Here is a 57,671-nt window from a genome sequence, read left to right on the forward strand (position 1 = left end):
TGGGCTAAACGATCATTTTCTGCCCAATAGGCAACATACACATTTCGTGAAATAGCGCTGGCGCCACTAACGTGATGCAATTCGCCGCAGCGCAATGCATGCTGTACCAAATGCTCAGGTAAGAAAGCACAACCACCATTATTTAGGATGAAATCCAAGGCGATACGCGCAGAGCTCGTGTGCAGTGTCGGCACAGGCAGCGACGCATATTCCTGCGCATGCACAATATTAAACGCCGTCCCCCAATCTACTTTCACATATTGCCCCGGCACCACGGCATTCAGCGTTTGACCTTTTAGGCTCGAAACCAACAACAAATTAATTTGCCCCAGCTGCACTAATTCAAATTGATCAAGCTTTGGCGGATCGAATGAAATCGCGATATCTAGGGTGCGGTCCATTAATTGGCGCGTCATCGCATTGGCAGGCAGCACTTCGGTGCGCAGCGCCACGCCGGGCAAACCCACGTGCAATCCCTGTAAATAACCTTGCAAATAGGCATCCCAAATATTCGGCCCTGCACCAATAGCAAGCTGAGTCGACTGTAACTGACTCAGGGAAACATCTTGTTTAGCCCGCTCCCACGCCGTTAATACTGCTTCGGCATGGCCAAGCATGCGCTCGCCTGCAGGTGTGGGCTGAATGTTATTCCGCTGCCGCTCAAACAGCGCGACGCCTAAAATGCTCTCAAGCTGCTTGACTCGAAAACTAACAGCACTGCGCGTGAGATACAGATTCTCGGCCGCTTTACCGAAATGGCGAGTACGGGAGACTTCAAGAAAGGTTTTCAGTAAATCGGTATCCATAAAAATTCTTGACCAACATAGGCAAATTTTTTTGATTTATAAATCAATAATACTAGCCAATACTCCAGTTGCAAATCTTTGTATATCAAAAACTAGAGGGTATCTGCCATGTCTGAACAGTCTTTTTCAAACGCTAACAAGGGTTCTGAGACGTTTAACGGCTCAGCTGCTGCCAGTTTTGTCTCGCAAAAACGTTTCTACGACGACGCGAATTTCCCCAAAGGCTTCAAACGAAGCGGCGATTTTACTAATAAGGAAGCTGAACTGCTTGAATTGCATGGTCATGCAATGAAGAATTTAGCCGAAGGTAAAACCTTGCCCTGCACCTCCGATGAAGCCCAATTTGTGGAAGTCGCCAAAGGAAATATCGCGCCCAGTAGCTTGTTAGAGCAGATCTGGGTAAAGTATCGCAGGCTCGCCATGGGGAAACCCTTTTATGCCGTGGTTGGTACAGTGCATTTGCCTGCAACCAAGCCCGAGATAGAAGTTGAGGCCGAGGCTGTATTTGATATTGAAGATGATGTTCAGGATGAACCTGAACCCGAGGATAAAGAATGAAAATTAAGGTTTGCTACTAAATGCGTGGTTGGATTTTATATAAAGAAACCGCGACTCAGCTAAAACCTGAATGGTATGAAATTGAGCGTCTACTGGCGGCAGCAAAAGCCGACAACATACAGTTGCAAGTTTACGCACCTGATGAATTTGATCTGACTGTCACCAGAGAAGATAACAAGAGTATTTTATTGAATGGGCAAGCCGTCGAGCTGCCCGATTTTATTATTCCGCGAATGGGATCAGGCACAACTTACTTTGCCTTAGCCATTATTCGCCACTTAGAAAGATTAGGGGTGTATTGCCTCAATCCTTCTAAAGCCATTGAAATCGTTAAAGACAAATTATTCTCCCAGCAATTGTTGGCAGAGAAAAATTTGCCTACGCCTAAAACCATGTTGGTTAAGTTCCCCGTCGATATAGCCCTCGTAGAGCGCCATCTCGGCTTTCCTGTGGTGATTAAAACGCTTTCTGGCTCACAGGGCAGCGGTGTGTTTTTATCCCACAAGGCACGTGAATTTGACGATCTAATGCAGTTGATTGAAGCGACCAACAAAAACGCTAACATCATTCTGCAAGAGTTTATCGCTAACAGCCATGGGCGCGATCTTCGGGTATTTACCATCGGTGGTCGTGTTGCAGGTTGCTACGAAAGGCGTGGTCAAGAAGACAGCTTTAAAGCCAATGTCAGTGCCGGCGGCTCAGCGCGTCCATTTCAAATCACTCCTGAAATTGAATGGCTTGCCACGCAAACAGCCAATATTCTCGATCTCGATGTTGCGGGTATCGATTTATTGTTTGATAACGGCCATTACAAAATTTGCGAAGCAAACTCATCCCCGGGATTTGAAGGCTTAGAATCCTGTTTGAATGTGGATATTGCCGCGCAAATTTTACACTTTATTCGCATCCGTTTAGGCATGTTTAATAAAGATGAGCCTAGTAGCCCCAAAATGGTTATTACTGACAATGTAGAAACGTCTGTAGCGCCCGTCATCGAGCCTAAATAGCGGACGAGGGACAACTTAATATCTAGCGGTATCACGCCGCTAGATATTCTTAAATTGATTACTATCCCCCATTTATCATGTTTCACATCCATTGGCATCTCGCGCCACAAGCAAAGCTGCAATACTGAAGCCATTTCTAGGTAGCACTAGCCCCTCCCTTACCGTTTGCGTTAGCCTTCAATCCACAATTGATGTGATGTTTCGCTCAAATTTCATTCAATGCCGCTAAAATAAGTCCTACTTTTGTTTTAAATCACAAATTTTCGCATTTTTTAAAACATTTTATTCACATCGCGAAATTTGCTGTTAAACTCCAAATGTTGATTTTTTATGGCACTAAAGTCTGACCTTATCGCTAAACATAATAAGAATAATGCTGGAGTTACTCCTTAACATGTCGATTCGCCTGTTACCCCTCATCATAGCGTCACTCGTCAGCACTCAAGTGCAAGCCGATGACTTTACTATTCAATTAGGCGGCTTCTACTCGCAATCAGACACCAATATGGAAGTCACTAACCCAGTTTCGGGTAATAACTTCACCTTAGATTATGAATCTGATCTCAAACTCGCTGAAAACGAATTCCTGCCTTTTATCGAGTTAAATTATCACTTCAACGAGCGGCACAATATCTACCTCGACTGGAAACAACTCCACCGCAGCGCCGATACCCAAGCCCTAGCCAAACCCTTCCAGCTCGAAATCAACGACACCATTTACGATATCAAAGCGGGCGGTAAGCTCAGTTCAACCTTAAACATCGATGTGCTGCGCTTAGGCTATGGTTATGATGTCTTTCAAGGCAGTAACTATGATGTGGGTCTGTCATTTGGTTTACACACTATGTTTATCAAGACAGGTTTTGAAGGTATGATTGGGGTTTGCGCTTCGTCAGAATTACTCAATAACGTCTGTGGTAGCCAAGCGATCCCGCGCATTGTTGATGAAAATGTCACTGCACCACTGCCGGACTTTGGCATTTATGGTCAGTATGAATTTGTTCCAGGTTGGCAAGTCACCAGCCATGCACAGTATTTCTACATCACACTCAATGATGTAAAAGGCGAGCTTGTTGATATTAAAGTCGGTGTTGATGCACAAATCACTCAAAACTGGCGTATGAGCGTGGCCTATAACTACTACAAAGTTGATGTGGATATCGCCCAAAACTCGCCGAATAAAGACACTCAAATCGCCGATTACAATATCTATTACAGCTTTATCGGCCCTATGCTTTCCATCAGTTATTCTTTTTAATTCAAACACATTCTATTAAGACTTTATTGTATTAAATCGCTGCGCCTCGCTAAAACTATCGCTCAATCCCCAGCTAAAATCAGTGTCCAAAAATAAGGGCACCTACTGGCGCCCTCATAATTCAACTGATTAACACTATTTACGCCCATCTTGCTCGCGCTTGGCTTTAAAGTCAGATGACTCAAGCCAATGGGGCCAATCGGTACTATTGGCTAAGGTGGTAATCATACTGGCGATGAGATCTAGATCTTGGCTTACACCACCTAAATTCCAGCTTGGATCATAATCATCGGCAGGCTTGTGATATTTATGGGCGATATAATCAGGATCGGTATCCCCAAGGCTCATAAATAGCAATCCAGGTACACCTTGTTGTGCCAGCGCAAAGTGGTCCGATCTAAACATCAACCCATTCTGCGGTCTTGGATCGGCTTTAACTGAACGCTCTTGGGCCTTCGCGGCGTTATCTAAGTATTGCTCCAACTCAGATACGCCTTCACCATAACGCAAAATGTAATCCACGCCCTTATTCACATTCATGCCATCGATATTTAAAAAGGCGACGATGTTTTTCGTTGGCACACTCGGATGCTGAGCAAAATGCTGTGCACCGATCAGACCGGTTTCTTCCGCCGTAAAGGCACTGAAGAGCACCGAGCGATCCAGTGGCGCCGTCTTGGCTTGCTGTTTGAAGTAACGCGCCAAGGCTAAAACCCCCGCCACACCGCTGGCATTATCGACCGCTCCGTTCAAAATCTCTGACTTACCGTCTTCAATCACAGTGCCAAGATGATCCCAATGGGCATGCATCATTACTACTTCGTCGGGGCGCATTTTGCCGGGCAGTAAAGCCGCGACGTTATGGGACTCGGCGCGTTCAATTTTATTGTGTAACGTGAGCTGGGCGCTCAACTTAAGTGGGATAGCCTTAAAGTTTGGCTTGGCTGCTTGCTGCTTTAAGGTATCAAAATCCAATCCTGCTTTAGTAAAGATTTTTTGCGCGGTTTCGTGCTGTACCCAACCCATGATGCCAACTTGGCCTTGGTTATTATTGGCATCGACCAGAGTAAACTTAGTGCCCGTGTTGGAGTTTTGCACCACACCCCAGCCATAGGCGGCAGGCGCGGTTTCATGGACAATAAACACAGCCTCAGCGCCTTGACGCGCGGCTTCCTCATACTTATAAGTCCAGCGACCGTAATAGGTCATGGCATTGCCTTTAAATACCGCAGGGTCTTGAGTCGCAAAGCCGGGATCATTCACAAGCACGATAACGGTTTTGCCTTTTACATCTAACCCTTGGTAATCATTCCAGCCATATTCGGGCGCGTTGATCCCGTAGCCGACAAACACCACATCGCTTTTATTCAGGCTCACGGTTTCGGCGATTCTTTGGGTTCTCGCGGTAAATTCACTGCCATTGGCAAATTTAAGTCCGCCGATATCAAGCTGCATATTTTGATCTGCGCTAATTTGCGCCAAAGGCACGGCCTGCAGATAACTGTCGCCAAATCCGGGTTTGAGACCCATATCTTTAAATGCTTTCACTAAATAGTCTAAAGTTAAGGTCTCACCTTCAGACAAAGGCGCACGTCCACCGAAGGCATCACTGGCTAAGGTTTTAACATCGGTTCGGTATTGCGCGAGATCGAGGCTTTGCACAAATGTGGTTTCAGCTAAGACGGGTAATGAGATAGTGGCCATCAGACTTGTGGCTAAGATGATATTTTTCACAACTTTCTCCCAAGTTATTATCATTATTTGATTTTAAGGATAGACTTTACCATATCATCTTTAGTTTATGATGGAAGTCTTAGCGCAAACGGAGTCGCTGCTGCCCAAGCACAAACGGTGTTCATGCCTTCATCGAGCCGAGGTACTTGTGGTTAGCCTTGAACAGATAACAACAGAATAAAATAGCGAAAATCTTAAAATATCCGTGCATTTTCATTAAGTAAGGTAACAATATGTCGCTAGAGTTATTACAAGCCGCTGCACTGAATCTCAAAAAAGCAGTGCCTCTGATGCTCAAACATAAAATTCCGACCACCCCGGTTAACTATGCGCTTTGGTACACTTATGTTGGTGAACAGAATCCCGAATTAAATCAACGACTCGATACCGTTATCGCCCAGTACAATACCTGTCCTCCTGTGAGTAGCGAACTCTTATATCGCCAGTATGTTGCCGATCCCGTTGAACTCGATGTCCGCGAAATGCGCCAGAATCTGGATGCTATGGTGACTGAGCTGTCCCAATCGCTCAAAGATACCAATCTGGATGCCAATGAATTCCAGTCGCGCATCGAGAGTAATTTTGAAAAGCTCAACCGCATCGAATACGAGGGTTTTAGTGTTGAGCAAGTGCTCGATCTGGTGCGCAGTTTAGTGAAAGAGTCAGACAATATTCGCTCGAGCACTGAGTTCTTTACCGGACAATTGCAGAAAGCGCAAACCGAAATCGATGCGCTAAAGAAAAAGCTAGAACAGACAGAAAAAGATGTGCTCTACGATGCGCTGACTGGCTGCTTTAATCGCCGCGCCTTCGACAGCGATTTTGCCGGTATGTTGGCCCAAGCGCCCTTAGGCACCTGCTTGATCTTGGCCGATATCGACCATTTTAAAGTGTTTAACGACACCTACGGCCACCAGCTTGGCGACCAAGTGTTACGCGCCGTGGCGAAACGGCTACAGGAGTCCTGCCGCGATGGCGCGAAACTGTATCGTTTTGGCGGTGAAGAATTTGTGATTATTGTGCCTAAAAGTCAGTTACGCATCGCAAGGCAACTGGCAGAAGCCATGCGCCGTGGGCTCGAAAAGCTCAGTTTGAAAGACAGACGTAAAGACGAGCGCATCAATAATATCAGTGCCTCATTTGGGGTTGCCCAATGGCAAGAAAAACAAACGGGCATGCAGTTGATTGAAGCGGCAGATAAATTACTCTATGACGCGAAACGTTTAGGTCGAAATCGCGTGTTGCCGATCAGCAACTGATTGTGATGGCTTGATTATGCTAACTGGAACGTAATGAATTAGCCTGAAGCCGATGATTCGGCTTCAGGCTAGGATGATTAAAAGACAGTCATTTGGCGGTTACTGATAAGCACTATTTGGTCAGCATGATTTAATCAACATTATTAATGTTGACATTGTTAGCTCAAAGCAGCCTTAACGCTTTGGTTGAAGATTGCGCTAAGGCTTAAATTAACGTGCGACCTAATGAGTAAAGCTGCGCGTTCCAGAAGCAACCTTCCCTTGTATCCCATTCCCTATTGAAGCTGAAACATCGGCACTAGCCGTATCCATTGACTCATCCTCAACCGGTATCGCCTGCACCACAAAGCGCAGTTCGGCGCCACCTTGAAGCGCATCAAACGGATAACAAGTGATTAAGGTTAAGCGATTATCAGCGGATGGCGCCATAAACTGCGTTTCAGTTTCATGCACCACCTGAGTCGCAACTACTTCATAAATAATGTTATTTCCCTTAAGCGTCTGCAGCGATAATCGGCGCCCCACCGCCATGCCATTGAGGATCGCAAAATGTGTGTCCCTGTGTCCGGCAATCACAGTATTGCCCTTTTGCCCCGCTGGCGCACTGGACAATACCAGACTCGGACCAAAGGCCAAATTTCGCCCTGAAGCCCCCGCCAACACATATAAACTGTCATTAAGCTCGGCTTCAATATCGCTATTAGCCGCCGCTTGTTCACGATAAATGGACAGCTTTGCCACGGGGTAAGTATCCGCCCATGACCAAGGCTTATGAGATTGTCCATCGGCTAAGGTTTTAGTCCACGCCTGTTCAATCAAATACTGGGCAAAGTGTGCTTTAGCTTGCATATAGAGTCCCTTTCCTAACAATGTTGCGCCAATTAAAAATAATCCCACCACTAAAAATCGCTGTGTTCTGCCTTTGCTCATCGGGCTTTACTCGTCGTTCATGATTCATGGTTCATCGATGACAGGCAAGCGCGATCATGGCCGCCTTCTCTTCACGTTTTTGTCGCAGAATCGATCCCATAAGTACCAAGGCCAGCAGCAAGGTCAGCGCACCCAATAACATATCCAAACGGTTCGAGGTCGCAGTTTGTGGCAAGGCACCAAAAGGCTGCCAACCTAAGGGCAAGTGCTGACGCACCACAGCATCGCGGCTCATTGCGGTTGAATCTATGGGGGTTAAGTCCACCGCCACTAAACTGGTATAAGCGCTGACTAAGTGATAATTCATCGACAAGGCCGTGACTTGCTGCCTAACCTTGTCATCATTCGCACCATTTTTACTCAGCTCCAATGCACCAATCTGTTTACGCGCCCACAGCAAATCTAAACCCGCACCTTGATTAGTGATAAGTCCCGCTGAGTTGTCCTGAAGCGATAACGACTGTTGCCAGTTTTTATGCCCTTGGCGACCTGAGATCACTAATTCCTGAGGCTCACGGGCGCTGCGTTTTAGACTCACAAGCACAGGCTCGCCGCGATACAGATCGGCAATCGGTGATGGCCAGTAATCGGGCACACTGCCATCATCAAAACGCACTTGAATATCGGTTAATACGGGATATTGAATTTTGCTCAGCAAGGCACTGATCTTCTCGTCGACTTCATCCACTTTGCCAATATAAGTAAAAGTGCCACGACCCAGTTCTGCCGCCCTTTGCATAAAGTGAGAATTAGGCGCCGAGCCTATGCCAACAGTAAACAAGCGGCTCTCACCGATTTGGTAGCGGATCAAATCGAACAAAGCTTGCTCATTGCCCACAGAGCCGTCGGTCATAAAGATCACTTGGCGCAAAGGCTGCACGGCATCGGGCGAGACACTGCCCAAGGATTTGGGCAAGGCAGCGTCCAGTGCCAGTGCCATTTCAGTGCCACCATCGGCTTGTAAACGGCTCACAAATTGACGGGCGCGGGACAAATTAGACGAAGTCGCCGGTAATGATGTCGCTGAAAACAGAGACAGACTGGAATTAAATTCTATAATGTTAAAACTGTCCTCGGGCTTGAGTCCTTTTAATGCATAAAGCAGTGCATTTTTGGCTTGAACGATAGAATCCCCCGCCATAGAGCCCGAAGTATCAATCACCAGAATTAATTCACGGGGTAAACTCGGCTGGGTGCTCTTTTCGACCTTAGGAGGCAACACCATGACGAGACTGTAATTATCTTCATTCATGCCGTTAGCTTTGCTGGTTTCAAGCGTGTCCTGAGACAAATTATCGCCATCGGGTTTATGGGTCTTATCCTGTTGATTAAACACCCAAGCCATTGGACTCGTACCCTGCTGTACGCGCCATTGCAATACGAAGTCGCGATTGGCAGGCACACGTTGCGCCAACAACACATCAACAGCGCCGCTATTGGTTTGCTTGAGTTTGATGTCATGGTAAGGGCTCTCAATTGACGCCTTATCAACCCCCTTTGCCAGCAAGACTTGAATGTCAGCCTTGAGCACAGGATCGCGTCCACTGGCGCCGTCCCGCACAGGCGCCACAATCCGGTCAGCATCAAACACCTGCGAGCTGGTCACTCGGCTCGATTGGCGTGCCATAGGCTCATTTGAATCGCTAGCACTTACGTCAGAGGTTAGGCCTGGGATATACCGAGGCGCGACCACCAGCGGAAAACGTAGGCTAAATAAGCCATCTTCATATTTTATACTCTCCTGATAGCTGATTTCGACAATCAACTCTTCCTGCGGTGCTAGGTTGGCCACTTCGGTCGTGAACATATTTGGCCGCTCTTGGCTCACTAAGCTGGCGCGTTTGCCTTCCGCTTTGGCTTGCTCAAAAATCTGCTTAGCCTCGGCCTTAGGATGAATTTGCCCTTCGATGACCCTTTGGCCGATATGTAATCGCAGCGAATCCACCGCGGCCTCATTGGGCAGCGGGAACAGATATTGCCCATTCAACACAAACTCAGTGTTATTGCGAAAAACCTGCTTCACGCTAACGCGATTACTTAAGCCAGAGACTTGCATCGACACTTGTGTATCGAGTGGCAAAGATGGCACCCAAGCGCCGCTCGGCTGACGATAAAGCAACAACCCCTGAGTAATGTCATCGTAATTAATGACCTGTGATTCTGCCGTACTTTGAGCAGTATTTTCGTCGACCAGCGCCGAAGCAATATTCTGCGGTTCAGACAATGTGCCCGTGCTATTGGGTGAGGCTAATGCCACAAAGGGCAAGCCCCAACATACGGCGGCACTGATCATTAATATCGCTAAGCTTTCGCTGATTTCTTTTACCCTTTTCCCTGTGATCATCACAAAGGCTTCCTTCTTTCTATTAACCAATATGGACTGACGTTCGCAGCCGTTAAAATAAATGTTCTAAATTGACGGCTTAGAATGGACGACTAACATCGACCGCTATTGCGTCGTGCGCGTTGCCGTCAAGGTTGAATGAGGCTGTAAGGTCAAGGTCACACGGCGATCGAACACATCAGATTCCCTGTCCTGCTCCGCTTGCAGTGGCGATAAAGCGCCAAAGGCTTGTGTTGTCATGCGTTCAGCTGCGACGCCCTGCTTAATCAGGTAGCCACGGACTTCCAGTAAACGTTGCTCAGAAAGGGCTTGGTTGTAGCTCACATCACCCCGGCGATCGGCATAGCCTTTCAATTCCAAATTAAGCTCAGGCGACAGATTCATCACCTCGGCCACATCATCTAATTGGGGCAAAAAATGCGATTCGACCTCAGAGGAACCGGTGCGAAACTGCACGTTTAGCCCTAGGGCGAGTTCACTGAGCAATTGACGTTGCGCAGATAGCAATTCATCAAGCTCTTGCTGCGCCTTGGCATACTCGCTAGCGCGTTTTTCGGCAGTTTGTTGCTTGACACTCAACTCGGATAATTGCGACTCTTGCAGGTTGATCTGTCTTTGCTGAACGTGCAGCGTGTCTGTGTCGCTAACCGACTTACCAATCAAGGTGCCAGTGAATGCACCAATAATGGCCCCCACTGGGCCACCGACTAACGCGCCCACTAATGCACCACCATCGAGGCCAATTAAGGCTTCTGGCTGTTCGTCCTCATTGGCGTATTCGCCATCCATCGCCATACCGCTGGCATCGACATCATTATCTAAGCTGCGCTCCTGTCCTTGAGCTTGGTTTTGCAGTGAAACCCGCGCCGACACACTGGCGACTGGCGCGCTTAATAAACTCAAAACCAACAGATTAATTAGTGTCTTTTTCATCATCTCATTCCTTTTTGATTATTAGCTGAGCTTGCACTCGAACCTGAACAACAAGTTCAAAACCCCATGAGGTCAAAACGGGTGCAAAACTGAATGCGGCTATTAAACACAAGTGGAATGGCATGAGCAGGGATGGAAAATGGCAATGCAACTATCAATTGTGGCAACAAAATGGCAATTGCATTTGTGGCCTTTTATCTCGAGTAAAATCCTGTATAGTCACGAAAACTTACTCCCCCAAGTCAATAGGAATATGGCTCTATGAAGCGTATCGCCATAGTGGAAGATGAAGCGGCCATTCGCGAGAATTACAAGGACGTGCTGCAACAACACGGTTACAGCGTGCAAACCTATGCCGACAGACCATCGGCCATGTTAGCCTTCAATACTCGTTTACCGGATTTAGCCATTATCGACATCGGCTTAGGCAATGAAATCGACGGCGGCTTTATGCTGTGTCAGTCTTTACGCGCTATGTCGAGCACGCTGCCGATCATCTTTTTGACCGCCCGTGACAGTGACTTTGATACTGTTTGTGGCCTGCGTTTAGGCGCCGATGATTACTTGAGTAAAGAAGTGAGTTTCCCCCATTTAACTGCGCGCTTAGCGGCCTTGTTTCGCCGCTCCGAGCTTGCGGCCAGCCAAACGGCGCAGGAAAACCTGCTCGAACGTGGCCCACTGACGATTGATGCCAATCGCATGCAAGTCTATTGGAACCAGTTGCCGATTGAGCTTACCGTCACCGAATTTTGGATGGTGCACGCGTTAGCCAAACACCCGGGCCATGTGCGCAGTCGCCATGAATTAATGCAAGAGGCGAAGATTTTTGTCGATGACAGCACAATCACTTCCCATGTGAAACGCATTCGCAAGAAATTCATCGCCACCGCGCCTGAGTTTGATTGTATCGATACGGTTTATGGCATGGGTTATCGCTGGGACAGCTTAGCCTGAACTCTCGCGATACCTTGATGCACGTAACCTTGAGCCAATACACTTTTGATCCCATTGAGGCTGATCCCTAACTTATGACACGTTTCCCCTTTGGTCTACGCACTAAAGTCATCGGCCTTAGCCTGTTTTTGCTCTGCCTACCTTGGCTGGGGTATCAATATGTGTGGGAGATGGAAAAGTATCTTCGCCACGGTCAAGAACGCACCTTAGAAGGCACGACTCAGGCACTGGCCACCGCGCTGCACGAACGGCCGAAATTGTTCGATGGACAAGCGAGCTTTTTAAAGCAAGTGGAAAAGAGTCGCGATCTGTACGCCTATCAACTCAATGGGGCGATTCTGCTCGACGGTAAACTCAACGAATGGGAAGAATATCAGCACAGATTTATCCAGTACGGTGAGGCGCATCAACTCATGCGCGCAGATCCCAACGCGCCGCTGACCTTAAGCTTTACCCACATGGTCGGCCAGTACGATGGTTATCTGTATGCCTTCTTTCAAGTGACCGACCCAACTGTGGTGCTGCGTGGCAAAAATGCGTTAAGTGTCGATAGAAACGATCATCTCTCGATTGCGACACTCGCGCCCGACAATAAATTTAAACGCTATATCGTTGCCACCACGCAACCCGGTTGGATCAGCGCCTTCGAGTTACCTGCCAATCCTAAGCAAACTGTGCCCGTCAAACCTGAAGTGCGCATCCAAGGACAATGGGCGACCACAGATGTGGGCTACAATGTCGAGCTGCGTATTCCCTTAGACATGGTCGGCAGCAAACTCGGTTTTGCCATCTCCGATGTTAACGACAGCAAAAACCGCGATGTGGCAGCCGTTGTCGGCACCTCGGCCTTAGATACGGTCGATAATCTCGGCACTGTGTTGGTGCCATCGCCAGAAATTGAAAACATTATCAAAGGTATGAGCCACTATAGCTCACGCATTTGGGTGGTCGATAAGCACGGCCGCGTACTGGCAAAATCGGGCGATATTCGTGCCAATGACAGTGTATGGACCCGCACCTTAGAAGATGAAAAGAGCACCACGCTGTGGGAAACCTTCAAGCGCGATTACTTGCATCCGCTGTACTATAAAATTCTCACTAAGCCGCCCAAAGACTTTATAGACTCCTTACAAGACTCCACCGAGCTTGATGGCAGTCATATCCAAAAAGCCCTTGCGGGTCAGCAAAGCTCAACTTGGCGCTTAACCCCAGACAACAAAGCTGTGGTGCTCGCTGCCGCCAGCCCTATTTGGATTGATAACAATGTCATGGGCGCCGTTGTCGCCGAAGAAACCACCCACGGAATTCGTACCCTGCGTAACCGCGCGCTGGAAAAACTCTTTAACGTGATTTTGACCATTATGAGCATGGGCACCTTGGCGCTGTTCTTTTTCGCCTCGAGTATTTCTAACCGTATCCGTAAACTGCGCGATGAGGCCGAAAATGCCATTGATAGCCAAGGCCGCGTACGTAATCACCTCAAACCGTCTAAAGCACGGGATGAAATTGGCGATCTGTCCCGCAGTTTTTCCAGCATTGTCGGACGGCTTGGTCAGTACACCCATTATCTGGAAAACATGTCGTCGCGCCTGTCCCATGAGCTACGCACGCCCGTGGCGGTTGTGCGTTCATCACTTGAGCATTTAAACCTGCAAACCTTAGATAAAGACACGCAAAAATATGTCGACCGCGCCCAAGAAGGCGTCAGCCGCTTAAGTATGATTTTAAATAACATGAGCGAGGCAACGCGCTTAGAGCAGAGTTTAACCCAGGCCGACATCACTAAGTTCCCACTCTCCCAAGTGGTCAGTGGCTGTATGCAAGGTTACCAAATTACCTATCCAGAACAAGGCTTTAGCGTAAAAGTGCCCGAGCAGCCACTGATGATGCAAGGTGTACCGGAATATATCGCCCAGTTGATGGACAAGCTTATCGCCAACGCCATTGAGTTTTGTGATAAAGACAGCGCTATCGAAGTCACGCTCACCCAAGTGGGTAAGCAAGCGACATTACTTATCAGTAACTTAGGACCAGAATTACCTGTTGATATGTCGGAGCAGATTTTCGATTCCATGGTGTCGGTACGGATAAATCAAGTCCAAGACAAACCCCATCTTGGATTGGGTTTGTATATCGCACGATTGGTCGCCGAGTTTCACCAAGGACAAATCCTCGCCCGCAATCGCAGCGAGCATAATGGCGTCGATATCCTAGTAACCTTGCCATTAAGCTAAGAATCACGCAGCCTTTGAGCTAAAGTCACACAGCCTTTAAATTATGAGTCACGTTGCCTTTGAGGCTCGGCATCATAATCTAACGACCGAACAGACAGGCGCCAATAACATGACTCAAACTCATCATAGCGCCGTCTGTTATTTCGGCGCGCAGATGCTAAGATGACCGCCATAACAATAGATTAGATATCTCCAATGGTTCTTCTCCAACATTGTTCAACCTATTCGTTCAACCTAAATGCCAAGGTAATGCTCCAATGACAGATAAACATCATCAAGCCACCCAAATCGTCAGCTTAGGTCGAGACAAAAAATGGACCAAAGGCGTGATCAATCCGCCCGTCTTTCGCGCTTCGACTATCGTCTTCGAAACCATGGATGAAATGCGCCACGCCGCGAAAAATAAAACCAACGGCGAGATGTTTTATGGCCGCCGCGGCACCCCGACTCATTTTTCGTTTCAAGCGGCAATTGCCGAATTAGAAGGCGGCGTAGGTACGGCGCTGTACCCTTCTGGCGCGGCGGCGATCAGTGCGGCGTTATTGTCATTTTTAAAAGCGGGCGATCACCTATTGATGGTCGATAGCGTGTATGAGCCAACGCGGGATCTGTGCACCCATATTCTCGGCGGTTTTGGTATCGAAACCACTTATTACAATCCGCTGATTGGCGCGGGTATTCGCGACCTTATTCGCCCCAATACTAAAGTGTTGTTTTTAGAGTCACCAGGCTCCATCACCATGGAAGTGCAAGATGTGCCGACCTTGTGCCGCATCGCCCACGAACATGGGCTGATTACTATGCTGGACAACACTTGGGCTTCACCCATCAATAGCAAACCCTTTGAAATGGGTGTGGATATTTCGATTCAAGCGGCGACCAAATACATCGTCGGTCACTCGGATGTGATGATAGGGACGGCTACGGCCAACGAAAAATACTGGCCACAATTACGTGAACACAGTTACTTGATGGGACAAACCACCTCCCCTGATGATGTGTACCTTGCCGCCCGTGGCCTGCGCACCTTAGGCGTGCGTATGGCACAGCATGAAAAAAATGCCCTGCAAGTTGCCAACTGGTTGAAAACCCGACCAGAAGTCGATCATCTGCGTCACCCGGCATTTGATACCTGCCCCGGCCACGAGTTCTTTAAACGCGACTTTAGCGCCTCCAACGGCTTGTTCTCCTTTGTATTGAAACAAGGCGATGCCGATGCGGTCACCGCACTGGTTGAGAATATGAGTCACTTTAAGATGGGCTTTTCTTGGGGCGGCTACGAGAGTTTAATCCTCGGTATTTTCGGCATTGAAAAAATCCGCTCCGCGACTAAGTGGGATGCGAGCAAACCGTTAATTCGTTTGCATATTGGTTTAGAAGATCCCGCGGATTTAATTGCCGATCTCAGTGCAGGGTTTGAACGCTTTAACGCAGTACTAGCGGCCAAAGCTAAGTAGCGATAATGATCGTGATAGGATTTAAGCGAGGTCGTTAGAGGGCAATATTTATTGCGTTATGTCATTAGCGGCTAAATGCTAGCAGCCTATAAAAACAAAAAGGGGCAGAATAAACATTCCGCCCCTTTTTGTTATCAACACTGACTGCAAATTCAACTTATTTCAAATATTCATGCTTACAGCAAAGCACTGCAAAGCTATAAACTGTTCGGCGATTAATTCGCTTTCGCTACAGCACTCAACGCAGGGTCAACCCAAGCGGCTGAGCCATAAAGCGGCACTGTCGACAAGGCATGTTTATGGCTGCCGTTGGTCTCTTTCGTCGAATAGGACAAATACAGCAGAGTCTGGTTCTGTGCATCATAAATTCGGCGCACTTTTAATGACTTGAACAAAATACTCAGGGATTCGGTGAAAATCACTTCGCCGTGTTTACCCATGTCGATATTAGCCAAATCGGCCGCGTTAATTGGCCCAGTTTGACGGCAACTTATGCCCATATCCGATGGATCGGCAAAATCTAAATTGGCTTCGATACGACTAATATGGCAAGTCACCCCAGGAATTTTAGGATCGTGCTTAGCATCGATAATCACATCTTTAGTGGTAAAAAGCCCTAAGCTCACCTTACCTACATCGTCACCACAACCCGCGAGCAAAAAGCCCACAGTGGCGGCAAACGCACACTTCAACAGAGTTTTCATTCCTACATCCTTTTACATTAGTGCTTATATAAGTGCTTATATGTTAGTGATTTTATGTTAATGCTTATATGTTAGTGCTTAGCAAATAGCTTTTGTGCCCAGCGAGTTAGCCCTGCAGTCACAGAGCCAAAGTGATCGCCGACCACGACCGGAATATCGGGATAAATACCGGCGATTTTCGCGTAGATAGCAGGGCTTCGCGCCGTACCACCTGTGACGTAAATCACATCGGGTTTGCATTCTGCAGCATTGTCGGTAGATACATTCTCGTTATTCACAGAGTCTTGAGCTAAACCATCAGCCGCTAAGGTTTTTGCCGCTTGCGCAAGCGCTTGGTGCATCAGGGCTTCTACTTTTGTCAGTGAAGGCTCGATAGCATTCTCAAACACATTACGACTCACACCCGCGTGCAGCGCCGCTTCGATAAAATCCAGATTAACATCAGTATTATCGGTATCTGACAGGGCAATTTTGGCGCGTTCGGCTTGACGGACCAACTGATAGCTTAGCTGCTGTTGTTGCACTTTTAACAGTCGGTTGAGTAACTGTGGCTGCTCGGCTTCTTTCACCAATTCATCAATCAGTTTACGGCTGCTTAAGGTACTGAATTCACGCTGGGCGCTAATATCATTTACCGCCACCGCATTCCAAAAGGCTTTACTGGGCATAGGTTTGCCATTGGTCATTAAAGAGCCTAAACCAAAGTGCGGCATAAAGGCATTCATTGCAAGGGCGATATCAAGATCGTTACCGCCGATACGCTGACCACTATGGCCGAGGAAATCTTCACTGCGATCCGCTTTTTGTTGATGGGCGGGTCCCATTTTTACCACAGAGCAGTCCGTTGTACCGCCGCCCACGTCGACAACCAGCACGGTTTTGTTGTCGGTCAAGCTCGCTTCATAATCCATCCCAGCCGCTAACGGCTCAAACAGAAAATCAACGTCGACGAAACCCGCACGTTTTGCCGCTAAGGTCAAAATGGATTCGGCCTGACGGTTACTCTCTTCACCGCCTATGCCTTGAAAGTTCACCGGGCGACCAATAATCGCATGGGTAATCGTTGCCGCAGCGCCTTGTTTGGCAAGCTGCTTTTCCACTAATACAGATTCGGCGCGTACTTTAATGTGCTGCATCATCAGGGTAACTATGTCTTCAAACAGGGCCACTTGCTCGGGTCTAAGTCCCGTCGCGCCTAAAAAGGATTTTGGCGAACGGACATAGAATCCCTCCTCCGGCATCTCTAAATACGCGCTTACCGCTTGCTCACCGACAAACACGGCCTGAACGTCAGCATCGAGATCTAACTCATGGCGCACCATACGGGCACGGCTCAATTGTGCGGCGCGCTTTTTGGCGTAATCGGCTTTTAATTCAATAGGGAGACCACGATAAACCGCCTCGGCGATCAGTTCCCTGTCCATCGCATATAAGGTCGAAGGTAAATAAGCTGATTGCTCTGATAACGCCAATAACTGCACATCATCACCCTGCATGATCCCTACGGCGCAGTTAGCACTACCATAATCAAATCCAACAAACATACCTTTTACTCCCGCGATAAAAAAGCCGAGCAAGATAACATAGTTTGCGATAATGCCCAAGGAGTTAACACTGCAGGCTTTGCCCGCAAACTGGCGGCGCGTGTAGCGGGCTCAATGGGTAAAGCGCAGTTGCACGGGCAGCATTTCAGTCCAATCCAAGATGATCATCTTAAGGTCATATTTCTGTCACACTCGTCATCAAGCTGACATATTTCCCTCGTATCTTTATCCCAGATAAATCCCAGACTGATTTTGGCGTGTACGCAGTATTTATCATTGAAATTCCTTCACTTGTCGGCAGTAAATCTGATTGCACAAAGGCGGATGAATGCTATTGTATATTGCGCCATGACGCTTGCTTAAAGGAGCTGTGCAGTGTCCCCGAATACCGATAAACTTTCGATTGATAAAGAACTCTCTTGGTTGTCTTTTAATGAGCGGGTATTGCAAGAAGCCTGCGATCCCAATGTTCCCTTAGTGGAGCGAGTGCGCTTTTTAGGGATATTTTCCAATAACATGGATGAGTTTTTTAGAGTGCGTGTGGCTGCGGTCAGGCGCTCGATTCTACTGTCATCCCTGCAGGAAGGTCGCAGCAACAGTCGCCATTTAATGGCCAAGATCCAATCGAAAGTGATGGCATTGCAAGAAAGGTTCGACGGCATATACACGGATTTAATGCGCGAGCTAGTACGTCGTAATATTTTGTTAATCAATGAGAAACAATTAAGCGAGTTCCACAGCGACTGGCTGAAAAAGCATTTTCGTGATCAATTTAAACGCCATATCGCCCCGCTTATCGTCAATAACAATCGCGATTTGATCAAACAAATCAACGACGACGCCACCTATTTATGTGTGTGTTTGTTCACTAAGGCTCGCCGCCAATACGCCTTAGTCGAAGTGCCAACCAAAAACGTACCGCGGTTTATCGAACTCCCCGCTGAAAAGAGTAAAGCGAAAAAATATCTGATTTTATTAGATAACATTATTCGCCACTGCGTAGATGAACTCTTTGGCCCCTTCTTCGAGTACGATGCTATCGAAGTGTATTCGATGAAGTTAACCCGCGATGCCGATTTTGATATCACCGACGAGCTAGAGCAAACTCAGCTCGAAAAAATGACTAAGGGCCTCAAAAAACGTCTGACCGCAGAGCCAGTTCGCTTAGTGTATGACAAAGAAATGCCCGAACACATGTTGGTGATGCTTAAAGAAAATCTGAACATCAGCTCGACAGAATGTTTGATCCCAGGCGGGCGCTACCACAGCTTTAAAGACTTTATCGCCTTCCCCAACCCGAGCCGCGACTACCTCGAAAACGAAAAACTACCGGCGCTCAATAGCGCAGGTTTTGGCCGCAGCGCCAACAGTTTCGATGCGATTCGGATGGGCGATATCATGCTCAACTATCCGTACCATAAGTTTTCCCATTTTACCGAAATGGTGCGTCAAGCGGCCTACGATCCGGCGGTGCGCTTTATTCGAATTAATTTATATCGAGTGGCAAAAAAATCCCATGTGATGCAATCGCTTATCGATGCAGTGAAAAACGGCAAACAAGTCACCGCTGTAATTGAACTGCGGGCCAGATTCGATGAGCAATCCAATATCGAATGGACCCGCATCTTGGCCGAAGCGGGCGTCAAAGTTCACCACGGTATCACCAGTTTAAAAGTGCATTCCAAGTTGTGCTTGATTGGCCGCGAAGAACAAGGGGAAATCAAACTCTATTGTCACGTCGGCTCGGGCAACTTTAACGAAGGCACGGCGCGGGTTTACACCGACTTGTCACTGTTCACCGCCAATCAAGAGATTGCCCGTGAAGTGGAGCAAGTGTTTGACTTGATTGAGCATCCGTATCGCCGCGATAACTTCCAGCATTTAATCGTGTCGCCCTACGATGCCAGACAAAAACTGAGTCACTTAATTGATAATGAAATCGTTAATGCCCAAAGCCATATGAAGGCGGCGATTACCTTAAAACTAAATAACTTACTCGATGAATCCTTGGTCCAAAAGCTCTATGAAGCCTCAGCGGCTGGGGTCAAAATTAAGTTACTCATTCGCGGTATGTGCTCGCTTATCCCGCAAATACCCGGGATCAGCGATAACATTGAAGTCTACAGTATCGTTGATCGGTTCCTCGAACACTCACGGGTGATGCTGTTCCACGCTGGCGGCGAGAACAAACTCTTTATCTGCTCCGCCGATTGGATGAGCCGCAACATAGATAATCGCGTCGAAGTGAGTGTGCCGATTTATGATCTGCGCCTAAAACAAATGATAATGGATATTTTATCCTTACAATTCAATGACAATACTAAAGCGCGGGTCATCAACAAAGAACAAAGTAACCCCTATCGAAATCGGGGTAACAAACGAAAAGTGCGTTCTCAAATTGCCATTTATCAATATCTGATTAATTATGAGAAGCGCCAACTGCAAGAATTTAATGCCTTACGTATGTCCGCCCATGAGGGTGATGCTGAGCGAGAGAGTAACGTTGAGCCAGACATAACGCCCGAGTTACAGGCCAAAGCCAGCTAACGCTGGCTTTATATCGCTTTGATTGCCTAAGGATAATCCGATTGGTAGCCACACATTCGCACACACAGCAACACACATTACTAAAGTCGCAGGCACCACAAACCAATGCGCCCGCAAATGCTAAATCGCGCCACTTTGTTGCCATCGATATGGGATCGAACAGTTTTCATCTGGTCATCGCCCGTGAGCAAGATGGCAGCTTGCAGATTTTACACAAAGAAAAACAACAGGTTCAGCTCGCCACTGGGCTCAATGCGCAGAATATTCTCGACAATGACGCCATAGAACGTGGCCTCAATTGTCTGCGGGATTTTAACCAAAGATTTTCCAATCTCGACCAAGCGCAAGTGCGATTAGTGGCCACCCACACCCTCAGAATCGCCAAAAACCGCGATCAATTTATCGAGGCCGCGCTCGCCATCATGCCCTATCCGGTGGAAGTGATTTCAGGCCATGAAGAAGCGCGTTTGATTTATAACGGCATTGCCCAAAGCCAAGTGCTTGGAAAAAGTAATTTAGTCATCGACATTGGTGGTGGCTCGACCGAAGTCGTGATCGGTAAAAAGAATACCCCAACCCAGTTATCTAGCCTGCGCTGCGGTTGCGTGAGTTTTAACGAGCGTTTCTTTATCGATGGACTCATCACCCCTGCCTCATTTCGTGATGCTCAAAGCGCGGCCGACAAACAGTTCGCCTCGCTCTCCAAGGAATATTTCGCGGGCGGCTGGGAACTCACGTTAGGCAGCTCAGGCACAGTGAAAGCCATCTGCGAAGCGATTCAAGAAGAACACGGCGATGAAACTATCACGCTGCCACGACTAAAACAGCTCAAAATCAAGTTGATCAAATGTGGCCATATTAGCCAAATTCAATTTGCCAATGTCGATGATAAACGCATTCCTTTAGTGCCCGCCGGACTTGCCATTTTAATCAGCTTTTTTAGGCGCTTACCGATACAAAAGCTCGAGTTTAGCCCAGGAGCACTGCGTGAAGGCGTACTCTATGAACTGGCAAAGATTGGTCAGTATCAGGATATTCGCCACCGCACCGTCGACAGTATTGCCCAGCTTTATCATATCGATATGGCCCACGCCGCTAAGGTACGCGACACCGCCATGGCCTTGTTTGAACAGGTCGCCGATGAATGGCAATTAAGGCCCCATGCACGCTTGCTCGCCTATGGCGCAACCTTACATGAGATTGGGCTACACATTAATTCAAAGTCCCTGCACAAACACGGTGGTTATATCATCAGCAACAGTGACTTACCCGGGTTTAGTGAAGCCTTGCAGCAGGATTTAGCACGGCTTATCACCAACCACAGAAAAAAGCCCAACGAATTAATGCTGGCTGAACTTGAACCCAACCATAAGCTCACGCTGAATCGTCTGCTCTGCCTGCTGAGGCTCGCGGTCTTGCTCAACCTTGGCCGTATCGCTAAGACATTGACCTTAGATCATATTAAAGTGATCCCCGATGGGCTCATGCTAGTGCTACCGAGCCATAAGCGAAAAATCAGCCTGTTTATGAAGGATTTACAGCGGGAACAGAAACAAATGCTCACCCTTGGGATGAACCTGCGATTAGTGTCTAGTTTGACTTAGCTGTTACGGCGTTAACTCTGCCGAACTTGCCTGAGGCGAGTGTGAGTTAGCTCTGTGTGAATGATTTTAGCGAAGGATTCGGTGCTAAAATATTGCCCTTAATCGAGGGCAATTATCTCGCCTAAAAACAAGGTTAAGTTAGCTGTCAATCTGGCTTGATAACGGGATTTCAACAGCATAGCGGTTGACTTAATCCATGCGCCACAACAGATTAAAGTTTAAAGGATTTTTAACCCTTCACTAAAGCACAAATTCCTGCTCACGCGTTTGCCGCTGAGTGGGGATTTCTGCTATCATCCACGGCTGACTAATCATAATTCCACGAATTTAAAGATAATCAGAGTCAAACCCTTTTTATCTCGCGATATCAGCCCCATCGCCTGCAGGTACAAGTATGATTAACCACTTTAGTGTGCTCGGTATAAAACCCAGTGCCAAAGAAGACGACATTAAAAAAGCCTATCGACGGCTGTCAAACAAATATCATCCCGACAAGTTGTTAGGCGCCTCGGAAGAGGAAAAGCAGCAAGCCGCCGTACAACTTGAACGCGTTAAAAATGCTTATGATGTGTTGTCAGATCCTAAGCGACGAAATGCGTTTATCAAAGATTTCAATAACGTCATAGTGACCGATCCCGCTAGCGCCATGCGCGAGCTGTGGGATCAATTTTATCCTTGAGCGTTTTCTAGAGTAAGTGCCAAATGGTCAAAAAACTGAATATCTCACGCATTAATGAGCTAAAAAATAATGCCTACGACAATATCGAGTCCTACGACGATCCCGATACACCTAAAGCGCTAGAGCAATTTACTAGCCAAATCAAAAAGGTGTTAGAAGCCGATCCTAAGATGCTCGATACTGTGCCTGAGTACCTGCCTGTCGCGCTTTACGGTCGAATTAAGTTTCCCGCCGAAGCCAAACTCAAGTGGGCGCATTGGATAAACACGGCAACTCAACCCGAGTGGGATGAGTTTAAAGTCACGATTGGCTTTAACAATGCTGATTTACCTTTAGTGTTAGCCGTGCGTGGTTACTCGGAAACCTTACTGATTGAAAGCTGCGCCGTACTGTATTTACTTGAAACTCAAGGTAAAGCAACGCCTGTAGCGAAGCATCACGACGATGAAGATGATGACAACGATTATGTTGGCACCTCAGATAACGACGACGATGATGAAGGCGAAGAGGAAGATGGCTACTACGATCACTACGATGATGAGGACCGCTAATGAACACTAGTCTCATTGAGATTACCGTCGCCGAAATTAAAGAGTTGGCGGACGTAGAGCCAAAACAAGCGAGCAAACGCTTTGAAATCATTGCAAATACTATGAGCGACGAGCAATTAGTCGAAGTCATCGAACACATGGATATCGTCACGCTGACCCAAATCAACAGTCACCATGATATCTCTTGCCCTTCGATCATGTCTGAACTCATGACCCCGGAACAAATTCGCGACATCGTTTGTCAGCAACCTTTGTACTGGGAAGAAAAAATTAAAAATAATGCCGAAGAACTGATTCAGCATACCTTTGATTTTTTGACCTATTTAATTCGCATCCAAGATAGCGAAGAAAAACAAACTGCGATTTTAGAATGTATCGCCGAAGATCCTGCGGGCCTCTTCTACCTGTCGATCCCTTTCATCGAAATGATGTTAGGCGAAAAGCATGAAGATGAAGACGGCTACACAGATCTCTACGATGACGAAGAAGACACTGAAACCATAGGTTACGATAGCCGCGTCGCCAGTGAAGATGCACACAGCCTTAGCATAGACGACCCACGCAGCCTAATGGCCTTGATCCACGAGCTCGCGCCCGATGTTGAAAAAGCCATTAAGAGTCTGCTGCGTAACGAAAGCTCAGGTTGGGAAATGATCATCAGCAAGTTTGTCAACGAGCTGGTTATTCAAGCCAAAGAGAAAAACCAAGTGACGGATGAATACGCTGAAGTCGATGATATGTTTAGCTTTTTGGATTAAGGAATTATTTGATGCAACTGGTACTGCGTGATGTAGATCAAGGACCCTACCTGAGCAAGGTATTGATCCAAGGCCAAGCAGACGAAACGCTGAGCGGTGAACAGCTGTCACAAATCAAATCCAAAGCCATTTTGATGAGCCTCAAACTGGCCGATAAGTTTTACAACAAGTACAAAATGCACCTGCTCGAACAAGCGGCGCACGATGTCATTGGTGTGGTGAGCCTTGGTTTGATGGAGTTATCAAACCAAAATCCGCAGCAGGCGATACGCTTGTTGATCACCGCCGATGGCGTAGTCAAATGCTTCCAAAAAGGCTGGAGCATGCTCAGCACTGTCAGCAAGCATAAACTCGTCAACGGCAAGTCACTGTACGGCGATGTCGACAAGTTCTTGCTAGAACAAGTGTCTAGCCCACCCGATGCGGAAGAATGGTTAGGTTATGAAGCCTATCAAGATGCCCTGCTTGAGCATCAACGCCAACAGTCAATTGCGGCCCTATTGGCACAGTTTTACGCGCAATCGAGCTATGATCCGCTAGATTTTCTCAATCTAGAGAGTGTATTAGCCGAAGCGGTACTGTATCGATTGTTGTTTGATGGCGCCAAAGTCAGACAGGATTTGAAAAAGCGTATCGGCAAAATCACCTTAAAAGAGGAGTGGTTTACCCGTGAGCATATCGAATTGGAAACCCAGAAAGCGTTAGCAGAATTACCCGCAGAACTCGCTGAAACCATCAGTAAAGATCTCGGTAAAAACTTTGTCCCAGCCCTACTGCGTACCCTGCACTTTGCGAAAAGCTACCGCGAACTCTTACTCAGCGATGCTTCACCCGAACGTTTAGAAAGATTCGAACATAAAGAAGGTCTCGTCGGCCTTCTCGGCTGGCCACTCTACATAGTACTTTGATCGGTACTTTAATCAGTAGTCTGTTCAGTAGGTTAACGAGTGCTTGAGTCGCTTAAAATGAGTGCTTTATTGAAAAATAAAGCACTTTTTTATTGTCTGTTATCCCCATGCCCAATTCAACCTTCAGCATCTCATTCTCAGTTTTGAGTGGTTTTAGCGTAAAGCTTAATAACGCTTTGGGAACAGATAGGTGTTGGAAAGTAGTGTTTGGGGAGCAGTAATTTCAGTTGTTAGCAGTTTAACGTTTACGGATATCCACTCGCACAGGCTTGCCATGTCATTCACTCATCGACACTGTGAATAGAAACCTAGGGTTTCTGAGCTTATAAACGAGAGCCATGGACGGCGAACTGGCAGTTAAACAAGGATGTTGTTCAAGTCCGCCAATCATCATGGCTCACCTTTCGTGCATTCGCGTAATCTGTAGATTTAAAGACATACGCAACATACTTTGGGACAGAAATGTGTTGAAAAGTAGTGTTTTGGGATCAGTAATTTCAGTTGTTAGCAGTTTAGCGTTTACGGGTATCCACTCGCACAGGCTTGCCATGGCATTCGCTCGTCGACTCGCAGCAAGTCCGTCCTTGGATGCTCGACCGCCCCGTCTGATGTGAAAGGATTCACAAATGCCGCGATGGCATGGATGCCAAAAAGCGGCCATGGGACGGACGGTCGTCTCGAAAATCACCATGGCTCACCTTTCGTGCATTCGCCTAATCTGTAGATTTAAAGACATACGCAACATACTTTGGGACAGAAATGTGTTGAAAAGTAGTGTTTTGGGATCAGTAATTTTAGTGGTGAGGAGTTTAGCGTTTGCTGATATCCACTCACACAGGCTTGCCATAGCATTTGCTCGTCGACTCGCAGCCAGTCCATCCTTGGATGCTCGACCGCCCCGTCCATGGGGCGGACGGTCGTCTCGCTAATCACCATGGCTCACCTTTCGTACATTCGCGTAATCTGTAGATTTAAAAGCGTTACGGAGCACGCTTTTGGACAAAAGCGAGCTAGAATAATCACGTCAATACTTTCACTTTAGATTAGGTTCTGTAATGAGTTAGTACCCATTGAATAGTGTCATCAGCCTAACTTTGATTTTGAACTAACACCACCATAGACATCAATCGTCAACCCTCGCTCTTTCTCATAAGTTTTAGGTGTAAAGCCAAGCTGTTTTTTAAGGTGGCGGATCAAGTGAGGTTGATCACTAAAACCAAATTTGAAGACAACTTCAACCCAATCTAGTTCAGTCGATTCACGTTGAAAGAGATACTCTAGCATTGCTTCTAATCTATTCATCGACTGGCACTGTTTAAGGGTAAGCCCTGTGGTGCGTTGAAAGCTTCTTTCTAGGGTCCTTTGTGAACAATACAGTTTTTCACCCAGCTCAGATATCGTACTCTGGTCTAGATGTTTAAGTACATTGCGAGTGATTTTACTGTGCTGATCTTCGGTGCACTGTTCCAACCAAGGCGACAGCATCGTATCTAACTGCTCTACACACTGCTGTGGATTGGTTCGAGCCAGTTCAATCAGTCTGCTTTCATCCATACCTAATTGCTTGAACAATGTTGAGTCTTCCACTGACTCCACTTCATCTAGTGCCAAAGGATTGGCAGAAAAATCGGGTAAACAGTAAAGAGCGCCGACACGAAACTTGATACCAAGATGAACAAATGGCTTAGAGTGATCTAATTCAAAGGTCTGCCGATGTGGATAAAGCCAATGGCTGCCTTCTCCCTTCGCTATGCTCGGGTTCAGGTCATAAGAGTAGGCTTGATTGTTAGGTGAAAGAATCAAATGTGCCGATGGGTCAGGGTTGAGCTTTGGGAATTGATAAGTCTCTGAATCAGGGCGCTTATCAATCAACCAATAGCATTCTACATATTGGGAAACACATGGTGAGTTTGGCGACTTTAGCCAATGGATCATAACCAGTTCCGTTAGGTTTATTGATTAAGGGTACTATAAGTCAGATCGTCGTAAACCAAAATCCCCCTTACAACAGCAAGAGGGATAACAAGTTATTTGTTGTTAAATTCAACCTGAACAATGCGGTTTGAAGATGATAAACCCGCACGTTTAATGGCTTTTTGTGCACCTACATTACTGCTCTCAGTAGAACAGATAGGCGTTAAACCACGCTGATTAGCTGAGTTAACTAGCCAGTTAAGCATTTGAGTAGCAATGCCTTTTCCACGTTGTGATTGAGCGACAATCATGCCAAGGTCTGCATATCCCGTTTGGTACTCATCAAACAGACGGCACTCGCCCGTTGCAATAAGTTCATTCTCGCTCCAATAACCGAATAACTCTTTACGATTAATCAGGTTACCAAAGTAGCCTGTAAGCCACTGCTCTGGTGCACCGATAGTAGTGGCTGCAAACTCAACAAATTGCTCCAGTTGCTCTGACTCTGCTAGCTTTAGTTCAAACCCTGGAATAGTGCTTTGCTTACTCGCCTCTTTTTGCTTGTACATCAGAGAATTAACCTTCACTGCTGATGCGTTATCAAGGCTAAGTGATAGATACTGCGGCTCTGCTGTACTGACAAATGCGCCATTTACAGCCCCAATGACTGAGTTATTTTGTTCTGCGATAAGCGTGAACAGTTCTTTTGCATCCATTTTAGTATCATTACTCAGGTAGAACTGCAACATATAACCTTCGCCATTGATGCAGCAGTATCCAACTAGGGTTTCTTGTTCATAAAACCCAAAGTGTGTAGACATGGGTACAAATCCAAAGTGCCACATACCATCAAGAGGTGCTGTTGATTGTGCAAAATATGCTTGCTTTAGTGTGCTGATTTCTTCTAGATTTTCGATTGGTTTAATTTCTAACATCGCTTTTTTACCTAATTTTTTTGATTTACTGGAAAGCCTTCCATCTTTATCTAAGAAGTGCCTCGCTTTCGGATGTCACACATAATAAGCAATGTCCGCTCGCTAAGATTGAACAAAAACGACAATATTTAAATCGGTTTTTTAGATGTTGGACTAAGTTCGAACTAAGTGACTCTCATAAGCAATTAATACCTTATTGAAGGTGTTTTCAAATAAGGATTAGTAATCGATTACTGCTGCTAATGAAACACACTTTGGTGCAATATCTTTTTAGCTAAACGAACAGCAGAAGTGTTAGTTAAGATTGGCATTGTTGCAACTGTGACCGTTGGCGGCATGGATGCCGTCGTCGAGCCCTCAGGGACGAGTTTATGGCGAGTCACAGGGGAAACAATGACAATTCATGCTGCAAACTGACGATAAAATTATCTTGCTTTGGGCGTTAGCTTTTTAGCTAAACAAACAGCGAAAGGGTTAGTTAAAATTGGCATTGTTGCACCTGTAACCTTCTAAAATAGGGATATTTTAATAGAGCCCTCTGGGATGCTTCTTGTTAAATAAAGAGGCGGTGAGCCACTGGGGAAACAATGAGAATTGATGTGTAGCAACAACTGACGACAAAGTTATCTTGCTTTTGGGCAAAAAGAAAAGCCCGCGGCTGCGGGCTTGGCGTCACTTAAAATCAGCGGAATAAAAGGACTGACTTAACGATACGTCAGCGTCGTGGTATCCGTTAACTTGTCGTTATCTTTAACGGTCAGTTCAACTGTGTGTTGTCCACGGCGGGCAAGGCGTAATACCACTTGACCGTTAGCGCGGGTGCCATTGTCGAACGTCCATTTATGTTGCTTGATTACGCCATCGGTATCGTAGCTAGTCGAGATAAACATATCGACGAATAATAAATTGATACGTTGAATTTGCGCAACGGGTGGTTGTTTTACCTCTCCAACAACCACAGACACAGTTTGCGACGTGCTATGGGTTAGGCCGTCATTATCCGTCACTGTTAATGTGACCAGATACTCGCCGCTTTGGCTGTAACTGTGAGTCACTTCCTTACCCACTGCCACTGTGTTATCACCAAAGCTCCACTCGGCAGACACAATTTGTCCATCGCTGTCGGTTGAAGTGGATGTCAGTTGCACCGCAGCGCCATTCACCACTTGAGTGAAACTGGCAACTGGCGCGACTTTTTCCGCTTCAACTAAAAGTGAAATCACCACAGGATCGTGATCCGATGAGCGATACGCATCAGTTGCGAATAAGTCTTGGATTTGAGTAGGCGTCTTAAACTCTTCGTTGTAATCCAATACGCGCGGTTCGTCGGTATTGATATGCCACTCAGTCACATCCACCACTTTATCCAGTAGGGCAGCATTCGCTAAAGCATGATCCAACTGACCCGATTCTGCCGAGAACACATAGGAATAAGGGTTCGGCTTTTCAAGTTTGGCAAACAGCTCACTAAAGCCCGCGTTACCTAACGCCGTTAATGGATCTTCCTTCGCATAGGCGTTCAAATCACCAATCAACAATACGCCTTGATCTGGATATTGCTCGCTGATCCATTGACCTGCAGCAGTCGCCGCACGGGTACGAGTGATATTACAGTTGCCTTGACCATCATTGAGATCAGGATCGCCCGCACATTCACTGCCCTTAGATTTAAGGTGATTAACCGCAACAACCACACCTTCTTCAGTGCCGTTCACGCTAAAGGCTTGCGTCAGCATTGGACGGTTTTTGCTGTCGTCAAACAAGGGCTTTTGATCGCTATCTAATGGCGAATTGGCGCTGGATAGAATGCGTGCAGCGCCCTGCGGCGTGACTTTATCACTACGATAAATCAAGCCAACTGTGATGGCATCGGTGCCAATCGCATTCATGCCTGTTGGCGCGATATAAGCGTAACGCACTTCACCCACAGCGGCATTCAAACCTGCGACTAAATCAGCAATGGCTGAGTTAGCGCCAAAGCCATCGTTCTCGATTTCCATCAAACCAAATACGTCGGCACTAATGCCCACCATGGCGCTGACAATCTTCGCCTTTTGACGCTCAAATTCGCTCAACGTATTGGCACCACGGGCAGTTGGGAAACCTGCACCTTGACCATCACCATTGAAGTAGTTAAGTACGTTAAAGCTAGCGACTTTTAGATTACCGCCCTCAACCAATGTGGGTGCGATTGGACGTGGGTTTTCCGCCACAAAGTTCACCGTCTCGATTGGCATAATGCGATACAAATTAAAGCCATAGTGCATTACACCCGTAAGCGATGTGGCTTTATCGCCTACACGCACAGTGTTTGATGCGCTCAGACCTGGAGCGGGGAATTGCACAGGATCGGGATTCTGCGCCGTTAAACCGTCATCCAATAAAATACTGTCACGTTGGTTGGCTGCGCTCACTGCCAGCGCATCCGCGCCCGGTGCTGCCACCTGCGTACCAATAAAGTGACGCTGACTGCCTAATGAAATCTCGCCGTAACGACCGAGGTTGTAGACTTCGTTCACCACTAAATCTTGGCTGAAACGAACACGCATGCCCTCAAATGGCTCAAAATCATCACTGCTGTTAACCGGTAAGGTCACCACAGCCGCCGTTGGTAATACTTGTGCAGTGGCGCAAAGCGTGTGTTCTGACAGGGTAGTTAGTTCAGTTAAGCCTTGATATTCAGTGACTTTGGCTTTTAAACGAATACGATCGCCCGCCACATACGCAGTAGGCGCAGTGCCGGTATACACAAACACCCCTTCCGAGGTTTGTGGATCGCTATCGGCTTCGTTATCGGCCATTTGTACAAAAATGCCCTTAAGACCGGCTTCTTGATTACTGACGACAACCGCTTCAACCACTAAGGTTTGACCATTAAGAGGACTGGCAGCGCCCGCGCCTTGAAGCGCATGAATTGCTGTGGCTTCTTCGCCGCACACTAAAGAACTCGGTGGAGGGTCGACGGGATCGGTTGGTGTGCCGGTGCTGAATTTACCGAGATCAGAAATATCATCCTTCGCAAAACCTAACCAAGTGCTAAAGCTGACCGCATCGTCACTGATGGGATCGGCAATCAGCTGATCAGGATTACGGCGCAGGGTGTTGTCTTGAGTGGATAAATCACCATTGCCCCACTCGGCACCGGGATCGACACCAACTTGACCTAAACTATCAATCACTTGATTTTGATAAGTCAGTTCAATCGCATCGTCGCCGTTGAAGAAGCTGGCGCTACTTTGTTGATTGGTCAGTGCAAGAATATCAGCAGACGCATCGTTATCGGCAACTACATAAGTCGCCCCCGCCGCTAATGCGCCAGTGAGCGCAATAGTCGTACCGACGTTGGTGCTGCCATTGAAATAGAAACGCAATTGGTATTGGCTTAAATCAATAACGCCCGCAGTTGGGTTATACAGTTCGATAGCTTTATTGTTGCTGCTGCCTTCGACGTATTCTGAAATGATCACATTATCCGCGCCATGGGCAAGCCCACAAACGCTGCTGATGGCTAACGCCAGCACAGTTTTAGTGTTAAACATTGAGACCCCTAAATGTATTGTTTTAATATTTTGTATTGAATTGCGATTTAATTGATGTGCTTAGATGCTTCAAGATGATGTCACCTCGAACACTGACGATACTATAGAGGTTCAAGGTTACAAATTAGTTGCGCCAAGGTTGCAACTTAAGGTTGATATTATTGGTGAGATTTAGCGATCAGAGCTAGGAAGAAAGCAGTACGGGGAATGCTGGCCGCCCATTAACAATGCGGCCAGAAATAATCAATGTGATGGGGATAAATCGCTCTTAACAGAATAAGCAGAGCCAATGGATAAAAGCCCTGACGCAGGGCTATAAGGGCTCAAGTTTTTCATCGAGTAAACTGACCAGCAGTAACTCACCTTGGGCGTTCACCCTAAACTCGCCGTATTTAGCCGCACTGAAATGATCGGCTTGCCCTTCTTCAAAGAAAAAGCTGTTCGATGCGAGCTTGATTTGATTACCACGAACACGAAATTGCACCCGCAGCTGATCTTTACCGAGCGCTTGGTCGGTATAAAAATCCATAAAACGCGCCACTTTTTGCTCATCTAGTGCCAGCAACAACTGACCCTGCATTTGTTGCGGCGCTAAGGCGCTACGCACATCGCGGGCAATGGCATATTCCAGCGCCATGTAATCCCCCTGCATTAACGAGCGCGGATCGACTGGCGCTAATGCAAAGCGCACGACTTGGCCGTGATTAAGCAGTTGTTCGAATTTGAAAATCCGCCAATTCACGCCAGCGAGAATCGCAACAGTCGTGAACAGTACTATGCCCAGCGCCCATTTATGTGAAGCCGCCAGTTTTCCCATCATATTGCCCATCACACAGTCTCCTTGGCATTTTCATTGGCAGGAAATAACCGCCACACCAGCATCCTTGCCACCAGCAACAGCGCACCCAAACCCATCAAATAAGCAGATTTAAGCAGTAGTGTTGTTTCTAAGGAATAATAATATCCGCTGACAAACAACAGCGCCGACACAATTCCCATGCCTTTTAACCAAGGCTCATTGCAATAGTGGCCAAGCAGAATCAATAGGATAGCCGTCGATAATCCCTGCATGGGTAAAGATAAACCGCTAATAAGGATTAAACCGAGAAAACAGCCTATCGCCGCCATTGAGCTGAGTGATTGTTGGCGTTCGCGAAATACAGTGATCAACAATAATCCGCAAATGACAAAAATAATCGACAGATGGCTTAGCGTGAACCACAGACTTTGTTGCCAAGGACTGAATAAGGCTTCAAAAATACTGTCCATGCTAAAGGCATGCATCAGTTGCAATGTAACTAACGCCAGTACAAAGCCGTAGATAAGCATGCGCGCGCGGCGATAATGACGTCCGAACCGATTGATATTGAACAACACTAGGCTAATGATTAAGGCAAACAGACTTGGGCTGACATTGAGCCATTCGAATTTAGCCATGAGGCCAATCACGCACCAACTTAAGCCAAACGCGAACACAAACTGGGCTAATCCATGGGCAATTAACCCCCACAACAGCAAGAGAATACCCGCCATACACAGATACCAGTTGAGGCTAAAATCATTGTCGATTAAATCATAGAATCCCCAAGCCACACTGATTAAACCACTCAAACAGGCGGCAAAAGCAAATTGCTCAATGAAGATCTGTTGCCGCGGCAAAAAATACAACCCAATGCCCACGGCTAAATAAGTTAAGCCGATAAATAAAGCGACGCCCTCGCCTACCCGCTCAAAAATAGCGCCAAATGCCGCCATCATAAAACCCAATAAAAACAAAGCGGCTATCCAAGCGGCAAAGGCCTGCATAGCGGCAATATACCAAGGAATATCCTGGTTTTCTGGCATTTGGGGCGAATTGACTTTGCCCTCGGCATACAAGGATTGCCACAGTGTTATCAGACTGGATTCACCCGATGCATCAATTGAAGCGGCATTCTCTTTTGATGGAGACTTTAAAGCAGTCGCTACTGAACCCGTTAAAGCACTGGTCACCATGTCGCCATCCGGTAAGCCATTATTGTTGCTCATGAATGTCTCCCACTTTCCCTTGGGTCGCTCTCGCTGCGGGCTCAAGCTCTAATTCAGACATAGGTTCAGGTTCTAATTCTGACATAGATTCTGACAGTGGTTTAAGCTTGCGACTGAGTTCCTTTAACCAAATACTCAAACCTGTGCTCGCCAAAATGATGTAAAGCCCAATAAACAAAAAACCACCTATGGGATCATTGTCCTCAAACATCAGCCGAATCAGTAACGCAGCGCCCACGGCAATCAAGCTAAAACCGCCCAAGGCCAAGGGATAAATGCGCGGTAAGCGATAGCGAAAAATAACGAACCCCAACACTAGATGGGCAAGATAACCACAAACTATCCAAGTACTAAAGCCATCACCTTTAAAGAAATCATCGAAAATCAGCCAAGTGATTAACCAAGTAAAACAGCCCATCGCAAACAGTGAACACGCATATTCGAGAATTGGCGCATGCCAGCGCCCCACGACGTTGCGGTCTAGAAAAACAAAAGCGTAATAGATAGCTAAATTCAAACAGATAAAGATCAGCAGTTGGCCTTGTTCATCCAAGAAGGCTCCCCATAAATGGGAAAAGGAATCCAAAAATATCCCTATGCTTAGGTTGATAAGTCCCACCAGCAGCAGCCATAAACCATCGAATCCCGCCACCCAAGCGAAGGGCAAAATCACTAACGCCCACAGGGCAAATAACTGCCAAGGATCGGCGCCCGTTTGATAGGTTTGTCCAACCAGTGCTAATAAGCCGCCCACCAATACGCTCGCGGCCAATAACACACCATTGGCTGTCGTCCCACCAAATCTACTGTCGTTGCTTTGGTTACTATGACTATGGGAATGCGAAGCAGCAGAAAAAGAATTGGTACGATAATAGAGCCAAGCAAATGCGCCGATGGCGAGCACTATCGCCACTTCAATAAGGCCAAATTTGGCAAAACGCCCGAGGGATTGCCAATTGTAGGCAAAGAAAAAAATCACCCCAGAGGCAAAGCTCAAGGCGCCAAACCAGAGTAATAAGTTAGCGATTAAGCCACGCCAGCTCGACGCATCTGGCAACACTGTGACCTGCCGATAAAGCGTATTCGCTTGCTCTTGCGTGATATGTCCCTGTTCAACCCAGCCACACACTTGAGATTTGATCTGGCTCAATGTGAGTTCTCCCTCATCCTGTTTGCGCTAGCTTACTATGACCTATTCAAAATTCGCACAACATCGACAGCGTTGAGTAAATTAAATTGTGTATACTTGTAAAAAATCATTAACCTTTGGCATGATTAGGGGGGACCATGGTAATAAGACAGTTGTATCGTCTACTCTTTAGCTTCGTCTTAGGGATCAGCGTATTTTCGGCCGCAATCGCCCAAGATAATAATCAGTCGCCCACAGCACCTAATACAATAGTACCGAATACAATACCGACCATTCATGTCGGTGGTTATCAATTTTCTCCCTATGTGAATCTACAACAGGACGGCCGCTACACAGGCCTCACCCTTGATATCATTAATGCATTGAATCAAATACAACAAGAAGTGTTTTTTGAATTTACCGTCACCAGTGTTGAGCACAGATATAAAGCCTATGCCTTAGGTCGCTTCGACATGATGATATTTGAGAACCCCGCTTGGGGATGGCAGAAAATAGCGGATCAGTTTATTCCACTACACATGATAGATGGGGAAGTGTTTATTGCGCTTAAGGCCAAAGCCCATAATCAAAATTATTTCAAAAACTTAACTAATAAGTCAGTCGCATTCGTTAAGGGCTATCACTATCAGTTTGCCCACTTTGAAACCGATGCTGACAAGTTGGCAAAGCAATTTCGCCCCTTGTTCGTCAGTAATAACAGGGCCTCTATCGAAAGTATTCTGCGCGAACGGGCAGATATAGCGCCCGTTACTCATTCCTATTTGCAGTATTATTTAAAGGTGAATCCACAAGACAGGCATTTACTTTTAATCTCAGACAAATGGGACCAAGAGTACGATAACGGCATCTTACTTAGCCTCAGATCATCACTCGATGCTAAGAAGCTAACACACTGGGTTCAGCTGCTTATCGACAATGGTAAACTGGCCGAACTCGCCGCCCAATACGGGATTAAGTCGAGCCAATAATTCGCTTTTAGTTTCTTCAAGCCGTTAACGCTTTAAGCACGACGATTATCCAAAATCGATCAGCGATTTAGGCGACGGACAAGAGTGGTCCCAGCATAGCCAAAGTGCCAATCAGCAAGAAAATTAAGGCTTGCACTATGATCATCTGGCCACTATTTGGCGGGCTCAAAGTGGCAATGTAAAACTGCCAAATCGCGAAGATCCCGTAATTCATCCCAAGAAATAACAATAAGCTAAAGGCATACATGCCTGGGATCACCTTAAGTGCGCAGGCTAAAAGTACTGCAGTTGAGGCTACAAAAAACACTGACTGACAATGAAATAAACAGCGCAGCATTTGCTTGCTCTGCTGGGACACATTTGCCTTTAACAGCGGCGCCAATAGAACACGCTTACCATAGATCAAATGGTATCCACAGACTCCAGCACTCAAGACAGTCGCTGCCATTAATGTTAAAACCATACTGCTCCTAGTTAGTGCTTATATTTGATGGTGTTTGAAAATCAATGCGTAAACAAAACGAGAATAGCAACCCTCGGCAATAAGACCCTGAAAACCCCGGTTGAGTTTCAGCTTAACAAAAATAACCTAGCAGGCTAAGAATCATTGAGTCAACCGGACCGCAACCAATTCACATTGGCCTGATAAAAATTAACTCCCGCAGCCCAGTGCTAAGTTCTTAGCGCAAAAAGGAGCCCTTAGGCTCCCTTACATCACATATTTCAATTCACAATGCTCAAAATCACATGTTTAAAAACCTGTGCTGACTCAACCCTGCCGACTACATAGTCGCCATAGTCCAATAATCTAAACGCTTTTGTGGATCGGCTAATAGGTTTTTACATTCTTCTTTATATTTGCCCATTAACGCACCTAAGTTACTTGAGCCCCCTAAGCTTTCGATTTGACGCGCTTTCGCGTCGGCAACTGCTTGAGTCACTTCAGCTTCAGAGCTGTATTTCTTGGCTAAATTCTCAGATTCAATTTTAGAGCTTTTTAAACGCTCACCCACAGCCTGCATTTGCGGTGCATTCATCGCCCCAATAGCTTCTGAGCTAATTTGGTAATAAGCGGCACACTCAATGGCTTCTTTACTAAACGCTTTTTCTGCTTCATCAGCCCAAACTGCGGTACTGGCACTCAATACTAAACCACCTAATACCAATGTTTTTACCTGAGTTAACATGTTACTTTCCTTTTAATCGTCATAAATAAACCTACTCAAGCCCTGGTTGGATCTCAAGCTCGTAGATATAAAAATCTTGGTTTCGCACAAAGCCTAAGCCTTCATATAAGCCCTGCGCACGCTGGTTTTTTTGCTGAGTTTCTAACATCAAATAACTCATATTATGCGCTTTGGCATAACTGGCGGCCTGCTGCACTAGCGCTCGCCCAATTCCGACACATCGAGCATGTTGAGTCACAAACACATCATTGAGGATCAACATTGGAGCCAGACGTAACGATGAAAAACTGGGATACATTTGCACAAAGCCTAATCCAAGCCCTTGATTATCTTTGGCAATAAATATCACCGATGACTCATCTAACAATCTTGAATGAATAAACTGCTCAGCCGCCGCGACATCATCCCTGCGCCCATAAAACTGTCGGTACTCATTGAATAACAATGCAATCTCATGGGCTTGAGTCACATCTGCTCGAGTTATAATGCTTGCCATGGGCCTTTCCTTGGTATCGTTAGAGTGTTGGCGGGTGTTGTCGCAATCGAAATTGCAGACTGTTTTTCACCGTAGGCCACTCAGCATCAATAATGGAATACACCACAGTATCGCGAATTGTGCCGTCTTTAAGAATTTTGTGATTACGCAACACACCATCTTGCTTAGCACCTAGTCTCGCAATCGCTTGTCTGGAGGCTTGGTTATGCCAGTGAGTCCGAAACTCAACGGCAATGGCATCTAAGGTTTCAAAGGCAAAGGTCAATAGTAATAACTTAGCTTCGGTATTAATCCCTGAGCGCTGGGCACGTTTTGCATACCAAGTGTAGCCAATTTCAAGGCGACGATTTTCAGGCTCCCAGTTGCAAATTCGCGTGCAGCCGACAATTTCACCGCTCACTCTATCCCGCACTGCAAAGGGAAAACTCTGACCCCGCGCTTTCTCTTCGAGGGCTTTAGTCACATAGGACTTCACCTCGGCGGGTTCTGGCACACTAGTAAACCACAAACGCCAAAGTTGACCATCTGTCACAGCTAAACTCAATGCCGCCACATGGGACAGAGATAAGGGCTCAAGCACAATATACTCACCCGTTAAACAACCTAAGTTATCTTCACAGCCCACAGTCTCGCCTCCGTTAGATGATAGAAAAGTGTGTTGTTGCGCACATTTTTATCTAGCCTAACATTAAACGAGAATAAAAAAACACCCTATTTTCAGCATGATTGGACAAATTTGTCCTATTGTCGGCGGCTTAGATTACCTAAAGCTTAAGAGTGTAAAAAAATTTGAAGAAATGAGTGAATGGCAGTTAAATCCGCTTGGAGTCAATACTGCTATCACAGAATACGTCGCGAAATGAGATAAGCAATCGGGGCCAATAACAGCAAACACCTAAATCTGCGTTCAGTATTTAAGCGTTTGCTATCCGTTGAAGCTAGCCACCATAGTTAAAGGCTAAAGTTAAAATCTAAAGTTAGAGGCTAAAGTTAAAAGCCATGCACACTGTTACTGACCCTAAACCAACCCGCAATACTATTGCGCTGGGCTAAGGTTTTAGTCACTTCATGGGGAAAGCGCTCACTGAGAAAAATCACAAAATGGCCCATTTTAGGTGCGATGCGTTCAATCTCAATGTCAGCTTCATCATAGATAATCAACTCGCCACAATCTGCCGCTTTCCAGTCAGGATTTAAGAAAAACACTGTGGTTAAGATACGGTTTTGACTGCCTTTTAGCGCATCGACATGCTTTTTATAAAATGCCCCAGGCTGATAGACCGCATAGTGACTTTCATAGTCGAATAACCCCATAAACAAACGACGATTTAAGCCATTTTTGAGTTGCGTCATCAGTTCAAGATATTGGGCATCAGGCTCGTTGTGCTCTTCTAGCCATTGTATTCTGTCGCGGCGAATGTCGGGGTTTAATTGCTGCTCTGCGCCACGACCAATGGACGCAGCTTTTAGCTCATGTGCTTGCGTTGATTGAATTTTTTCCAATAGCACTTGGCTTATATTGTTTGGAACTAAGTCAGGTAAAAAGATATAGCCTTTGTCTACCAAGGCATCAGCGATCACGTCCAGCATTGCTTCACTTAATTGCGAAACCATTATGCTACATCCAATAAAAGGGCTACGCTTTTGCTGTACTCAAGGGCTCAAGGAGGGATTAAATGAGCCTGATTTTCGAGGGGCGTCGATACGAGATATGATTGCCATATCTCAACAGTAAATTTTGCAGAATTCTAGAGTAAAGAACGCCGAATTACAATAAAATAAAAACCACTATAAACAACAACTTAAATTCAACTAAACAGTTCAACTGGCTCATCATCAGGGCTAAGCTGAACACACTGCTCAAACTGTAATCCCAGTTTGTTCAGCAATGCCTTTGACGCGCCATTATGGGCACTCACAATCGCCACAATACGCTCGATACCTAAACTTTTGCCTAAATCAAAAGCGGCTTTCGCGGCTTCGAATGCGTAACCCTTACCCCAATATTGCGGCAAAAATGCATAGCCTATGTCGACATTATCAAGCGTCGGCCGTTTGATTAAACCGCAAATTCCTATGGTGAATCCGTTCTCTGCAAGCACAACGGCATAAAAGCCAAAACCACATTCGGCATAACTTTTCATTGGTCCATTGAGGATATAATCCTTGGCCTGCACAAGCGTGCGTACTCCCCTGTCCCCTATATTCTCAATAAAGCCTTGGCTATTGAGCAAGACTAACATAAATGAAGCATCGGCTGGGGTTAACTGCCGCAGGATTAATCTCGGAGTACGCGCAACTTGCATAGGATTTCTCCACTAAAAATAGACAATGTTTATAAAAATATAGTCATAAGCTTTTTCATAAATAACGGACGTATTGGCTGCCGTCCTTTTGCGGTTTTTGGGGTGCCACAACCGCTGGCGTACCGACATACAAAAAGCCGACAATTTGGTCGTGTGGTTCAAGGCCTAAGGCGGCATTCACATTAGCATCGAAGGCAAAATCGCCCGTGCGCCATACAGCACCAATGCCTAAGGCAAAAGCCGCTTGTTGCATCGCCATCGTTGCGCAGCCCGCTGCAATTTGTTGTTCAAGTACAGGCACTTTAGGGTGTTGCTGCGTTTTTGCAACGACAGTGATCACCATAGGCGCACGCATTGGCATACCCTTGGCTTTATTAACGAAATCCTCGTCGGCGCCGCTGGCTTTAGCCGCCTCAACAAAGATATCGGCTAAGGTGTTTAACCCTTGATCTGTGGCAATAATAAATTCCCATGGGGCTAATGCACCATGATCTGGCACACGAATGGCAGCATCTAAGATGATTTTTAATTGACTCGCATCGGGAGCGGGAGCGATTAATCGCGGGGTCGATTGACGGGTGAGCAAAAGTTCAATAGCGTCCAAGTTCTTATCCTAGTTCGATATAAATTGCGTTCAAGCATAGCAAATTGCAGGCAAAGAGGCATAAAAAAATCCCACCGCATGGATGGGATTTAACGCTTTGATTGCGCTTGAAAATCCAGAGCTCTTTATAAAAGGCTTACTTAACCCCGCAGCGCTGAGCGATGAAATAATCTAGGCTAGTGTAACGGCCGCCGCCTAAGGTGAAGAGTGCCAACAACATAATGAAATAAGTGGCCGCAAACTCAATACCATTATTAAGCACAGCTAAGTTACCTGAGCTGGTCAGCCAGTCATAATTACCGTGCTCCTGCAATATTTCTTTGGCTTTCGCCAGTTTATCCCCAGCCTCAAGCACTCTGTCGTTGGCAAGCCAAGAACTGCCATCGGCAATCGCTAACCAGCCATTTGGCCAATGCACAGTAAATGCAGCCACCAACATAGTGACCATCAAAGGGATAGAAATCAGCCGAGTCGCAAGCCCAAGCAGTAATAATATAGCGCCAAAGAACTCGGTTCCCGCCGCCAATCCAGCCATTACCGCCGGCACTGGCAGGCCTAAACCCCAATCGGGATTGGCAAACCAAGCAACCGTATCGTCAAAGTGAGCGAGCTTGTTATAGCCCGCTTGCATCAACACGGGCGCAAGGTAAATCCTGAGGGCTAATGGCGCTAAACCATCGAAATAACGACTCATATTGAGCAGTTTTTGATAAAGGGATGCAAGTGGCATAGTGTCTCTCTTTGACTAATTTATTGGCTTGCAGGAATAGACCCTAGCAAGCCAATAAATCTTTCATGGCCTAGGCTTTTTTTGCACTTGTCTCTTTTTCAATGGCTTCTTGATTAAGCTCGGTGAGATCTTGAATAAGTCCGCCCAACTTTTTATAAAAGTGCTTCGACTGCTTCTCCGATAGGCTCGCGTTCATCGCTAGCAGTAAGGTTCCAAATGCCTCAGTATTTTTACGCAAAAAAACTTTATGTTGTTCAGACTTAAGCTCATCGGGCTGCGTCATTAGCAAGGTCAAACGCTCGGTTAATAGCGCTTTATCGGCGCGCTGCCCAAGGGCGACCTCAAACTGACGTAACCATTCGTGGCGATACTCGAGCCACATATCTAAGGTGGATAAACGCTGTTGATTATACTGATGAATAAGCTCTTTTTGTTCAGTACTCACGCTGCCAAGCCAGTCATCAAATTGCTCTTGAAGGTTTTCATCGGCCTCTTTTTGTAACTGCGTTGGGGTTTTGCCGGCAAACTCTTTGACAAGCTCCTGCTCATCTTCCCGTAATTTGGCGAGGATTTGCTTCACCTGTTCATCGGACAAGGACATTATGATGGGCAGTAACTCTGGCAAGGCAAACTCAAACAAACGAAACCAATGCCGCTTAGCAATCTCCACATGCTCGGCCCATAACACTGGCGTTAAGGTATTGGTTTTGATGAGGCTTTCGACTTCGGTTAGTTGCACCACATAGTGGGACAATTCTTTGGATTGGTGCCACAGGACAAATTTTTCAATGAGGGCATCGAATGCCTTTTGCTGTGATTTATCTAAAGTAACGTAATCCTCTTGCTCCCAACCGATGGCCCAATCGAGGAAATGGTAACTGAATTTAGTGGAACAGGCGCTTAAGCCTAAGAGACACACAAGTAGCATCACGCCTTTTTTCATTCTGAATCATCCATCCTAGAACTGTTGCTAATATGACGCTTGAGCCTATATAAAGTTGCCTCTTATATCAAACAAGTTTGTCTAATAAAGGTTTTCAATATGTTAATGATTTGCCTACTTTATGATTCCAATCGAGCAGCCATCCTTATGATGCTTGGGTGATGAGCGGCCAAAAACAATCAAACCATGCGAGATAGTCGGCGCTTCGACTGGGCTCCGTTTGCGCCGCCATCAATAATGCCCAGTAACAGGCAAATACCCAGTACATGTCAATGGCGGCGGGCACGGCCGCTACGGCGTTTACTGAGACATAAGGGTGTTGACTCAGATACTGCGTCACTAACTCGTTTTGCTGGGCAGGTGTTAACGCATGGGTCGCTAACACTACGGCTAACTCACACAGGGGATGCGACGCCGTCGCATACTCAAAATCGATACAATACAAACGATTATTTTTGAGTAGCAAGTTGTGGGGATTAAGATCGCGATGACAAAACTGCGGTTTAATTAAACAAGCCGCTAAGTTATCGCACCAATCTTTGATGGCGATTTGGATGTTAAGCAGTTTAGCCACACGCTCATTCCAATTGTGCATTGTGGTAAGAGATGCCTGATAAGCAAGCATCTGCTGGTGATATTCCTGCCATTGTTCAGTGATACTAATGGCATAAGGACCTGTGGGCAGTTCCCGCAATTGCAGCAATAATTCCAACAGTAAGCGCGCAGTTGAGTTGGGATGCTTATCTTGCTGTATTGGCATCAACCTAGGCTCAGGACTTAAACAAGCTTGTGATGAAGAGCCGTGATGTAAAATGCCCAAAGACGACTGCCTCAGCACAAAATCAGCGGCACTGGTTTGGCGCTCTAATGCAGGCCAATGGATGAAGCGTTTACGTTGAAAGCATTGGCTATCAATCACATTGTGTTCAATTGCCGCACACTCTGCTGCGCTCACTACAGCACTTTCGATAAAGCCACTCTTAATAAAGTCACCCTCAATAAGGTCACTTTCAATAAAATCGCTGAGGTAATAGCGCTCATCTTCACTCACCCACAGCAGTGCTGGGGCAAGTTTAGCTTGGGCGAGTTGTTGCCAGTAAAAACGCTCCTGCTCGCGGGTGCAAAAACTGTCCGCCGCATCGGCATTGACCCGCAGCACATAACACCCTGTTGGCGTAGTGATCTTATAATTATGATTACTCAAGCCGCCCGAAAGCTCGCAAATACTCTGCACTTGCTCAAGCCCACCTCGTTTGAGTATGGGCAAGAGTGTATTGAATGATTCACGCGTTGAGTATGGCTTAGCAGCATTGACATCGAGCATTAACTGAGTAACTTCAAGGCATTGGCCTCACGGGCGTCGGCTAACGCAGTGCGCCACAGGAAATACCCTACTACAGCAAGCCCCACATAGAGTACGAATAATAACGAGGTCAGCATCAAGCCTTTGCTGAGATAGAGGTATATAGACACTATGTCGATGACGACCCAATAGAGCCAATTCTCAAGTACTTTCTTCGCGACTAAATAGGTCGTCATCACAGCAAAACAGGTCGTGGCCGCATCTAAATATGGGAATGCGGCCTGAGTATACGTCGCCATGCCGTGACCGACTAATAACGAAATAACGCCTGTCACCGCGATCAGTTTCAAGTGAGTTTTCAGCGGCCAAGTGGTCACTTTGACCCCTTGATGTTTATCGCCGCCTTGGGTCCAGAGCCAATATCCATAGAGCGCCATCGCCATATAATAGATATTCAGCACTGATTCCATCAGTAACGACACCTTCCAAAACAACACAGTATAAATGGCGGTACTGGCAAAGGCCGCCGCCCAGCACCAGACGCTCGCCTTCATCGCCAGCAGTAGATATGCCATGGCTAGCAATACCGCCAAGGCTTCCCATGCGGTCATCACATGGACTTCACCAAAGGCCGCATTTATACTCTCGACCAAGGTTAACCATAAATCTGTCATTGTGTTGTTCTCACTGCCTATTTATCGCGTATGTGACGGTAAAGCGTTATTCGCTGTGGGCTAAATTAAGCTCACCACCGATAAACTTACACACAAATACTGCCTTGCCCCACTTCTCATGGGCAGCTTGCATCTCGGTCGCCAGCATCGTCATCACATCTAAATAATCGCCGCACACTTGAGTTGCCATCGCATTGGTCACGCGCTCGATATGAGGATAGCTATCCACGCGGCCAATGAACCACTTAATCGGATCGAGGTAGTTTTCATTGAAGGGATACATGCTAATTTCTGCGGTCAGTTTCATTTTAATTCCTTAAATTTGAGAGAAGCTGTAGCCCTTATACTGGACTGCAGCTTAGTCATGAGTTAACCCAATAGGCTCATAGTGACATGTGCCATTACATCAGCTTTTACATAAACTTAACGTTAAAGGTTACGCCAATCTGACGCGGATCGCCGTAACGAATATATTGCTTTTCAGCCCAGCCATTATCTGGCTCGTTACCGAAGTAGAAGCCGCGCACACCGTATTCTTCATTGAACAAATTACGGCCCCATAAATAGGCTGACCATGCACTCGCCTCATAACCCACGCGGGCATTGACGATAGTGTAGGGTTCAGAACGGGATTCATTGCTGTCTGAATAGTAAAACTCGCTCTTACCGCTTAAGTTTAGGTTAGCAAACCAACCCGAATTGGCACGATAAGTCCCACCAAGGCTGTAGGTAAAGTGTGGTGAATGGGCCAGATCGCGGCCAGTTAAATCCACCTCAGTGCCATATTTGTCCTGATACTGATAATCGCCGTAGGCGGTTTCTAACCAACCTAAGCTTGAGTAAATTTGTAGATTATCCGTGGCATACCAGGTCGCATCTAACTCAGCACCATAGTTATTAGAACTACCAGCGTTTTCGGTGAACAAAATAAAACGCTGTGGTTTATCAGGGTCTTGCTGGGATGCCGCCACCTGTTGATCTTGTCTGTCCATATAGAACAGCGCCAGATTAGTATCGATAAGCCCAGCTAGCCAATGGGATTTAAGGCCGATTTCATAGTTATAAAGCGTCTCAGTACTGAACTCTTTTTTATCGTTCAGTTCGACAGGCAAAGTCATGTTAAAACCGCCCGCCTTGTAACCGCGCGCGACACGGACATATGCGTTGTGTGAGTCATTCAGCACTTTACTCACTGCAATATGACCGCCCCACATGGTTTCGCTCGGGTCGAAATTATCGTTATTCGTATCTGAGTAATGGCTATTGCGGCGCTCTAAACGTAAACCCACAGATAAGGCATAATCTGAGCCCAGATCCGTATCGAGCTGACCAAACAAGGCATAGTTCGTCGCTTCATACTCAGAGTCTAAGACTTCATCCGGCCAAGTATTGTATTCAGAATACAATTGGTTATCTTCTTTCAGATTCATGGCGTACACACCAAGCAACCAATCTGTGCTGTCCGCAAAGATTCGGCCCTGCTCGGTAGAACTTAAGCGAAACTCTTGCGACACGGTTTTACGTTGGCCAGTTTTATCCCAAAAATAATCATATTGGCACGGCGCCAGATTGCCATCGTCATCACTGCATTGCTTAGAAGCCCAATACTCTGGGTTCGACCAATCGCCATCGTAACTGTAATGGTGATCGGTATTCGCAAAGGACGTTAACGAGGTTAGCTCAAAGGTTTCGGCACCAGAATAGGTCGCTTTAAAACCCGCGCCTGTGGTGCGCTGGCTATCGACACCCGGTTGATCCGATGTCGTCTGGGTCGGTGAATTGGTTAAACTCCACACATCATAACCATTATCAAAATCGGCGTGCAGCACAGTTAAATCAAACTGCAAATCGTCAGTCGCATACCAGCGCAGCTTAGCGCGACCGCTGAACTCATCGCGGCCATTGGTATCGTCACGGCCTAAATAGAGGTTGTCGTGGTAGCCATTTTGTTGATGTTGCTGCAGTGACACGCGATAAAGCAGCTTGCCAGAATCCGTTAATGGGCCTGAACTGAAACCGCTAAACGTGCGTAAATCATCATCGCCTAACGAGACTTCGCCGCCATGTTCAAACACATCGGTGGGATCGTTACTTTTCAGATAAATCAGTCCCGCTAAAGCATTGGCGCCATAACGTGTGCCCTGTGGTCCACGCAGCACTTCGACTTGCTGTAGATCGTACATGCTCGACACCATGCCAATACCGGATAAATCGATATCATCAATGATGTAACCCACAGAAGAATTAGGCGCACCTTGGTATTGCTCTTGCTCACCTACACCGCGAATTTGAAAATATTTTGGCCGCGAACTTCCACCTGACCAGTTAAAGTTAGCAATAGAATTAAGCACATCCTCGAAATGCTGCGCGCTTTCATCTTGAATTTTTTGACTGTCGATAACGGTAATACTTGAAGGCATTTTTTCTAAGCTTGAACTGCGAAAATCCGCCGTCACTACCATGACTTCCATCTCAGTGCTGGGATCGGGTTTATCGATAGCGTCGGTTTGTGCAAATGCAGCAGTGCTCAGCGCGGCAGCAATGGCTAATGCCAGTGGCGCTCGGGTTAAAAACGGGGAATGACGGTTTGACGTTTTACGGTTTGACATAGGACCTCAAATATAATGTTTGAGATCCGGCAACGAATAAGCGATTCAGAAGTGTGCTGTTAATTGGCCCATTCCTACGCCGGTATTAGCCGGATCAGGTTCTAAGGGTTCGTCAGCTGACATCTCAGTTTGCAGTAATCAACGTAAATTCATTCGCTGCAAACACCCCTTGGCGGCGCCTAGTATACATGACGGAAATAAAAAGTGGGCACTCTTATCTCTGCGATTCAATTAAATGTCGCGAAAACCACGGCCCTTCAGTTCGTATGATGAAAATATCTTTAGTAGCCGCCTAAATCCTTTCGTCCATTTGACTGCCTATCATGATAATGCTATAGAAGGTCGCAATTTCGAAAACAGTAAGAGGATCATAGTCGATGCAGCTAAAACCTTTATCGAAAGGACGTTATAGCCAGCGATGGGAGCAAGACTATCCACTTATTGAAGCGGTTGTACTTAGCTGTATCAGCGAAATAAAAATGCTCAAAAAAGGCGCTCACCTCATGACGCAGGGGGAAGCGATGGCATCACTTGTATTGGTGAAGCAAGGTCGCGTATCACTCGGCCATACCGCGAGAAATGGTCGGTGTTTTCAATTAGGTACTATTGATTGTGATTCACAGCTGTTTGGCGAAATGGAGTTCTTCACCCAGTACCACTGTCAACTAGACATTATTGCCAGTGAACCCTTAGAAATCACGTTGATTAGCGCTGAAAAACTGCAACATTACCTCGGTCAACACCCTCAACTCGCGCTATTTTTCGCTAGTGCAATTGCGATTGACTACCAAGACACAGTGGATATTTTTACTCGGCGACTGCTCTATCCCATCAGTTATAACGTGGCATTTGATATTTACCATGAATACTTAAATGACTTGCCCGTAGATGGCTTTAGTAAACGCTATTTAGAGGCTGAACGATTTGGTACTACCGACCGAGTCTACCGTCGGGCACTACAAAATCTTGAGGAACGAGGCTTAATTGAGCGGAAAAAAGATGGCATTCGGATTTGTGATCTCAACGCACTCAAGAAATTTGTTGAAGCAGGCATATAATCGCTTTCAGCATAACCCACACTCGACTTAATTTAACAACCGAGTGTGGGATGGATGCACAGGTAAATTAACTTACCGATGGCGAGTGTTGTTCCATAGCCGATTTCATCCGACTTGAAACGATCAATAACATAAATATCGCTGCGTAAAGCAAAGGAATCACATACATCACTGTTTGTAATCCGATAATACGTTCAAAGAAAGAACTGATGGCTGGGCTAAACATCGCCCCTGCACTTCCGCTAATAAGAATATATGACACATTTTTGCTGCTGGCTTTTTTTACAAAAGACACGCCATAAGCAATAAATGCATTATAAAGCGCGGCACACACAAAACCGTAACCATAGGTTAAATAAGCTATCCAATTAAGATTATTGGTACTGACAATGGCAGAGGTGAGCACCATAGCTAAAGCAATAATACCAACTAAGAAATGGTGAATTTTTACACGAGTCACAATCACAGTCGAAATTAGGGCACCAATTAGCGCAGCGGACCAATACTGGGTAATAATATTACCCGCCTCTTCAAACGGAATATCAAATTTTTGTTTTACAAATAAAGGTGCCCAAGTTAAAAATGTATATAATGCGAGCATCCCTAAAAATAATCCAATACCCCCGCTAATAATTCCAAAATTCCACTCAGATTGTTGCTTATCTTCTGTTGAAGAATACTGCTCACATATAGAAAAATTAGTGAATAATGTAATAATGACGGTACCTAACGCGACCAAACCTACAGCTAAATAGCTATAACTCCATGATAGTGAGCTTGTTAATGCATAAGTTGTTATCAATGGAAAAATAACACCTGCAATATTAAAAGTCGCATCCTGCACTACTAACATTGTGCTTTGTAATTTCTCTTGCCACACAGACACCACAATCGTACCAGCAATACATAGACCGATACCGCCACAAAAACCAATCAAGGTCATTGCCACCATCACAACTTGCAGGGAATTGGTTAGATGTAAAGCCAGAGCAGAAAGAGCAACCAGACTGTAACTTATCAAGGTCATTCTTTTGATACCCATTTTTTCAATAAAGAAAAATGCTGCAATCGTCCCCGCGAGTGCACCACCATTGAGCAATGAAAAGATTGATGCAACTTCGTTAACATTAGCAGCAAATTTCTCAGCTATGGGTTCAATCAACATCCCAAATTGGGTCGCAAAGCCCGCCATAATAAAATTGGCGAGAAAACTGATGGCTGTTAAAGTAATTTTATTATTCATTATGTCATTCCATAAGTGAAATGCTAAGGGTTCAAAGGATGGCTTTAAACCTAATTGAGGGCGGTTTCTAACGCGAGCTCGATCATATTATTAAAAGAGAGTTGGCGTTCTTCGGCCGTTGTTTCTTCACCGGTTAAACAATGATCCGATACCGTTAAAATGGCTAATGATTCGATACCTTGTTGGTGTGACAATCCATAAAGCCCCGCCACTTCCATATCAATACCTAATACCCCAAAACGCTCAAGTGCGGGGATCATATCTTCATCGGGATCGTAATAAAGATCACCACTAAAGATATTGCCAACTTTTACACTAATACCTTTCTCATTCGCTGTTGTATAGGCTTTATGCAATAAAGAAAAGGTCGCAGAAGTTGCCATTTGGTAGCCGCTACTACGCTTAGCGTTAGTAGGTGAATCCGTACCTGCGGCTTGGGCTAAAATAACATCTCGCATTTGTACATGTTTTTGTGTTGCACCTAAACTGCCAATACGAATAATGCGTTTCACGCCAAAATAATTAATCAGCTCATGGCCATAGAGCACCATAGATGAAATACCCATACCATGCCCCATAACGGAAATGCGTTGTCCTTGGTAAAAGCCCGTGTAACCAAGCATATTGCGAACATTCGTGACTTCTACGGCATCGGTGAGATAGGTTTCAGCGATATATTTAGCACGTAGTGGATCACCCGGCATAATAACAGTTTCAGCAAAATCAGTAGGTTGAGCATTAATATGAGCAGTCATCTTTCTATCCTCATGTGGTAATATGCTGATAGTAGTGCTCAATCACTAAATGTATTTAGGACTAAAGTCCGGTTCTAGCCCTGCAGTAAGTTTTTTTACTCAACAATGAGTAATTAATCGCATATTTCAACATGATAAGGCTGAATTAATAAAGATAAAAAATGAGAAAAGGTTGTTGAAAAATTAATCAATACGGATAAAAATGGCTTACCCCAGAGAGAAGTAAGCCAATATAACAATCACTTTATATCAAAAAATAATTTATAAACTAAACAAAGGCAAACTCAGGCTTAGTTCGAAAAGGTTTCGCGCACGTACACATCAAATTTAACCGCTTGGGCATTGGGCGCCACGGCGGCGACTTGCAATTGTTGCTTGCCATGCAACTTGACTGATTTCCAGCTTGTCGCTTCATCTTCTATGGTGTAGCCGCTGGCGTCGTACCAAGTGAATTTATACTGCACACGCATGTCAGTTGATGATTTGCTAACAATCAGCGCAGAGCCCTGCACTAAATCGCCAACTCGGCGTGCATCCACACTTTCAACTCCAATATCTCGGGCAAAGCTGGAATTATCGACGCGGGTTTCACCGAGCGAACTCACTGAAATACCTGCAGTATGTGAGGCACAAGCACCTAAGGTCAGCGCCGCGGCCAATAATAGTCCGGTATAAATTTGTTTCATCTCTTTCTCCCAGTCACGCGACAAAATGCGCGGCCAGCGCGCATCATTTCCCATTAAACGACAAGCTAATCGAACTGTGCTGAACTTATGCTTAACAAGACAGACTTAATCATCACTCAAACATCTGCTCAATAAAACGAGTTAATCAATCAGAAAGTGCGCCCGTGCCGTAGCGATGAGCTGCTTACGATTGGTTTGCCAACAATCGATATTCACGTTGGCCACTCGTCGCCCCTGACGGGTAATACGACATTCAGCAAAGCTATCTTTATGCAGACCCGCACGTAAATAGTCGATGGAAAAATCAACCACTTTAGGCACTTTGGCTGTTTGCATAAAGACCATTAACTGCACTATCGCCGACATCTCCATAAAACCTGCAATGACGCCGCCATGAATCGCTGGCAACACAGGATTACCGATATTGTCGTCCTTAGCAGGCAGTTTAAAAATCAGTTCATCACCAAAACGCTCAACCTTCATCCCAATAAATTTGGCATAGGGAACGTGCTCAAGTAAATGACCGAAATCGTTAAGCTCAGTCGCGCGCTTAACAATGCCTTGCACATCGATAGGCGCTTTTACTTGGGCATGTTGAGTGGCACTGGCTGTGCCAAGTTCCGAATTATTTGCGCTCATCAGTGTCTCCTATCTCAGGCACGGCTTCACCCATCAGCGCTTTTCTAAAGGCATCACCCACCATTTCTGGGCTGATCCGCATAAAGGAACCAACAGCATGGGCAATAGGATCATCTATGCTGTCTTGATAAGCAATCGCGCGGGTAAAGGCAATGTTGGAAGACAACTTGTAGCATTCCGCAAACCCAAACACAGGCTTATGGGGCTGAGCGGGCTTCATATAATCCACCCGCAAATCAAGCGTGGGTGAGATTTCTAACAATTTGAATTTATGGAAAATTGCACTGACCACTGCACTGCCACAGGCGGTATCCATTAAAGTGGTAATGACTCCGCCGTGGATAACGCCCGTATCGGGATAACCAATTAATTCAGTGCTGTAGGGCAACTCAATCAACACATGGTGCTCACTCGCCTCCAATACGGTTAAACCAAGACGGCGACACTGGGCGAGTTGATCCACAAACCGCTGCGCCATTTGGGTCAGCGGGAAAAAATCCGAATTTACCTTCATTTGCCTTGGCTCAACATGGGCCCCAGAGGCTCCCCGCCCACAAGGTGGAAATGAATGTGATAGACTTCTTGTCCACCGTGTTGATTGCAGTTCATGATCAGTCGGTAGCCATCTTTAGCAATCCCCGCTTCCGCCGCTAATTTAGCTGCAACCGTCATCATACGGCCAAGCACAGGCTCATCAGAGGCTTTCATATCGTTTGCCGTTGGGATTAAATGATTTGGCACAATCAAGAAGTGCGTAGGCGCCTTAGGGGAAATATCTCTAAAGGCAGTCACTAGTTCATCTTGATACAGAATATCCGCGGGAATTTCGCGACGAATAATTTTGCTGAAAATCGTTTCTTCGGCCATGGGGCGTCCTCCTTGGGTTAGTTGGCATAGTATATACCCAAACAACTTGAAGATGCATGATTCAGCTGGAGTTTAACGCACTTTAGGCAAGGCCATTAATTGCTCCTGCATTAGTGGCATTCACGCCATCCATGGCGATTGCGGTTATTTGCGGACCTAGTGGGCTAAGTTAAAAATAACCAACAAAGCATAAAGTGCGTTACCCCGTGGTTAACATCAGCCGCCGGGACGGAGCGTCTAGGGCACTCCACTCCCGTGTTGCATCAATTCAAAAGGTGGCCGACATTCTGTCATTGATGCGCCTTGAATTGAAGCACCCTAGGCGCTCTGAACTCGTATCTTCAGGTTGCTTGGGTATATTGACAATTCAATGCTTTGTGTCTGTAGATATTTTGCTTTTCATTTGCCAGTTGCAGGCATTTTTGGCAGCATGGCCACCATTAAAACACTCAGGTTTTGCAGGATAAATATGATCCATTACCAGATAATCCCCGTCGATCCGAAAGCCCATTTATTCGCAGTCACTATGACATTATCCCAGCCCAAGCCTGTGCAGGTCTTTAGCCTACCCGCTTGGCTGCCTGGCAGTTATATGGTGCGCGACTTTGCTAAAAATATCATTGAACTCAAGGCACAAGATGCACAAGGCCAAACGCTTAAGCTCACCCAACTAGATAAGCAAACTTGGTCGGTTGACAGTAATAGCAGCGAAATTATTCTGACTTATCAAGTGTATGCTTGGGATCTGTCGGTGCGTACCGCGCATTTGGACACGACCCACAGCTTCTTTAACGGCAGTAGCGTGTTTTTATCCGCCCACGGTTTTGAACAACAAACCCACACTGTCACTATGTTACCGCCCTCTGAGACCACATTAAGTGATTGGCGCGTCGCTACCAGCATGACCCGCATCAGTGGTGACGACTTTGCCTTCGGCCAATTTAGTGCCACAAGCTATGACGAGCTTATCGATCATCCAGTGGAAATGGGCTTATTTACCTTAGCCAGTTTCGATGCCTGCGGCGTCCAACACGATATCGTCCTCAATGGCCGCCACCGCGCTTGCATGCCAAGACTCTGCCAAGACTTGAAAGCCATTTGTGAGTATCAAATCAATCTTTTTGGTACGCCTGCGCCGTTTAAACGTTACTTGTTTATGACCACAGTATTAGACAATGGCTTTGGCGGGTTAGAACACAGAGCATCTACCGCATTAATGTGCTCACGCAAGGACTTACCGCTGTCGCTCAATGCGCCAATCAATAACGACTATCGCACTTATTTATCCCTGTGCAGCCACGAGTATTTCCACAGCTGGAACGTGAAGCGTATTAAGCCAGAGTGCTTTTTACCCTATAAACTTGAGGCTGAAACCTATACGCCGCAGCTATGGGCCTATGAAGGCATCACCTCCTATTATGATGACTTCCTTACCTATCGCGCCGGGTTGGTAGATGAACAAAGCTATTTAGATATGCTGAGTGAAACCTTCACCCGCGTTTATCGCAGCCAAGGACGCTTTAAACAAAGCGTTAAAGACTCGAGCTTTAATGCATGGACTAAGTTCTATAAGCAGGATGAAAACGCGCAAAACGCTATCATCAGTTATTACACCAAAGGCGCGCTGTTTGCGCTGTACTTAGATTTAACCCTGCGCCATGAAACCCAAGGCAAATACAATCTCGACCATGTGATGCAGATCCTGTGGCAGGAATATGCCCTGCAAAATAAAGGCACGACTGACAGCTGCCACCAAGCGATTGTCGAGCGACTCCTTGGCCGTGATTGCCACGATTTGTTTACCTACTTAGATAACACCGACGATATTCCACTGGCTCCACTACTCGCCGAATTTGGTGTCGAGTTTAACCTTCGAGCCAGCCAAGGTCCGCAGGATGTGGGCGGCGGGCAAGCGAAAGGTTATGAGATTGCCTTTGGCGCGAAAACTCAAGTGGCGCCGATGGGATTGAAAGTGGTGACTGTTACCCAAGGCAGCCCTGCCCACCTTGCGGGATTAAGTGCGGGGGATATCTTAATCGCCGCCGATAACTTGCAAGTCAGCGCGCAATTTGAGTCGCAGCTACAGCAATATCCGCTGGGTGAATCCTTGAATCTACATTGGTTTAGACGGGATGAATTGATGACGGGTGAATTGATGATAACTGCCGCGCCAAAGGACACTGTCGCCCTAGCAATTAGTGACAAGACTAAACTCGCGGCTTGGTTAGGACGTTAATTTAACGTTTTAATTCAATTGATTTTAAGACAAACAAAAGGGGCAAAAGCCCCTTTTATCATTTCTGAGATAACACTTAACTTAGGTACTAATCTCTAAACGCACACATCTATGTCTAGAACAGTATTCCCTTGCCAAATTAGTGTCTTCTATCAGTGCTAATACAGATTTAAACCACCACATCGTGCAAATAGGTCTGCGCCCACGCAATCGCTTGACCACGGCTCGACACACCGATCTTACGGAATACTCGGTACAAATGGGTTTTTATCGTGCTTTCACTGACAAACAGCTGATTAGCAATATCTAAGTTAGTACTACCCGTTAAGAGGGCTTGTAATACTTCTCGCTCACGAATCGTCAGCGGCTCAGTATCTTCGAACAAACCAAAGTCATCGTTTACCCCATTGACAAGTTGAATTGGGATCACCCTATGGCCTCGTAAAATATTCGAGAATCCTAGGCTAATCTCAGTTAAACCCGCATCGAGATAAAACACCCCTGCGGTCGTGGCCGCTTGCATTAAAAAACGTGCATCGACTTGTTTAGGGAATTGTAAATAGACGACTCGTACACTTGGTTGTTCACGGGCAAGTAAACGCTGAAATTGATGGGCTTTTTGAAGATCAACAGTTGCTAAATCAATCACTACCATGGAGGCATGATTATCCTTGATTTGTTCACACATCTCATCAGGGCTGACTTGCGTCAACTTAACGAGAAACTCCTGTGGCCAACGTCCTGCTAGCAATTCCATTAATACTTGCGATCGTGACACTACAATCCAATGTAATATTTTGAACATCCTGCTCACTCCCTGTCTGATTAACGATTATTCACTTTGAGAACCTAAAATCCTCTCAATACAACTTCAACATCCGTTCAATAGACTTCCAAGTCTACCGTGGTGACGATATTAGCATTAGATAAAACAGATTAAAAAGACTTACGTGAAAAATATTTACCGTACGCAAATCAAAAACTTCTAACACTTTCGTTGAATACACTATCAATCAGAAGTCTTAATTGAAACTGAAAAAAATTACTGAAATTTTGAGATAAAAGCGTAAGATCATACCAACACAAAAAACAAGGAAATTCCATGTCCAGCAGCAAACCCAGCGCGTTTGAAGTTAAATCCTACTCAGTTTGGGACAAACCGACGCGATTATTCCATTGGATTAATGTCATTCTCGTACTCGCACTCATCTTAGTCGGTGGCATCATGATGTATCGTGCAGAGTTAGGCATCACTGAATTAACGGGCAAAATTGGCTTAAAAACTTTACACGTGTACATAGGCTATGCGTTTGCAATCAACCTCATTATTCGCCTTGTGTGGGGTTTTGTCGGCAACAAATATGCGCGTTTCAGCCATATGTTTCCCAATGCCAATAGCAAAAATGAGTTAATGACCTACAAGTCAGAACTGGTCGCGGGTAAAAATCCGCAGTATTTAGGCCATAATCCTAAAGGCAAATTTGCTGTCCTCGGCATTATGTTGCTCTTAGTCACTATCATGATAACTGGGCTTTTACGTGCAGGAACAGATATTTACTACCCGCCGTTAGGTAGTGCCGTACAAAGCTATCTGGCCGATACCAATGTCGATCCAGCAAGCTTAAAACCCTATGATGCCACTGGGGTGAATACCGAGAAAGCGGATGCGCTTAAACCGCTGAAAGGACTCGCCGGTGAAGTTCACGTTTATGCGGTTTATCTACTTTTGCTACTGATTTTACTGCATGTATTCGCAGTGGTTTATACCGAAGTTAAACGTCAACCTGGGATTATTTCTGCCATGTTCTCGGGCAAGAAGATCATCCAAGGTCAGCCAAAAGACGAGTAATCGGTTAGTTTAATGATAAAAATAACGCCAGCATTTGCTGGCGTTATTTGTTTAGACTTGAAGGCTCACGCCAACGTTTCTAATATTTTTTGATTATTTTTTCAGAATAGTCGCAGGTGTACGGCCATCATCATGGCAGCTTTCACAGGTAGGTTTTTCACCTACATTCATATCATGCACCGCATGACAATCTGCACAGACTAAATTGCCGTCATGTGGTTTATGCACAGCGTCCATCTCAGCAAGAGAACCGTGACAGCTTTGGCACTGTTCAAATTCAAAGGCACCATCCGCAGAAGGTGTACCATCTTTATGACAGCTTTCACATCCACCCGACTCAGCGTGGAAATCAGACAATTTTTGATCTGCAGCAAATGCGGTTGGCGACAGCGCTAACGCTGCGAGACTAGCCCCGAAAAGCGCACTTAATAGTTTTTTGCTCACAATAGTATCCTCCAATGGCGATTGTCAGTGGAAATTCTTGTCAGGGTGACTTCCATCTCGCAACCAAAAGTAAATAGCACGACTCGATATAACTTAGCTAAGGATGAACGAATAAGCAAACCCATGCTAAGCCCCCCAACTTTATCAACATACTCAAGGGTAAAATGTGCGCTGCATCATGTAACCACATGCTTATATAAGAGTTTTACATATACCTAACCTAGAGGTTACATAATGTAAATCCCTAGAGCGACTAAGGACAAAATAAAAAGCCTGAATTAGACAATATGGGCTCTATTCAAGGAACTTGAAGACAAATGACAAACCCGAAGGCAATAACGCTAAACAGGAAATACAGCGAGAGATTGATGAATATGTATAATGGAGACGAAACGTGGCGCCTATATATGTGCCTAAATGTGCGCCTGAACGCCCTACTCGTCTCTGGCATTGAAGTTCCATGACAGAACTCAATGCTCACAAGGACAAGCTAAGCAAACCGTTCAGCGAGTCGTCATCAACTCGCATCGAGTCCATGGAGAGTTTCAACCTCGGTTTTAGGCCAAGCGTTAATCACGGCTTTGACCAGCGAGGCCAATGGAATAGCAAAGAATACCCCCCACACACCCCATAAACCGCCAAAGACTAACACCGCGGCTATGATGATCACCGGATGCAAATCCACCGCATCGGAGAACAAAATCGGCACGAGTAAATTACCGTCGAGCGCCTGAATAATGCCGTAACCCAACATCAAATAACCAAATTCAGAACTAAAACCCCACTGAAAAAATGCCACTAAGGTGATCGGCAAGGTGACTAAGGTTGCACCAACATAGGGGATCAATACCGACAACCCAGTTAGCACCCCGAGCAACACTGAATATCTCAGTCCCATTACGGCAAACAAGATATAGGTTGCGACGCCAACCACCACGATTTCAATCACTTTACCCCGAATGTAATTGAAAATTTGCTGATGCATTTCAAACCACACTTTGCGAGCTAACTGGCGATTGGCGGGGAAAAAGCGCTTACTGCCGCTGATCAGTTGGTCTTTATCCTTTAAAAAGAAAAACACCAACAGAGGCACTAAAATCGCGTATACCATCAAGACGAGTAATGACGCTGAATAGCCAATTAATTGCTTAGCAATATCCAGTACATGCTGAGTATCGAGCAGTTTTTTAAGCTCTCCGACCATCAAATCTAATTGCTCAGGATTGATAAATTGCGGGTATTGGTTGATCAAGGTTTGTAGCGTCAGCAGCCCTTTATCTATCATGCTCGGCAAATCGGCAATTAAGCTCACGCCTTGACGCCACACACTCGGAATTAAGCCAAATGTCAGTAAGACCACAATGCCCAAAAACAACACGATAACTAAGGACGCACCAGCGGTGCGATTAATGCCTAATTTCAGCATTTGCGCAACGGGCCATTCCAATAAAAATGCCAACACCAGCGCGACTAATAAGGGGGCAAGTAAACCTGCGGCAAAATAAATCACTAACGCGAACCCAACAAGAATAGCCATTAAGGTCACAGCTTGTGGATCACTAAAGCGCTCTTGATACCAACGAGAAAAAACAGTAAACATGGATCATTCCAATAGTGATGGTTGGCTAGGCTTCCCAAACGCTCAGGAAAGTTTATTTATCATGGTGTTATCTACGACGTTATCAAACTACTTTCACTTCAACTTCTTAGCAGAACGGAAATCTTACGCCCAGCTAGCA

At 46.1% G+C, this 57,671-nt stretch carries 53 protein-coding genes and 1 riboswitch (1 of these 54 cut by a window edge); of the genes, 18 read left to right on the forward strand and 35 right to left on the reverse strand.

The window, feature by feature from the left end; genetic code table 11:
- On the reverse strand, window positions 1–806 hold the 5' portion of the coding sequence (hdfR, locus tag Q4Q50_RS06785; protein ID WP_311898883.1) for an HTH-type transcriptional regulator HdfR. It extends 64 nt beyond the left edge of the window; only the first 806 of its 870 coding nucleotides appear in the window; it begins with the start codon at window positions 804–806; the stop codon falls past the left edge of the window.
- Window positions 807–914: 108 nt separating this feature from the next.
- Between hdfR and Q4Q50_RS06790 the strand changes: the two genes are divergently transcribed.
- The 3 genes from Q4Q50_RS06790 to Q4Q50_RS06800 all read left to right on the forward strand — a co-directional run bounded on the left by Q4Q50_RS06790 (window position 915) and on the right by Q4Q50_RS06800 (window position 3,629).
- On the forward strand, window positions 915–1,364 hold the full coding sequence (locus tag Q4Q50_RS06790; protein ID WP_011846617.1) for a MaoP family protein: 450 nt from the start codon (window positions 915–917) through the stop codon (window positions 1,362–1,364).
- A 20-nt stretch (window positions 1,365–1,384) separates the two neighbouring features.
- Window positions 1,385–2,371, forward strand: a complete 987-nt coding sequence (locus Q4Q50_RS06795; RefSeq protein ID WP_311898884.1) for an ATP-grasp domain-containing protein — start codon at window positions 1,385–1,387, stop codon at window positions 2,369–2,371.
- 394 nt (window positions 2,372–2,765) lie between these two features.
- Window positions 2,766–3,629 carry a DUF481 domain-containing protein gene (locus tag Q4Q50_RS06800; protein ID WP_006081343.1) on the forward strand — a complete coding sequence of 288 codons (864 nt, stop codon included), beginning with the start codon at window positions 2,766–2,768 and terminating at the stop codon, window positions 3,627–3,629.
- Window positions 3,630–3,764: 135 nt separating this feature from the next.
- Here the strand turns inward: Q4Q50_RS06800 and Q4Q50_RS06805 are convergent, their stop codons facing one another.
- A complete protein-coding gene (locus tag Q4Q50_RS06805) occupies window positions 3,765–5,387 on the reverse strand; it encodes a M28 family metallopeptidase (RefSeq protein ID WP_311898885.1) in 1,623 nt (540 codons plus the stop codon).
- 209 nt (window positions 5,388–5,596) lie between these two features.
- Between Q4Q50_RS06805 and Q4Q50_RS06810 the strand changes: the two genes are divergently transcribed.
- Window positions 5,597–6,622 (forward strand): GGDEF domain-containing protein, encoded by a 1,026-nt coding sequence (locus Q4Q50_RS06810; RefSeq protein ID WP_311898886.1) that lies wholly within the window; start codon window positions 5,597–5,599, stop codon window positions 6,620–6,622.
- A gap of 222 nt (window positions 6,623–6,844) precedes the next feature.
- Here the strand turns inward: Q4Q50_RS06810 and Q4Q50_RS06815 are convergent, their stop codons facing one another.
- The 3 genes from Q4Q50_RS06815 to pdsO form a co-directional block, all read right to left on the reverse strand.
- On the reverse strand, window positions 6,845–7,552 hold the full coding sequence (locus Q4Q50_RS06815) for a class GN sortase (protein ID WP_259507522.1): 708 nt from the start codon (window positions 7,550–7,552) through the stop codon (window positions 6,845–6,847).
- Between the two features lie 31 nt (window positions 7,553–7,583).
- Window positions 7,584–9,896 (reverse strand): marine proteobacterial sortase target protein, encoded by a 2,313-nt coding sequence (locus tag Q4Q50_RS06820; protein WP_311898887.1) that lies wholly within the window; start codon window positions 9,894–9,896, stop codon window positions 7,584–7,586.
- A 105-nt stretch (window positions 9,897–10,001) separates the two neighbouring features.
- Window positions 10,002–10,832 carry a sortase-associated OmpA-like protein PdsO gene (gene pdsO, locus Q4Q50_RS06825; RefSeq protein WP_311898888.1) on the reverse strand — a complete coding sequence of 277 codons (831 nt, stop codon included), beginning with the start codon at window positions 10,830–10,832 and terminating at the stop codon, window positions 10,002–10,004.
- A 258-nt stretch (window positions 10,833–11,090) separates the two neighbouring features.
- On the opposite strand from pdsO, the gene pdsR reads away from it, so the two are divergent.
- The 3 genes from pdsR to Q4Q50_RS06840 all read left to right on the forward strand — a co-directional run bounded on the left by pdsR (window position 11,091) and on the right by Q4Q50_RS06840 (window position 15,474).
- Complete coding sequence (gene pdsR / locus Q4Q50_RS06830; RefSeq protein ID WP_006081337.1) at window positions 11,091–11,783, forward strand: proteobacterial dedicated sortase system response regulator; 693 nt, start codon at window positions 11,091–11,093, stop codon at window positions 11,781–11,783.
- Window positions 11,784–11,857: 74 nt separating this feature from the next.
- On the forward strand, window positions 11,858–14,017 hold the full coding sequence (gene pdsS, locus Q4Q50_RS06835; protein WP_311898889.1) for a proteobacterial dedicated sortase system histidine kinase: 2,160 nt from the start codon (window positions 11,858–11,860) through the stop codon (window positions 14,015–14,017).
- A gap of 257 nt (window positions 14,018–14,274) precedes the next feature.
- Entirely contained in the window at window positions 14,275–15,474 is a 1,200-nt protein-coding gene (locus Q4Q50_RS06840; protein WP_071938816.1) for a cystathionine beta-lyase, read from the forward strand.
- A 215-nt stretch (window positions 15,475–15,689) separates the two neighbouring features.
- Here the strand turns inward: Q4Q50_RS06840 and Q4Q50_RS06845 are convergent, their stop codons facing one another.
- Together Q4Q50_RS06845 and yegD are read right to left on the reverse strand one after the other, a co-directional pair.
- Window positions 15,690–16,178: a CreA family protein gene (locus Q4Q50_RS06845; RefSeq protein WP_259510073.1), complete on the reverse strand. Its 489-nt coding sequence runs from the start codon at window positions 16,176–16,178 to the stop codon at window positions 15,690–15,692.
- A gap of 71 nt (window positions 16,179–16,249) precedes the next feature.
- On the reverse strand, window positions 16,250–17,722 hold the full coding sequence (gene yegD, locus Q4Q50_RS06850) for a molecular chaperone (protein WP_311898890.1): 1,473 nt from the start codon (window positions 17,720–17,722) through the stop codon (window positions 16,250–16,252).
- Between the two features lie 375 nt (window positions 17,723–18,097).
- Between yegD and ppk1 the strand changes: the two genes are divergently transcribed.
- The 6 genes from ppk1 to atcC all read left to right on the forward strand — a co-directional run bounded on the left by ppk1 (window position 18,098) and on the right by atcC (window position 24,769).
- On the forward strand, window positions 18,098–20,269 hold the full coding sequence (ppk1, locus tag Q4Q50_RS06855; protein ID WP_126492120.1) for a polyphosphate kinase 1: 2,172 nt from the start codon (window positions 18,098–18,100) through the stop codon (window positions 20,267–20,269).
- 41 nt (window positions 20,270–20,310) lie between these two features.
- Window positions 20,311–21,873 carry an exopolyphosphatase gene (gene ppx / locus Q4Q50_RS06860; RefSeq protein ID WP_259581739.1) on the forward strand — a complete coding sequence of 521 codons (1,563 nt, stop codon included), beginning with the start codon at window positions 20,311–20,313 and terminating at the stop codon, window positions 21,871–21,873.
- Window positions 21,874–22,267: 394 nt separating this feature from the next.
- Window positions 22,268–22,552 carry a cold adaptation protein ActJcold adaptation protein ActJ gene (gene atcJ, locus Q4Q50_RS06865; RefSeq protein ID WP_006081330.1) on the forward strand — a complete coding sequence of 95 codons (285 nt, stop codon included), beginning with the start codon at window positions 22,268–22,270 and terminating at the stop codon, window positions 22,550–22,552.
- 23 nt (window positions 22,553–22,575) lie between these two features.
- Window positions 22,576–23,103, forward strand: a complete 528-nt coding sequence (atcA, locus tag Q4Q50_RS06870; RefSeq protein ID WP_220776016.1) for a cold adaptation protein AtcA — start codon at window positions 22,576–22,578, stop codon at window positions 23,101–23,103.
- Window positions 23,103–23,861, forward strand: a complete 759-nt coding sequence (gene atcB, locus Q4Q50_RS06875) for a cold adaptation protein AtcB (protein ID WP_006086363.1) — start codon at window positions 23,103–23,105, stop codon at window positions 23,859–23,861. Before atcA ends, atcB begins: the two co-directional genes overlap by 1 nt.
- 11 nt (window positions 23,862–23,872) lie before the next feature.
- Complete coding sequence (gene atcC, locus Q4Q50_RS06880) at window positions 23,873–24,769, forward strand: cold adaptation protein AtcC (RefSeq protein WP_006081327.1); 897 nt, start codon at window positions 23,873–23,875, stop codon at window positions 24,767–24,769.
- Between the two features lie 1,083 nt (window positions 24,770–25,852).
- Here atcC and Q4Q50_RS06885 read toward each other — a convergent pair.
- Both Q4Q50_RS06885 and Q4Q50_RS06890 read right to left on the reverse strand, forming a co-directional pair.
- Window positions 25,853–26,704: a helix-turn-helix domain-containing protein gene (locus tag Q4Q50_RS06885; protein ID WP_311898891.1), complete on the reverse strand. Its 852-nt coding sequence runs from the start codon at window positions 26,702–26,704 to the stop codon at window positions 25,853–25,855.
- 92 nt (window positions 26,705–26,796) lie between these two features.
- On the reverse strand, window positions 26,797–27,618 hold the full coding sequence (locus Q4Q50_RS06890) for a GNAT family N-acetyltransferase (protein WP_063883836.1): 822 nt from the start codon (window positions 27,616–27,618) through the stop codon (window positions 26,797–26,799).
- Window positions 27,619–27,909: 291 nt separating this feature from the next.
- On the opposite strand from Q4Q50_RS06890, the gene Q4Q50_RS06895 reads away from it, so the two are divergent.
- Window positions 27,910–28,035 carry a hypothetical protein gene (locus Q4Q50_RS06895; RefSeq protein ID WP_259512830.1) on the forward strand — a complete coding sequence of 42 codons (126 nt, stop codon included), beginning with the start codon at window positions 27,910–27,912 and terminating at the stop codon, window positions 28,033–28,035.
- Between the two features lie 287 nt (window positions 28,036–28,322).
- Here the strand turns inward: Q4Q50_RS06895 and Q4Q50_RS06900 are convergent, their stop codons facing one another.
- The 4 genes from Q4Q50_RS06900 to Q4Q50_RS06915 form a co-directional block, all read right to left on the reverse strand.
- Entirely contained in the window at window positions 28,323–31,157 is a 2,835-nt protein-coding gene (locus Q4Q50_RS06900; RefSeq protein WP_311898892.1) for an ExeM/NucH family extracellular endonuclease, read from the reverse strand.
- 313 nt (window positions 31,158–31,470) lie between these two features.
- Complete coding sequence (locus Q4Q50_RS06905; RefSeq protein WP_011846593.1) at window positions 31,471–31,986, reverse strand: GDYXXLXY domain-containing protein; 516 nt, start codon at window positions 31,984–31,986, stop codon at window positions 31,471–31,473.
- A complete protein-coding gene (locus Q4Q50_RS06910; RefSeq protein ID WP_311898893.1) occupies window positions 31,986–33,185 on the reverse strand; it encodes a DUF4401 domain-containing protein in 1,200 nt (399 codons plus the stop codon). Before Q4Q50_RS06910 ends, Q4Q50_RS06905 begins: the two co-directional genes overlap by 1 nt.
- Window positions 33,172–34,335 carry a DUF2157 domain-containing protein gene (locus tag Q4Q50_RS06915; protein WP_311898894.1) on the reverse strand — a complete coding sequence of 388 codons (1,164 nt, stop codon included), beginning with the start codon at window positions 34,333–34,335 and terminating at the stop codon, window positions 33,172–33,174. Before Q4Q50_RS06915 ends, Q4Q50_RS06910 begins: the two co-directional genes overlap by 14 nt.
- A 137-nt stretch (window positions 34,336–34,472) precedes the next feature.
- On the opposite strand from Q4Q50_RS06915, the gene Q4Q50_RS06920 reads away from it, so the two are divergent.
- A complete protein-coding gene (locus Q4Q50_RS06920; RefSeq protein WP_311898895.1) occupies window positions 34,473–35,303 on the forward strand; it encodes a substrate-binding periplasmic protein in 831 nt (276 codons plus the stop codon).
- Window positions 35,304–35,370: 67 nt separating this feature from the next.
- Here Q4Q50_RS06920 and Q4Q50_RS06925 read toward each other — a convergent pair whose 3' ends face one another.
- The 13 genes from Q4Q50_RS06925 to Q4Q50_RS06985 form a co-directional block, all read right to left on the reverse strand.
- Window positions 35,371–35,766 (reverse strand): hypothetical protein, encoded by a 396-nt coding sequence (locus Q4Q50_RS06925; protein WP_006081319.1) that lies wholly within the window; start codon window positions 35,764–35,766, stop codon window positions 35,371–35,373.
- A 319-nt stretch (window positions 35,767–36,085) separates the two neighbouring features.
- Complete coding sequence (locus Q4Q50_RS06930; protein ID WP_106650288.1) at window positions 36,086–36,490, reverse strand: hypothetical protein; 405 nt, start codon at window positions 36,488–36,490, stop codon at window positions 36,086–36,088.
- 31 nt (window positions 36,491–36,521) lie between these two features.
- Window positions 36,522–36,986 (reverse strand): GNAT family N-acetyltransferase, encoded by a 465-nt coding sequence (locus Q4Q50_RS06935; protein ID WP_311898896.1) that lies wholly within the window; start codon window positions 36,984–36,986, stop codon window positions 36,522–36,524.
- Between the two features lie 19 nt (window positions 36,987–37,005).
- Complete coding sequence (locus Q4Q50_RS06940) at window positions 37,006–37,611, reverse strand: GNAT family N-acetyltransferase (protein WP_311898897.1); 606 nt, start codon at window positions 37,609–37,611, stop codon at window positions 37,006–37,008.
- Window positions 37,612–37,976: 365 nt separating this feature from the next.
- Window positions 37,977–38,600 carry a 2OG-Fe(II) oxygenase gene (locus Q4Q50_RS06945; RefSeq protein WP_259512915.1) on the reverse strand — a complete coding sequence of 208 codons (624 nt, stop codon included), beginning with the start codon at window positions 38,598–38,600 and terminating at the stop codon, window positions 37,977–37,979.
- Between the two features lie 194 nt (window positions 38,601–38,794).
- The gene (locus Q4Q50_RS06950) at window positions 38,795–39,292 is read right to left on the reverse strand and encodes a GNAT family N-acetyltransferase (RefSeq protein WP_106650284.1); all 498 of its coding nucleotides are present in this window, start codon (window positions 39,290–39,292) and stop codon (window positions 38,795–38,797) included.
- Between the two features lie 55 nt (window positions 39,293–39,347).
- A complete protein-coding gene (locus tag Q4Q50_RS06955; RefSeq protein ID WP_011846586.1) occupies window positions 39,348–39,896 on the reverse strand; it encodes an NAD(P)H nitroreductase in 549 nt (182 codons plus the stop codon).
- A 136-nt stretch (window positions 39,897–40,032) separates the two neighbouring features.
- Window positions 40,033–40,626: an HvfX family Cu-binding RiPP maturation protein gene (locus Q4Q50_RS06960; protein WP_311898898.1), complete on the reverse strand. Its 594-nt coding sequence runs from the start codon at window positions 40,624–40,626 to the stop codon at window positions 40,033–40,035.
- Between the two features lie 70 nt (window positions 40,627–40,696).
- The gene (locus Q4Q50_RS06965; RefSeq protein WP_311898899.1) at window positions 40,697–41,569 is read right to left on the reverse strand and encodes a DUF6279 family lipoprotein; all 873 of its coding nucleotides are present in this window, start codon (window positions 41,567–41,569) and stop codon (window positions 40,697–40,699) included.
- A 145-nt stretch (window positions 41,570–41,714) separates the two neighbouring features.
- On the reverse strand, window positions 41,715–42,893 hold the full coding sequence (locus tag Q4Q50_RS06970) for a phosphotransferase (RefSeq protein WP_259521414.1): 1,179 nt from the start codon (window positions 42,891–42,893) through the stop codon (window positions 41,715–41,717).
- Window positions 42,893–43,546: a nicotinamide riboside transporter PnuC gene (gene pnuC / locus Q4Q50_RS06975; protein WP_006086345.1), complete on the reverse strand. Its 654-nt coding sequence runs from the start codon at window positions 43,544–43,546 to the stop codon at window positions 42,893–42,895. Before pnuC ends, Q4Q50_RS06970 begins: the two co-directional genes overlap by 1 nt.
- 46 nt (window positions 43,547–43,592) lie before the next feature.
- The gene (locus tag Q4Q50_RS06980; RefSeq protein ID WP_006081308.1) at window positions 43,593–43,853 is read right to left on the reverse strand and encodes a hypothetical protein; all 261 of its coding nucleotides are present in this window, start codon (window positions 43,851–43,853) and stop codon (window positions 43,593–43,595) included.
- A gap of 106 nt (window positions 43,854–43,959) precedes the next feature.
- Complete coding sequence (locus Q4Q50_RS06985) at window positions 43,960–46,155, reverse strand: TonB-dependent receptor (protein ID WP_107947142.1); 2,196 nt, start codon at window positions 46,153–46,155, stop codon at window positions 43,960–43,962.
- 54 nt (window positions 46,156–46,209) lie between these two features.
- Window positions 46,210–46,335, reverse strand: a riboswitch (TPP riboswitch).
- Window positions 46,336–46,532: 197 nt separating this feature from the next.
- Between Q4Q50_RS06985 and Q4Q50_RS06990 the strand changes: the two genes are divergently transcribed.
- Window positions 46,533–47,213, forward strand: a complete 681-nt coding sequence (locus Q4Q50_RS06990) for a Crp/Fnr family transcriptional regulator (protein ID WP_261273030.1) — start codon at window positions 46,533–46,535, stop codon at window positions 47,211–47,213.
- 67 nt (window positions 47,214–47,280) lie between these two features.
- Here the strand turns inward: Q4Q50_RS06990 and tsgA are convergent, their stop codons facing one another.
- The 6 genes from tsgA to hinT form a co-directional block, all read right to left on the reverse strand.
- The gene (tsgA, locus tag Q4Q50_RS06995) at window positions 47,281–48,456 is read right to left on the reverse strand and encodes an MFS transporter TsgA (RefSeq protein ID WP_311898900.1); all 1,176 of its coding nucleotides are present in this window, start codon (window positions 48,454–48,456) and stop codon (window positions 47,281–47,283) included.
- 50 nt (window positions 48,457–48,506) lie between these two features.
- Window positions 48,507–49,211: a purine-nucleoside phosphorylase gene (gene deoD, locus Q4Q50_RS07000; RefSeq protein WP_012196924.1), complete on the reverse strand. Its 705-nt coding sequence runs from the start codon at window positions 49,209–49,211 to the stop codon at window positions 48,507–48,509.
- Between the two features lie 290 nt (window positions 49,212–49,501).
- Window positions 49,502–49,897 (reverse strand): YcfL family putative periplasmic lipoprotein, encoded by a 396-nt coding sequence (locus Q4Q50_RS07005; protein ID WP_014620698.1) that lies wholly within the window; start codon window positions 49,895–49,897, stop codon window positions 49,502–49,504.
- A 141-nt stretch (window positions 49,898–50,038) separates the two neighbouring features.
- Window positions 50,039–50,536, reverse strand: coding sequence for a PaaI family thioesterase (locus Q4Q50_RS07010; protein WP_006086342.1), 498 nt, complete (start codon window positions 50,534–50,536; stop codon window positions 50,039–50,041).
- The gene (locus Q4Q50_RS07015; protein WP_311898901.1) at window positions 50,523–51,050 is read right to left on the reverse strand and encodes a PaaI family thioesterase; all 528 of its coding nucleotides are present in this window, start codon (window positions 51,048–51,050) and stop codon (window positions 50,523–50,525) included. Before Q4Q50_RS07015 ends, Q4Q50_RS07010 begins: the two co-directional genes overlap by 14 nt.
- Window positions 51,047–51,403 (reverse strand): purine nucleoside phosphoramidase, encoded by a 357-nt coding sequence (hinT, locus tag Q4Q50_RS07020; protein ID WP_106650276.1) that lies wholly within the window; start codon window positions 51,401–51,403, stop codon window positions 51,047–51,049. The genes Q4Q50_RS07015 and hinT overlap by 4 nt, the downstream gene beginning before the upstream one ends.
- 469 nt (window positions 51,404–51,872) lie before the next feature.
- Here hinT and Q4Q50_RS07025 point away from each other — a divergent pair, with 469 nt between their 5' ends.
- Window positions 51,873–53,639, forward strand: coding sequence for a M61 family metallopeptidase (locus Q4Q50_RS07025; protein ID WP_311898902.1), 1,767 nt, complete (start codon window positions 51,873–51,875; stop codon window positions 53,637–53,639).
- A 169-nt stretch (window positions 53,640–53,808) separates the two neighbouring features.
- Here the strand turns inward: Q4Q50_RS07025 and Q4Q50_RS07030 are convergent, their stop codons facing one another.
- On the reverse strand, window positions 53,809–54,444 hold the full coding sequence (locus Q4Q50_RS07030) for a LuxR C-terminal-related transcriptional regulator (RefSeq protein WP_006081301.1): 636 nt from the start codon (window positions 54,442–54,444) through the stop codon (window positions 53,809–53,811).
- A 297-nt stretch (window positions 54,445–54,741) separates the two neighbouring features.
- Between Q4Q50_RS07030 and Q4Q50_RS07035 the strand changes: the two genes are divergently transcribed.
- A complete protein-coding gene (locus Q4Q50_RS07035; protein WP_311898903.1) occupies window positions 54,742–55,488 on the forward strand; it encodes a cytochrome b/b6 domain-containing protein in 747 nt (248 codons plus the stop codon).
- Between the two features lie 93 nt (window positions 55,489–55,581).
- Here Q4Q50_RS07035 and cctA read toward each other — a convergent pair whose 3' ends face one another.
- Window positions 55,582–55,932 carry a tetraheme c-type cytochrome CctA gene (gene cctA, locus Q4Q50_RS07040; RefSeq protein WP_006081299.1) on the reverse strand — a complete coding sequence of 117 codons (351 nt, stop codon included), beginning with the start codon at window positions 55,930–55,932 and terminating at the stop codon, window positions 55,582–55,584.
- Between the two features lie 517 nt (window positions 55,933–56,449).
- On the reverse strand, window positions 56,450–57,532 hold the full coding sequence (locus Q4Q50_RS07045) for an AI-2E family transporter (protein WP_311898904.1): 1,083 nt from the start codon (window positions 57,530–57,532) through the stop codon (window positions 56,450–56,452).
- Window positions 57,533–57,671: the final 139 nt, after the last annotated feature.

Origin of the sequence: Shewanella scandinavica (assembly GCF_031932065.1) — a bacterium.
Classification (GTDB): domain Bacteria; phylum Pseudomonadota; class Gammaproteobacteria; order Enterobacterales; family Shewanellaceae; genus Shewanella; species Shewanella baltica.

Excerpts from the sequence above, each read along its gene's own strand:
- Q4Q50_RS06790 (WP_011846617.1), top strand. The coding sequence starts at position 915 with ATGTCTGAACAGTCTTTTTCAAACGCTAACAAGGGTTCTGAGACGTTT.
- Q4Q50_RS06795 (WP_311898884.1), top strand. The coding sequence starts at position 1,385 with ATGCGTGGTTGGATTTTATATAAAGAAACCGCGACTCAGCTAAAACCT.
- Q4Q50_RS06800 (WP_006081343.1), top strand. The coding sequence starts at position 2,766 with ATGTCGATTCGCCTGTTACCCCTCATCATAGCGTCACTCGTCAGCACT.
- Q4Q50_RS06805 (WP_311898885.1), bottom strand. The coding sequence starts at position 5,387 with ATGATAATAACTTGGGAGAAAGTTGTGAAAAATATCATCTTAGCCACA.
- Q4Q50_RS06810 (WP_311898886.1), top strand. The coding sequence starts at position 5,597 with ATGTCGCTAGAGTTATTACAAGCCGCTGCACTGAATCTCAAAAAAGCA.
- Q4Q50_RS06815 (WP_259507522.1), bottom strand. The coding sequence starts at position 7,552 with ATGAGCAAAGGCAGAACACAGCGATTTTTAGTGGTGGGATTATTTTTA.
- Q4Q50_RS06820 (WP_311898887.1), bottom strand. The coding sequence starts at position 9,896 with ATGATCACAGGGAAAAGGGTAAAAGAAATCAGCGAAAGCTTAGCGATA.
- pdsO (WP_311898888.1), bottom strand. The coding sequence starts at position 10,832 with ATGATGAAAAAGACACTAATTAATCTGTTGGTTTTGAGTTTATTAAGC.
- pdsR (WP_006081337.1), top strand. The coding sequence starts at position 11,091 with ATGAAGCGTATCGCCATAGTGGAAGATGAAGCGGCCATTCGCGAGAAT.
- pdsS (WP_311898889.1), top strand. The coding sequence starts at position 11,858 with ATGACACGTTTCCCCTTTGGTCTACGCACTAAAGTCATCGGCCTTAGC.
- Q4Q50_RS06840 (WP_071938816.1), top strand. The coding sequence starts at position 14,275 with ATGACAGATAAACATCATCAAGCCACCCAAATCGTCAGCTTAGGTCGA.
- Q4Q50_RS06845 (WP_259510073.1), bottom strand. The coding sequence starts at position 16,178 with ATGAAAACTCTGTTGAAGTGTGCGTTTGCCGCCACTGTGGGCTTTTTG.
- yegD (WP_311898890.1), bottom strand. The coding sequence starts at position 17,722 with ATGTTTGTTGGATTTGATTATGGTAGTGCTAACTGCGCCGTAGGGATC.
- atcJ (WP_006081330.1), top strand. The coding sequence starts at position 22,268 with ATGATTAACCACTTTAGTGTGCTCGGTATAAAACCCAGTGCCAAAGAA.
- atcA (WP_220776016.1), top strand. The coding sequence starts at position 22,576 with ATGGTCAAAAAACTGAATATCTCACGCATTAATGAGCTAAAAAATAAT.
- atcB (WP_006086363.1), top strand. The coding sequence starts at position 23,103 with ATGAACACTAGTCTCATTGAGATTACCGTCGCCGAAATTAAAGAGTTG.
- atcC (WP_006081327.1), top strand. The coding sequence starts at position 23,873 with ATGCAACTGGTACTGCGTGATGTAGATCAAGGACCCTACCTGAGCAAG.
- Q4Q50_RS06885 (WP_311898891.1), bottom strand. The coding sequence starts at position 26,704 with ATGATCCATTGGCTAAAGTCGCCAAACTCACCATGTGTTTCCCAATAT.
- Q4Q50_RS06890 (WP_063883836.1), bottom strand. The coding sequence starts at position 27,618 with ATGTTAGAAATTAAACCAATCGAAAATCTAGAAGAAATCAGCACACTA.
- Q4Q50_RS06900 (WP_311898892.1), bottom strand. The coding sequence starts at position 31,157 with ATGTTTAACACTAAAACTGTGCTGGCGTTAGCCATCAGCAGCGTTTGT.
- Q4Q50_RS06905 (WP_011846593.1), bottom strand. The coding sequence starts at position 31,986 with ATGGGCAATATGATGGGAAAACTGGCGGCTTCACATAAATGGGCGCTG.
- Q4Q50_RS06910 (WP_311898893.1), bottom strand. The coding sequence starts at position 33,185 with ATGAGCAACAATAATGGCTTACCGGATGGCGACATGGTGACCAGTGCT.
- Q4Q50_RS06920 (WP_311898895.1), top strand. The coding sequence starts at position 34,473 with ATGGTAATAAGACAGTTGTATCGTCTACTCTTTAGCTTCGTCTTAGGG.
- Q4Q50_RS06925 (WP_006081319.1), bottom strand. The coding sequence starts at position 35,766 with ATGGTTTTAACATTAATGGCAGCGACTGTCTTGAGTGCTGGAGTCTGT.
- Q4Q50_RS06930 (WP_106650288.1), bottom strand. The coding sequence starts at position 36,490 with ATGTTAACTCAGGTAAAAACATTGGTATTAGGTGGTTTAGTATTGAGT.
- Q4Q50_RS06935 (WP_311898896.1), bottom strand. The coding sequence starts at position 36,986 with ATGGCAAGCATTATAACTCGAGCAGATGTGACTCAAGCCCATGAGATT.
- Q4Q50_RS06945 (WP_259512915.1), bottom strand. The coding sequence starts at position 38,600 with ATGGTTTCGCAATTAAGTGAAGCAATGCTGGACGTGATCGCTGATGCC.
- Q4Q50_RS06950 (WP_106650284.1), bottom strand. The coding sequence starts at position 39,292 with ATGCAAGTTGCGCGTACTCCGAGATTAATCCTGCGGCAGTTAACCCCA.
- Q4Q50_RS06960 (WP_311898898.1), bottom strand. The coding sequence starts at position 40,626 with ATGCCACTTGCATCCCTTTATCAAAAACTGCTCAATATGAGTCGTTAT.
- Q4Q50_RS06965 (WP_311898899.1), bottom strand. The coding sequence starts at position 41,569 with ATGAAAAAAGGCGTGATGCTACTTGTGTGTCTCTTAGGCTTAAGCGCC.
- Q4Q50_RS06970 (WP_259521414.1), bottom strand. The coding sequence starts at position 42,893 with ATGCTCGATGTCAATGCTGCTAAGCCATACTCAACGCGTGAATCATTC.
- pnuC (WP_006086345.1), bottom strand. The coding sequence starts at position 43,546 with ATGACAGATTTATGGTTAACCTTGGTCGAGAGTATAAATGCGGCCTTT.
- Q4Q50_RS06980 (WP_006081308.1), bottom strand. The coding sequence starts at position 43,853 with ATGAAACTGACCGCAGAAATTAGCATGTATCCCTTCAATGAAAACTAC.
- Q4Q50_RS06985 (WP_107947142.1), bottom strand. The coding sequence starts at position 46,155 with ATGTCAAACCGTAAAACGTCAAACCGTCATTCCCCGTTTTTAACCCGA.
- Q4Q50_RS06990 (WP_261273030.1), top strand. The coding sequence starts at position 46,533 with ATGCAGCTAAAACCTTTATCGAAAGGACGTTATAGCCAGCGATGGGAG.
- tsgA (WP_311898900.1), bottom strand. The coding sequence starts at position 48,456 with ATGAATAATAAAATTACTTTAACAGCCATCAGTTTTCTCGCCAATTTT.
- deoD (WP_012196924.1), bottom strand. The coding sequence starts at position 49,211 with ATGACTGCTCATATTAATGCTCAACCTACTGATTTTGCTGAAACTGTT.
- Q4Q50_RS07005 (WP_014620698.1), bottom strand. The coding sequence starts at position 49,897 with ATGAAACAAATTTATACCGGACTATTATTGGCCGCGGCGCTGACCTTA.
- Q4Q50_RS07010 (WP_006086342.1), bottom strand. The coding sequence starts at position 50,536 with ATGAGCGCAAATAATTCGGAACTTGGCACAGCCAGTGCCACTCAACAT.
- Q4Q50_RS07015 (WP_311898901.1), bottom strand. The coding sequence starts at position 51,050 with ATGAAGGTAAATTCGGATTTTTTCCCGCTGACCCAAATGGCGCAGCGG.
- hinT (WP_106650276.1), bottom strand. The coding sequence starts at position 51,403 with ATGGCCGAAGAAACGATTTTCAGCAAAATTATTCGTCGCGAAATTCCC.
- Q4Q50_RS07025 (WP_311898902.1), top strand. The coding sequence starts at position 51,873 with ATGATCCATTACCAGATAATCCCCGTCGATCCGAAAGCCCATTTATTC.
- Q4Q50_RS07030 (WP_006081301.1), bottom strand. The coding sequence starts at position 54,444 with ATGTTCAAAATATTACATTGGATTGTAGTGTCACGATCGCAAGTATTA.
- Q4Q50_RS07035 (WP_311898903.1), top strand. The coding sequence starts at position 54,742 with ATGTCCAGCAGCAAACCCAGCGCGTTTGAAGTTAAATCCTACTCAGTT.
- Q4Q50_RS07045 (WP_311898904.1), bottom strand. The coding sequence starts at position 57,532 with ATGTTTACTGTTTTTTCTCGTTGGTATCAAGAGCGCTTTAGTGATCCA.